Raw genomic sequence first — 57,671 nt, forward strand, 5'->3', positions numbered from 1 at the left:
CCCCCCGCGCGCGGCGCGGCGGGCCGCGCGGGGGACGGGCGCCGGCCGCGGCCGGCCGCCCGGGCGCGGGGGCCCCCCCCCCCCCCCCCCCGGCGCGGGATTGCCTGCCGGGCCGCGCCGGGGCCCAACCCCCCCCCCGCGGGGGGGGGGCGCCCACGGCGTTCCAGGTTGACGGTGGAGTGGAGTGGGGTACTGTGGCGCTCGGTGGGGCAGACGGGGGCTCCGCCCGGCTCCGGGGAGTGCGGGGTGGTCGGCAGCGCCGGTCTCCCGGCGGGACGGGAGTCGTCGGACCGGAGCGGTCCGGGAGGGGGAGGTGGACCGGGATGTTCCTCGGCACCCACAACCCCAAGCTCGACGACAAAGGGCGTCTGACGCTGCCGGCGAAGTACCGGGACGCACTGGCAGGGGGGCTGATGGTCACCAAAGGACAGGACCACTGCCTGTACGTCTTCCCGCGCGCCGAGTTCGAGCAGATGGCCCGCAAGGTCGCCGAGGCCCCGCTGACCAACGAGTCCGTCCGCGCCTACCAGCGGTACCTGTTCGCGGGCACCGATGAGCAGCGCCCGGACGGGCAGGGCCGGATCCCGATCACCGCCGAGCTGCGCCGCTACGCGGGCCTGGAGAAGGACTGCGTGGTCATCGGCGCGATCAACCGGCTGGAGATCTGGAACTCCGCGAGCTGGCAGAACTACCTCGACGCGCACGAGGAGAGCTACGCGCAGGCCCGGGAGGAGGTCCTGCCCGGGATCTTCTAGCCATCCCGGTGGCGTGAGGCCTCGGTCCGCTCACGTGTCCTGGTGCACCTTCCCCGGCGCCAGAACATCCGGAGCGGACTGGGACCTGGGGCCACCGGGCGCGGTGGATCTCGACGGACGGGCATCGTCCACAATGGACAACTATGGCCGTCGTGCTCCGGGAGCGCGGCGGTGGTGATCGGGCCGGTGCGCGCACCGGCCCGGCTCGTACCGGCCGGGAGCCGGGACGGGTGGCACGACCCGCCGGGGAGGGCGGGAGGACCAGGCCGGGGGCGAACCCGCGGCCGGGACGAAGGGTTGCGGTGACCGTGAACGGTTCGCGGGAGGGAGGGACCGCCGTGGCGGCGAACGACGTGCCGGGGGACACCGGCGGGGGTTCCGCCCGCGACAGGCACGTGCCGGTCGCGCTGGACCGGACGCTGGAGCTGCTGGCGCCCGCGCTGGACCGCGGCCCGGCGGTCGTGGTCGACGCGACGCTCGGCATGGGTGGCCACGCCGAGGCGCTGCTGCGCGCGCACCCCGAACTCACCCTGGTCGGGCTGGACCGGGACCCGCAGGCGCTGCGGCTCGCGGGGGAGCGGCTCGCCGCCTACCGGAACCGGCTGCACCTGGTGCACGCCGTCTACGACGAGTGGGCCGAGGTGCTCGACGACCTCGGGCTGCCCGCGGTGGACGGGGCGCTGTTCGACCTCGGCGTGTCCTCGCTGCAGCTCGACGAAGCCGACCGCGGCTTCGCCTACGCGCAGGACGCGCCGCTGGACATGCGGATGGACCCGGGCGCCGAGCGCACCGCCGCCGACGTGCTCAACACCTACCCGCCCGGCGAACTGGCGCGCATCCTGCGCCAGTACGGCGAGGAGCGGTTCGCCTCGAAGATCGCCGGGGCGATCGCGCGGGAACGGGCGAAGGAACCCTTCGTCGACAGCGACCGCCTGGTCCAGCTGCTCTACGACACCGTCCCCGCGGCCAGCCGCCGCACCGGCGGGCACCCGGCCAAGCGCACCTTCCAAGCGCTGCGGATCGAGGTCAACGCCGAGCTGGACGTGCTCGGCCGGGCGCTGCCCGCCGCGCTCGACTCGCTCGCCGTCGGCGGGCGGATCGTGGTGCTCGCCTACCACTCGCTGGAGGACCGGATCGTCAAGCGCGGCCTGGGCGAGCGCGCCACTTCGCGCACCCCGGTCGACCTGCCGGTGGAACTGCCCGGGCACGGCCCCGAACTGCGGCTGCTCACCCGCGGCGCCGAACTCGCCGGTGAACAGGAACGAGCGGACAACCCGCGGGCCGCCTCGGTGCGGCTGCGCGCCGCCGAACGGATCAAGGAGTCGGCATGACGGCACCCGCACGCGCCAAGACGGCTGCATCGCGCACCGGCTCCGCCGCGAAGAAGAAGGACCCGGCGAAGCGGAAGGCGCAGTCGACGACCGCCAAGTCGACGACGGCCAAGTCGACCACCGCGAAGACGCCGCAGACCAAGACGCAGAAGAAGACCCCGCGCGGCCGGTCCGCCGCCGCCGAGCGCGCCTACGCGCGCCGCGAAGAACGCCGGGACCGCACCACGCGGGAACCCGCCGAGCGCAGGCCCCGCCGCCAGCGCCAAGCCGCCGAGCAGCGCCAGCCGCGGCAGTGGCGGCTCGCCGCGGTGCGCCCGCGCGCCCGGCAGCTGCAGGCGAAGGTCGCGACCTCCCGCGTCCCGCTCGTCGTCGCCGTGATGGCGGTGCTCGGTGTCGGGCTGGTGGCGACGCTGTCGCTGTCGATCGCCGCCGTCGGCGGCTCCTACCGGTTGCAGCAGGTCGAGCAGGACGTCACCGCGCTCAACGAGCACCGGGAGCAGCTGCTCCGCGAGGTCAGCAACATCGACTCGACGCCCGCGCTGCAGCGCAAGGCCACCGAGCTCGGCATGGTGCCACCACCCGGGCCGCCCGCCCACCTGGTGGTGAGCCCGGACGGCTCGATCAACGTGGTCGGTGAACCGCAGCAGGCCAGCGGCCCGCCCGCCCCGCCCGCACCGCAGCCGCCCGCACCGCAGCCACCCGCGCCCGCGGACGCACCGGAGCCGCCCGCGGCGCCGAACCCGTCCGTCGAGCAGGGCGCGCCGCAGCCGGACCCGGCGCAGCGGCAGGCCGCGGCCGTCCCGGCGGTGGAGGGCGACTGATGGTCCGCAGGGGGACGCGGGCCGCGAAGGGAAAGCGGACCGCGCGCACCGACGTGGCCGGCAGCGGCAGGCGGTTGCGCATCGGCCGGTTGTTACTGGTGCTGGCGCTGGTGCTCACCGGCACCAAACTGATCCTGGTGCAGGGCTTCGACGCGCAGCAGCTGTCCGCGGCCGCGGCCCGGCAGCGCACCACCAGCGACTCGATCCCCGCCGAGCGCGGCTCGTTCACCGACCGCAGCGGGAACGTGCTCGCGTTCAGCAGCGAAGCCCGCCAGCTGTACGCGACACCGCGGCGGCTCGCTGAAGAGCAGGACAAGGCGCACGCCGAAGACCCGAGCGAACCCACCGCCGACCAGTACAAGCGGGAGATCGCCCGGTACATCACCCAGACCCTCGGCCCCCGGGTCCACGAGCAGGACGTGCTCGCCGCGCTGTTCGCCGACACCACCTACACGACCATCGGGCCGCTGATCGAGCCCGCGCTCGCCCGGAAGATCACCGAGAAGTACTCGCAGATCGGCCAGGAGTACCGCGCCACCCGCGAATACCCGGCCGGGGAGAACGGCGCGAACGTGCTCGGCGGCGCCCGGTGGAGCCAGGACGCGCGCAAGATCGAAGGCAGGCTCGGGCTGGAGAGCTCGCTGGACAAGCTGCTCGCCGGGACCGACGGCAAGAAGGTCTCCGACACGGCGATGGGCAGCGACCTGGTCATCCCCGGCACCGAACGGGAGCTGGAACCGGCCATCCCCGGATCCGACGTGGAACTCACGCTGGACTCCGACCTGCAGTACATGGTGCAGAACAAGCTGTCCGACTACGCGACCAAGACCGGGGCGCGCAGCGCCAGCGCCGCCGTGCTCGACGCGCACACCGGCGAGGTGTACGCGCTGGCCAACGACAAGTCCTTCGACCCGAACGCGCCCGCGTGGGGACCCGACGGACTCGGCAACCCGGCGGTGACCAACCCGTTCGAACCCGGCTCGGTGAACAAGGTGATCACCGCGGCCGGGGCCATCGAGGACGGGCTGGTGCGCCCGGAGACCGTGCTGCAGGTGCCCGGCAAGATCAAGGTCGCGGACCGGACCGTCGGCGACGCGTGGGCGCACGGCACCATCCCGCTCACCTTCACCGGCGTGCTCGGCAAGTCCTCCAACGTCGGCACCCTGATGACCGCGCAACGGCTCGGGGAGGACCGGTTCAACGACCTGGTGCACAAGTTCGGGCTCGGCGAGACCACCGGCATCGGACTGCCCGGGGAGAGCGCCGGGTTCGTGCCCGCCCGCGAGGACTGGTCCGGCAGCACCTTCGCGAACCTGCCCATCGGGCAGGGCCTGTCGATGACCGTGCTGCAGATGGCCGGGATGTACCAGGCGATCGCCAACGACGGCGTGCGGATGCCGCCCCGCGTGATCGCCGCGGAGACCGGGCCGGACGGCGTGCGGGTGCCGCGGCCGCGGCCGGAAGGCGTGCGGGTCGTCAGCCCGGAGACCGCGACCACGGTGCGGGACATGATGCGCGCCGTCGTGCAGGACGCGCCGCAGCAGCAGGGCACCGGCAAGGCGGCCGCGCTGGACGGCTACCAGATCTCCGGCAAGACCGGCACCGCGCAGCAGATCGATCCGGACTGCAAGTGCTACAGCAACGACACCTACTGGATCACCTTCACCGGCATCGTCCCCTCGGACAACCCGCGGTTCGTGGTGGCGCTGATGCTGGACGCGCCGGGCGGCGGGGCCTCCGCGGCACCGCTGTTCCACGACGTCGCCGCCTACCTGACGCAGCGGTACAAGATCCCGCTGTCGTCCGGGCCTGCCCCGGTGCAGACCCTGCAGGTGCGGTGACGGCCGCGGCCTGACCGGCGGTCAATCCGCCCGGATGTGCGCGGTCTGCACGAACTGCCGCCCGCCGCGCGACGCCCTGCTGACCAGGGTGCCGCGGCCCGGCGGCAGGCTCGTCACGGCCGCCGTGCCGATCAGCTCGCCCTCGCGTTCGTCGGCGCTCAGCAGCAGACCAGGGGCTCCGCCCGCGCGCAGCGCCGTGAGCAGCGGGTCCTGGTCCTCGCCCGCCCCGGCCGCAGCGCGCGTGAGCACCAGGTGCAGGCCCAGCTCGGCGGACTGCGCGACGAACTCGGCCAGCGGTGCCAACGGGTTCTCCCCGGCAGCGCACAGCAGCTCGTAGTCGTCGACCACCACGAACAGCTCCGGACCCGTCCACCAGGACCGGTTGCGCAGCTGCTCCCGGGGGAGGTCCGGGCCGGGCCGCCGCGTGCGCAACGTGACCACCAGCTCCCGCACCACCGCGCGCACCTGGTCGAGGTTGACCGCGTGCTCCTTCGAGTGCTCGGTGCGCAGGAACCCGAGCAGCGAGCGCCGCAGGTCCACCAGCACCACCGCGGCCTCCTGCGGTGAGTAGCGGGTGGTGATGCCGCGCAGCACTGTCCGCAGCAGCGAGGTCCGGCCGGACTGGGGCTCGCCGAAGGCGTAGAAGTGCGGGTCGGCCCGGAAGTCCAGGTAGACGGGGTCCATGCCGTGCTCGTTCACCCCGATCGGCACCATCGACGGACGCGGCTGCTCCTCCGGTGCGGGCAACCGGTCGTACGGCAGCATCGTCGGCAGCAGCCGCACCCGCGGGGCCCGCATGCCGGGCCAGGTGTCGCGCAACCGGGCGCGCAGCGCGGCGACCGCGGCCGCGGAACCGTCGCCCACCGGGTGCGGCAGCGCGGTGAACATGTGCCGCTTCGTCGGGTGCAGCCCGCGCCCCGGGAGGTCCTGCGGGACTCGGGCGGCGGCCTCCGGGGAGATCTCGGATTCCGCCGGATCGGCCAGCCGCAGCTCCAGCCGCGTGCCCAGCAGCTTCTTGAGCGCCGGGCGGATCTCCGGCCAGCGGTGCGCGGTGACCACCACGTGCAGCCCGAACTCCCGGCCCTGGGAGGCGAGGTCGACCACGTCCCGGTCCACGCCGTCGAACTCGCGCTGCAGCGCGGTCCACCCGTCGATGATCAGGAACACGTCGCCGTATCGGTCGTCGTCCGGGTTCTCGCCGCGCCGCCGCCGATCGCGGTAGCCGGCCATCGAATCGATGCCGCGCTCGATGAACCGGGCCTCCCGCCACGCCAGCAGGGTGCGCAGCTCCGCGATCGTGCCGCGCAGCACGTCCGGCTCGTGCCGCCCCGACACGGCGCCCACGTGCGGCAGCTTCCGCAGGTCGTGCAGCTCGCCACCGCCCAGGTCGATGCAGTAGAACTGCACCTCCCGCGGGGTGTGGGTCAGGGCGAGCGACAGCAGCAGGGTGCGGACGGCGACGGACTTCCCGGAACCCGCCTCGCCGACGATCCCGACGTGCCCGGAGCCGCCGGAGAGGTCGACCTGCGCGGGGCGCTGCTGGTGCTCGAACGGCAGGTCCGCCATGCCGATCGACGCGCACAGCCGCGGTTCGTCGGCCCGCGTCGCCGGTGGTGGCAGCAGCTGCTCCAGCGCGGGTGGTTCCCGCAGCGGCGGTGTCAGGATCCGCCGGGCCGTCGGGCCGGTGCCGCGCATCCGCCGCACCGCGAATTCCAGCTCGGTCGGGGAGTCCGGGCCGCGGTCGCCGTGCTTCCGCTCCGACGCGCAGGCCGGGCGGAAGCGCACGGTCCCGCCGGGATGGTGCAGGTCGCCGCTGCGGGGCGGGTCCGCGGTTTCCGGAGCGCCGGTCGGCCGTCCGGCGGAGCCGTGGAGCTCGACGCGGTAGGTCGGCTCGCCGCCGATCAGGTCCGCGTCCGGGTCGCGAGCCGCCAGCAGCAGTTGCACCTGCAGCGACCGCCCGACCTTCCCGATGGTCCGGAGCAGCTCGAGCAGCTCGGGGGACCGGCGCGCCAGCTCGTCGGCCCCGTCGATCACCACGAGCAGCATCGGCATCGGCGGCAGGTCCTGGTCGACCCCGGAGTCCTGCTCCACCCGCAGGCCCCGGTACTCCCACACGGTCCGCGTGCGCACCTTGTCGAGGCTGGTCTGCCGGTGCTGGATCTCCCCGGCCAGCGCCTCGCACAACCGGTCCAGCTGTTCCGGGTCCTCGATCGCGGCGGGGACCAGGGCCGCGACGTGCGGCGCGTCCCGGAAGGAGCCGAACGCGGCGCCGCCCGCGTGCTCGACGAGCACCACGGTGAGCTCTTCGGGGGAGTGCGTGGCCAGCAGCGACAGCACCGCGGTCCGCAGGAGCTCGGACTTGCCGGCGCCCGCCGCGCCGAGGCACAGCCCGTGCGGTCCCATGCCGCCGTGGGCGGCCTCCTTCAGGTCGAGGACCGCGACCGCGCCGTCGTCCTCGTCGCAGCCGAAGCCGATCGTCGCCCGGTAGCGCTCCGCCACCGGGCCCGGCTGCCAAGCCACGGCGGGATCGAACTCGGTGACGTCCCGGCCGGTCAGCAGCGGGAACAGGGCGGTGGTCGGCGCCGGGGCCGGAGCCAGAGCCGGAGTCGAAACCGAAGCCTGATCCGAAGCCGAAGCCGAAGCCGAAGCCGAAGCCGAAGCCGAAGCCGAAACCTGATCCGAAACCGAAGCCAGGGCCGGAGTCGAAGCCGGTGCGGGCGCCGGCGCCGGTGGGTCGGGTTCCGCCGGTGCGCCGGCGGCGTCGACCGGCGCGGGGCTCAGCTCGGTGATGGCACCTTCGGCTTCGTCGGACCACGGCTGGGCGACCTGGAACTTCCGGTCCTCGTGCAGCGCCCAGCCGGTGGCCGGCAGCTGCGCCGACAGCTCCGGGTTCCTCGATTCCGCCGGGTCCGCCAAGGGCAGTTCGATCCGCCCCCGTATCAGGTCCAGCAGCTCGGCGGGCAGCTCGGACCAGCGGCGGGCGGTGACCAGGACGTGCACGCCGAACTTCGGGCCGTCGTCGGCGATCCGCACCACCGCGTCCGCCAGGCCCGGCACCCGCTCGGCGAACCACGCCCAGCCGTCGATGATCAGGAACGTCTCGGAGTGGTCGCCGTCCGGCAGCAGGTCCGGTCGTTCCCGGCGCAGCCTGCGGTACTTCTCGATGGTGCCGATGCCGGTCGGGAACAGGTCGCGCCGCTCTTCGATGAGCGCCGCGACCTGGCCCAGCAGCTCCGCCACGGCCTCGGGGGTGTGGCCCGCCGAGGACACCTGGGGGAGCGCGCCGAGCGCGCCGCCGCCGTCCAGGCACTTGAACTGGAGCTGGTCGGCGCCGAACGTGGCGGTCAACCCGATGATCAAGGTGTGCAGCAGCGTCGACTTGCCGGACCGGATGTGGCCCACCACCGCGACGTGCTCGCTGGTCCGGAACACGTCCAGGTCGACTATCCGGCCGGGGCCGCGGTTCGTCTCGTCGGTGCGCCCGATCGGCACCGGCATCGTCGGCGGGGCGTCGTCCGCGCGTTCGGCGAGGAGTTCGGTGATCCGCAGCGGCGCACGGGCGGGCTGCCGGGACGGCGCGCCGCGGACCCGGGAGAACGGCATGTCCCCGTACTGGGTCCCGCCGCGGCCGGGCGTCTGCTTGCCGTACTTGGTCACCTCGTCGCTCACGAACTTGTACAGCTCGTTGAACGTCAGCTTCCCGTCGCCGTCCAGGTCGGGGGTGCCGGACCGCATCGCCTCGATGATCGCCGCGGTGAACCGGGTGCCGGGCCGGGATCCCTCGTCGGAGGTGATCCGGCGCTCGTAGGCGTACTCGATCGCGTTGGTGGCGGTCATCGTGAACAGCCCGGATCCGAGCAGCTCGGTCACGTTCACCGGTTCGCCCGCCCGGTGCGCCGAACCGTTGTTGAACACGCCGCTGTAGCAGCAGTCCAGCAGGATCGCCGCCGACCCGGCCTGCGATTCCGTGGCGATCCGGTGCACCACCTCCGCGGGCACCGCCGTCGAGTACGGCAGTCGCACGTCGGTGTCGGTGGCGGCGAAGAACAGCTGGTTGTCGTCGTTCTTGATGCCGTGCCCGGCGATGTACAGCAGCACCAGGTCGGTGTCGTCCCGGTCCTGGAAGAGGGTTTCGACGCGCCGTTCGATCTCCGCCTTCGTCCCGTTGATCACGATGTGCGCGGTGTCGTAGTGGCCGAGCTCGCGGTCGGCGAGCAGCGTCCGGAGTTCGTCCGCCTCCTCCACGGTGTGCAGGTCGCGCAAGCCCGGCCCGAAGTACCTCGAGGTCGCCACCAGCAGGGCGTATCTGCCCACCGCGCATCACCCGCCGTTCTCGTCGTGCAGCCGGCCCAGCACCGCTTCGAGCTCCGCCTCCGCGGCGTCGGCCTCGATGCGGTGCAGCACGTCGTCGCACCGCAGCGTGATCGCGCGGTTCCGGCCGAAGTCGACCCAGCCGGTGAGCACGGCGGAGACCGCGGCGACCGAACTCGTCGTCAGCGCCCCGCCGAGGACGAGCTCGGCGAGCAGCGCCCCGCCGCCGCGCCCGTCCGGCGGGGGTTCTTCGCGGGGGCGGTGCACCGATAGGCCGCGCACCCGGCGCAGGTTGTCGTGCAGCGCGCGGGTGGCGCGGTCGAGCCGTTCGGGAGTCGAGTCCGGGGCTTCCAGGGCGAGACGGATTTCAGGCATGCGATCTCCGCTCCAGCGCTGCGGTGATCACACCGGTATAGCAGTCGCCCACCGCGGGGCGCGGGATTTTCGGGGGATGCGCGTTCCCGGACGTGCACGGGCCGCTCGCGCCACGGCTCGTGCACGTCCGGACGGCTCAGGCCGGGGATGCGCGGGCCGCAGGACCCGGTTGGATCGTCGAGAACCGAAGGCGACGGCACCCGCTGCGTCGCCGCTCCGGCGGTGCTCAGGCCGCAGCCATCCCCCGCCCGAGTCGTTCTTCCACCGATCCGCCGAAATCCGCGGAATCACCGACCTGGCAGTAGGAACGCTAATCGACGGCCGCCGGTGCGCACCACGATCCGGCGGAAGTTGCACGAGACGGACCAGTGCCCGCCAGCGAACGGCCCCGGCCGCAAGTAGGTGCTCGGGCATGTGAAGAGGATTCGCTTTTTCTGCGCGGCACGATCGACGCCGCGCGGAACGCTTCGCGGTCCGCCGCGCCCGCCCCGGTGCAGGTCAGGGAGCCTGATCGCCGGTTCGCGCGCGCCGCCGGGCCGAATCGCACCGCACCGGGGCGGGACCCGGGAGAAACCCGTGCGGGATGCGCGCCGCCGCTTCTCCGCAATTCCCCCGCGCCATTCGGGCGGCAATTCCGCGCGAATGGCGGGCCGCCCGCCGCGGACCCCGATCCGGGGCACCGGACACCACCCGGCCGCGCGGTACGGGGCGGCTCACCGACGCGCACGCGCCCGAGGCGTTCTACTGGACGCCGGGCCGGTGCGGCGGCGTGCTCCGAACGGCCCAGTCCCGAAACGCGGTGTGTGCAGAGGTGACCATGAGCATGACCCGTCAGGTGGTACCGGTAGCCTTGCGCGACGTGCCTTCCGCGCTCGCGACAGCCCCGCCTCGACCTGCTCTCGTCGAGCCGGTGCAGATCCACCAGCTCGCCGAGACGATCGGTGCGCGGGTCATCGACATCCCTGGTCACGCCCCTGGTGAAGGGGTGGTGACCGGAGCGACGCTGCGAGCTCAGCACGTGCGCGCCGGCGATCTGTTCGCCGCGCTGCCCGGAACCCGGGTGCACGGAGCCGACTTCGCCGCCGACGCCCTCACCGCGGGCGCCACCGCGGTGCTCACCGACCAGGCGGGCGTGGACCGCGCCGCGCTGCTCGACCACCCGCGGGTGCGGGCCGGCGAGGTGGCGCTGCTGGTGCACGAGGACCCGCGCGGCGTGCTCGGCTCCGCGGCCGCCCGCATCTACGGCGATCCGTCCCAGAAGCTCACCATCCTCGGGGTCACCGGCACGTCCGGGAAGACCACCACCAGCTACCTGCTGGAGTCCGCGCTGCGCGCCGCCGGGCACACCACCGGGCTGGTCGGCACCGTCGAGACCCGCATCGCCGGAGAACGCCTCGACAGCGCCTTCACCACGCCCGAAGCACCCGACCTGCAGGCGCTGCTGGCCGTCATGGTCGAGCAGGGCGTCACGCACGTGCCGATGGAGGTCTCCAGCCACGCCCTCGCGCTGGGCCGCGTCGGCGGCACCCGGTTCGCCGTCGGCGCGTTCACCAACCTCTCGCAGGACCACCTGGACTTCCACCGCGACCTGGAGGACTACTTCCAGGCGAAGGCACTGCTGTTCGACGGCCGCTCCGAGCGCGAAGTGGTGTGCGTGGACGGCGAGTGGGGGCGGCGGCTCGTCACCGCCGACACCATCACCGCGTCCACCACCGGCGACGCGAGCTGGACCGCGGGCGACGTCGAGACCTTCCCGACCGGCGAGCAGCGCTTCCGCGCGCACGGCCCGGACCGGACGCTCGACGTGCGGCTGCGGCTGCCGGGACCGTTCAACATCGCCAACGCGCTGCTGGCCGCCGGCGTGCTCACCGCCGCCGGCATCCCCGCCGACGCCATCGAACGCGGACTGGCCGAAGTGGACGTGCCCGGCCGGATGGAGCGGGTCGCCCTCGGGCAGGACTTCACCGCCGTGGTGGACTACTCGCACAAGCCCGGCGCCGTCGCCGCGGTGCTCGACGCGGCCCGCGCCCAGGTGCTCAACGGGGGCGGCCGGGTGCTCGTCGTGCTCGGCTGCGGCGGGGACCGGGACGTGGCGAAGCGGCCGCTGATGGGCGAGGCGGCAGCGCGCCGCTCCGACCTGCTGGTGGTGACCGACGACAACCCGCGCAGCGAGAGCGCCGCCGACATCCGCGCCGCCATGCTCGCCGGGGCGCTGGAGGTCCCCGAAGCCGAACGCGGCGAGGTGATCGAAGCGGGCGATCGGCGCGAAGCCATCGCCGAAGCGGTGCACCGGGCCCGCGCGGGCGACGTCGTCGTCATCGCGGGCAAGGGGCACGAGACCGGCCAAGAGGTCGCCGGGGTCGTGCACCCGTTCTCCGACCGGGACGAGGTGGCCGCCGCGCTGCGGCGCAGGCTCGACACCGGCAGCGCCCGGCTCGGGGATGGCAGTGGGGGAACGCAGAACACGGGGGAACCCACGCCCCCGGCCGGTGGCCGGGGCGGCAACGAGGAGGCAAGGTGATCCGGCTCAGCCTGGCTGACATCGCGGAAGCGGTCGGCGGCAGGCTCCACCACGCGGACGGCACCGAGGTCGTGACCGGCTCCGTCGAGTTCGACTCGCGGAAGATCGGACCGGGCGGCCTGTTCGTCGCGGTCCCCGGTGAACGCGTCGACGGGCACGACTTCGCCGCCCGCGCCATCGCGGACGGAGCCGCCGGCGTTCTCGCCGCGCGCGAAGTGTCCACCGCCGACGACCCGATCCCGACCGTGGTCGTCCCGGAGCTGTCCGAGCACCACCCCAGCCGGGCCATGGCCCTCGCCGGGGACACCGACGGCAGCGGCGCCGCCGTGCTCGCCGCCCTCGCGCGGCTGGCCCGCGCCGTGGTGGACGGGCTGCCCGAGCTCACCGTCATCGGGGTCACCGGCTCGTCCGGCAAGACCTCGACGAAGGACCTCATCGCGCAGGTCCTCGAACCGGCGGGACCGACCGTGGCACCGCCCGGCTCGTTCAACAACGAGCTCGGGCACCCCTGGACCGCGCTGCGCGCCGACGAGTACACCCGGCACCTCGTGCTGGAGCTCTCCGCCCGCGGCCGCGGCCACATCGCCGCGCTCTGCGAGGTCGCCCCGCCGCGGATCGGCGCCGTGCTCAACGTCGGCAGCGCCCACCTCGGCGAGTTCGGCTCGCAGGAGGCCGTCGCGCAGACCAAGGGCGAACTCGTCGAAGCGCTGCCCGCCGCGGCCGACGGCGGGGTCGCCGTGCTCAACGCCGACGACCCGCTGGTCGCCGCGATGGCCGAGCGCACCACGGCCCGCGTCGTCCGCGTCGGGCAGAGCCCGGCCGCCGACGTGCGCGCCGAGGACATCGAGCTCGACGAGCAGGCGCGCGCCGAGTTCACCCTCCGCACCGCCACCGGTTCCGCGCGGGTGCGGCTGCCGCTGCACGGCGAGCACCACATCGGCAACGCGCTCACCGCCGCCGCCATCGCCATGGAGCTCGGCGCGAGCGTCGAGGAGGCCGCCGCGCGGCTCGGCTCGGTGCGGCGCGTCTCCGCGCGGCGCATGGAGGTCACCGAGACCTCCGGCGGCGTCACCGTCATCAACGACGCCTACAACGCCAACCCCGAATCGGTGCGCGCGGCGCTCAAGACGCTCGCCTCGATGACCAGGGGGAAGCCGGGCCGCGCCTGGGCGGTGCTCGGAGTCATGGGCGAACTCGGCGATGCCGAGGTCGCCGCGCACGACGAGATCGGGCGGCTCGCCGTCCGGCTCAACATCGACCGCCTCGTGGTGGTCGGTGACCAGGCACGGGCGATGCACCAGGGTGCCTCGCTGGAAGGGTCATGGGGAGAGGAGTCGGTTCTGGTGCCGGATGTCGATGCCGCCGTCGCGCTGCTGCGCGACGAGCTGCGTCCCGGTGACGTCGTGCTCGCCAAGGCGTCCAAGGTCGCCGCGCTGTGGCGCGTCGCCGAACAGCTGACCGAGCAGGTCACCGATCGATCCGCCACCGAACGAGCCGGGGGTCAAGCGTGAAGAGCATCCTCGTCGCCGCCGCGGTGGCGCTGGTCATCTCCATCCTGTTCACCCCGTACCTGATACGGATCTTCTCCAAGCAGGGCTTCGGCCAGGAGATCCGCGAAGAGGTGCAGAAGTCCCACGCCGCCAAGCGCGGCACGCCCACCATGGGCGGGATGGCGATCCTCGTCGCCATGTGGGCCGGCTACCTGATCACCCACCTCACGGTCGCCGAAGAGGGCCCCACGGTCTCCGGGCTGCTGGTGCTGGGGCTGACCACCGCGCTGGGCATCGTCGGCTTCCTCGACGACTTCATCAAGATCCGCAAGCAGCGCAACCTCGGCCTGAACAAGACCGCGAAGCTCGTCGGCCAGCTCGTCGCCGCCGTGCTGTTCGCGATCCTCGCGATGCGGTTCCCCGACGACAACGGCATCACCCCGGCCTCCGAGCACCTGTCGTTCATCCGCGACATCAGCATCGTGTCGTTCGGCGCCATCGGGTTCGTGATCTTCGCGTACGTGGCGATCAGCGGCTGGTCCAACGCGGTCAACTTCACCGACGGCATGGACGGCCTCGCGGGCGGTACCGCGGCGATGGTGCTGGCCACCTACGTGCTGATCTCGTTCTGGCAGCTGCGCTACGACTGCACCGGCGGGGGCGGCTCCGGGCCCGCCTGCTACACGGTGCGCGACCCGCTGGACATCGCGATCGTCGCGGCGGCCGCCATGTCGGCGTGCATCGGGTTCCTGTGGTGGAACGCGGCACCTGCGAAGATCTTCATGGGTGACACCGGTTCGCTCGCGCTCGGCGGCCTCGTCGCCGGGCTGAGCATGGTCACCCGCACCGAACTGCTGATGATCATCATCGGTGGGCTGTTCGTGGTGGAGGCCCTCTCCGTCGTGCTGCAGATCGTCGTGTTCCGCAGCACCCGGCGCAGGCTCTTCCGGATGGCACCGTTCCACCACCACTTCGAACTCGCCGGGTGGGCGGAAACCACGGTGATCATCAGATTCTGGGTGCTGGCCGGGATCAGCTGCCTGTTCGGCGTCGGACTGTTCTACGCGGACTGGCTCAGCCTCTACGGCGGCTGACGAACCCGGCGGCCCCCGCCGCAGGCAGGAGAGGAGAGAGCGGTGACCCGAACGTTGCGGGACCGGCGCGTGCTGGTCGCGGGTGCCGGGGTGTCCGGCCGCTCGGCGGCCGAGGCGCTGCTGGCAGCCGGTGCCGAAGTCACCGTCACCGACGCGTCCGAAGAACGGCTCGCCGCGCTCGACTCCGTCCGCGCCGTCGGCGGGCGGCTCCTGCCCGGGTTGCTCGAACCGCCCGCCGGGACCGACCTCGTCGTCACCAGTCCCGGCTGGCGGCCCGGCACCCCGCTGCTGGCCGCGGCCGCGGCCGCGGACATCGAGATCATCGGCGAGGTCGAGCTCGCCTGGTGGCTCGACCGGGCGCGGCCCGAACCCGCCCACTGGCTCGCCGTCACCGGCACGAACGGCAAGACCACCACCGTCACCATGCTCGAATCGGTGCTGCGCGCCGCCGAGCTCGACGTCGTCGCCTGCGGCAACGTCGGGCTGCCCGTCGTGGACGCGGTGCGCGCCGGGCACCGGGTGCTCGCCGTCGAGCTGTCCAGCTTCCAGCTGCACTGGTCCCGATCGCTGGCCGCCGAGGCCGGGGTCGTGCTCAACCTCGCCGACGACCACCTCGACTGGCACGGCACCCTCGACGCCTACGGCGCCGCCAAGGCCAAGGTGTACGCGGGCAACGTCGTCGCGGTGCACAACGCGGACGACGAGTGGTCCACCCGGCTCGCCACCGGCGCGGGCAGGCCCGTGTCCTTCACCCTCGGCGAGCCCGGACCCGGCCAGCTCGGCATCGCGGGCGGCGCCCTGCTCGACCGGGCCTTCGCCGCCGACCCCGCCGGGGAAGTGCTCGCCGACGTCGCCGACGTGCGCCCCGGCGGACCGCACAACCTCGCCAACGCGCTCGCCGCCGCCGCGCTCGCCCGCGCGCACGGCGTGCCCGCCGACGCCGTCGCCCGCGGCCTGCGCGCCTTCGAACCCGGCGCGCACCGCTCCGTCGTCGTCGCCGAGACCGGCGGCACCACCTGGGTCGACGACTCCAAGGCCACCAACCCGCACGCCGCCGACGCCGCGCTGCGCGCCCACGACCGCGTCGTGTGGATCGCGGGCGGGCTGCTCAAGGGCGCCGACGTCGAGGAACTCGTCGCGCGCAACGCCGGGCGCCTCGCCGCCGTCGTGCTCATCGGCCGCGACCGCGCCGCGTTCGCCGAAGCGCTCGCCCGACACGCCCCGCACGTGCCCGTCGACGAGGTCTCCGCGGGAGACGATGCGGGCATGTCCCAGGCCGTCACCAGGGCCGCCGCGCACGCCGCCCCCGGCACCGCGGTGCTGCTCGCCCCCGCCGCCGCCTCCATGGACATGTTCACCGACTACGCGCACCGGGGCCGGGCCTTCGCCGACGCCGTGCGGGCCCTGCCCGCCGCCGAGCCCGCCACCGGCGGGTGAGTCCGATGGCCACCCCCGCAGCGACCGCCCGCAGGCCGCGCCGCACCCGCAAGCCCACCGGGCTCGCGGCCATCACGACGCCGCTCACCGCGTGGCTCACCCGGCCGCTCGCCTCGTTCCACCTGCTGCTCGCCGTGTTCGGCCTGCTCACCGTGTTCGGGCTCGTCATGGTGCTGTCCGCGTCCAGCGTGGACTCGTTCACCAGCGCCGGATCGTCCTACGACATCTTCATCCGGCAGGTCGTGTACTGCGGCGGCGGGCTCGTGCTGTTCTACGGGGCGCTGCGGCTTCCGGTGCGGCAGATGCGCAAGCACAGCCTCACCGTCTTCGGCGGCTGCCTGCTGCTGCTCGTGCTCGTGCTGACCCCGCTCGGCAGCGTCCGCAACGGCGCGCAGAGCTGGTTCGTGTTCGGCGGGATCTCCTTCCAGCCCGTCGAATTCGCCAAGATCTCCTTCGCGCTGTGGGGCGCGCACGTGCTCGTCACCAAGCGCGGGCTGCTCGCCCAGTACCGGCACCTGCTGGTGCCCGTGGTGCCCGCGGCGATGCTGATGTTCGCGCTGGTCATGCTGCAGCCCGACCTCGGCTCCACGATCACGCTGTTCATCGTGCTGCTCGCGCTGATGTGGTTCGCCGGGGCGCCGCTGCGGCTGTTCGGCGTCTCCGTGCTCGGGGCCGTCACCGCCGCCGTCGTGCTCGCGATGGTCGCGCAGTACCGGATGGACCGGATCACCACCTTCCTCGACCCGGCCTCCGACCCCACCGGACGCGGCTACCACGCCCGGCAGGCGCTGTTCGCGCTCGCCGACGGCGGGCTGTTCGGCCGCGGGCTCGGCCAGGGCTGGTCGAAGTGGCAGTACCTGCCCAACGCGCACAACGACTTCATCTTCGCGGTCATCGGCGAAGAGCTCGGCTTCGTCGGCTGCGTCATCGTGCTCGTGCTGTTCGGCACCACCGCCTACGTCGGGATGCGCATCGCCGCCCGCAACACCGACCCGTGGATCCGGCTCGTCGCCGCCACCCTCACCACCTGGCTCGTCGGACAGGCCGCGATCAACGTCGGCTACGTCGTCGGCCTGCTGCCCATCACCGGGCTGCCGCTGCCGCTGATCTCCTCCGGCGGCTCGTCCGTGGTGACCAGCATGCTGGTGTTCGGGCTGCTGGCGAACTTCGCCCGGCACGAGCCCGAAGCGATCGCCGCGCTACGGTCGCTCGGACCGGGCCGCGTCGGGAAACTGCTGCGCCTGTCCACACCAGAGCCTTACCGCCCGCCGGCGAAACGCCGCCCGGCGCGCACCGCGCCCACCAGCCGCCCCGGAGCGCGCAGCGCAGGGGCCCAGCCGACCCGCCGGGGATCACCGGACGCGCGGAACCGCACCGCGGCCCGCGGCAAGACCGGATCCCGGGCACAGACACGAGGAGGACACCGTTGAGCGGGCAGCACCCGGCCCCCGGACACCCCGCCCGGCGCGGCCTGTCGGTCGTCGTCGCAGGCGGCGGCACCGCCGGACACATCGAGCCGGCCCTCGCCCTGGCCGACGCCGTGCGCAGGATGCGCCCGGACGCGCGCATCACCGCGCTCGGCACCGAACGCGGACTGGAGAACCGGTTGGTGCCCGCTCGCGGGTACCCGCTGGAACTGGTGCCGCCGGTGCCGATGCCGCGCAAGCCCAGCACCGAACTGCTGCGGCTGCCGCTGAAGGTGCGCGACTCGGTGCGCAAGACCAAGGACGTGCTCGAACGCGTCCAGGCCGACGTCGTCGTCGGGTTCGGCGGCTACGTGTCGCTGCCCGCCTACCTCGCCGCGCGCGGCCGCACCCCCATTGTCGTGCACGAGGCCAACGCCCGGGCGGGCATGGCGAACAAGGTCGGCGCCCGGTTCGCCGAACGCGTCCTCGCCGCCACCCCCGACAGCGGACTCGCCGGGGCCCGGCCCATCGGCATCCCGCTGCGCGAATCCATCACCAGCCTCGACCGCGCCGCGCTGCGCATGCAGGCCCGGCAGTTCTTCGGGCTGCACCCGCACGCGCCGACCATCCTCGTGTTCGGCGGATCGCAAGGCGCCCAGACGCTGAACACCGCGTTCTCCGGAGCCGCGCAGGCGCTCGGGCGCGCGGGCATCGGCGTGCTGCACGCGCACGGGCCGAAGAACACCCTCGCCGTGCAGCAGGTTCCCGGTGCTCCCGTCTACAACGCGGTGCCGTACCTGGAGCGGATGGACCTCGCTTACGCCGCCGCCGACCTCGTCGTGTGCCGCTCCGGTGCCATGACCGTCGCCGAGGTGTCCGCCGTCGGACTGCCCGCCGTGTTCGTGCCGCTGCCGCACGGCAACGGCGAACAGGCCCTCAACGCGCAGCCCGTCGTCTCCGCGGGCGGTGCCCTGCTCGTCGCCGACGAGGACATGACGCCGGACAAGGTCATCAACGAGATCCTGCCGCTCGGCCGCGACCCGCAGCGGCTGCACATGATGAGCCGTGCCACTCTGGGTACCGGACACCGGGAAGCCGATCAGGTGCTGGCCCGGATCGTGCTGGAGGTGGCCGGCCAGTGACCGAAGCCCAGACCGCGGAACGCAGCGGCACCGACGACCTGCTGTCCCGCGTCCACCTCGTCGGCATCGGCGGTGCGGGCATGAGCGGCATCGCCCGCATCCTGCTCGCCCGCGACCGGCAGGTCTCCGGTTCCGACGCCCGCGACTCCCGCACCGTGCTCGCGCTGCGCGCCCAGGGCGCGCAGGTCGCGCTCGGGCACCGCGGCGAGAACCTCGACCAGCTCGGCCAGGACCCGACCGCAGTCGTGGTGTCCACCGCGATCCGGCCGGACAACCCGGAACTCGTCGAAGCCCAGCGCCGCGGCGTCGCCGTGCTGCGCCGCGCCGAAGCGCTCGCCGCGCTCATGGCCGAACACCGCGTCGCCTGCGTCGCGGGCACGCACGGCAAGACCTCGACGACCTCGATGCTCACCGTCGCGCTGCAGCACTGCAGGCTCGACCCGTCGTTCGCCATCGGCGGCGACCTCAACGAGTCCGGGGCCAACGCGCACCACGGCGAAGGCGGCGTGTTCGTCGCCGAAGCCGACGAGAGCGACGGCTCGTTCCTCGTGTTCGCCCCCTCGGTCGCCGTGGTCACCAACGTCGAACCCGACCACCTCGACCACCACGGCACCGCGGAGGCCTACACCGAGGTGTTCGACGAGTTCGTCCGCCGCGTCGAACCCGGCGGCGTGCTCATCGTCAACGCCGACGACCCCGGATCCGCCCGGCTCGCCGGGCAGGCCGCCGCGAGCGGACTCCGCGTCCGCCGCTACGGGCACACCGCCGGTGAGCCCGGCGACGCGCGCATCGTCGACTACCGGCCCGAGCACGGGGCGGGCGTCGCCGCCGTCGAACTCGACGGGAAGCGGATCGACGTGCAGGTCTCCGTGCCGGGCGAGCACATGGCCGGCAACGCCGTCGCCGCGCTGCTCGCCGGGCTGGAACTCGGGGCGCCGCTGGAGGAACTGCTCGACGGGCTCGCCGCGTTCGGCGGAGTGCGCCGCCGCTTCGAGTTCAAGGGCCAGGCCGGTGGCGTGCTCGTCTACGACGACTACGCCCACCACCCCACCGAGGTCGACGCGCAGCTGCGCGCGGCCCGGCCCGTCGTCGGCGACGGCAGGCTCGTCGTGGTGTTCCAGCCGCACCTGTTCTCCCGCACCGCCGCCTTCGCCACCGAGTTCGCCACCGCGCTGGGCCTCGCCGACGAGATCGTGGTGCTCGACGTCTACGGCGCGCGGGAGGACCCGCAGCCCGGCGTCACCGGTGCGCTCATCGCCGACCAGATCCCGGGTGCGGCGGACCGGGTGCACTTCGAACCGTCCCTGACCGATGCGGCACCGCTCGTCGCCGGGCTCGCCGCACCGGGAGACCTGGTGCTCACCATGGGCGCCGGTGACGTGACCATGCTCGGCCCGGAGATCCTCGGTGAACTGGAGCGGGCCGCGGGAACCGGAGGAACGGCGGGGTGAGCGCGGCAGGGCGGTCGTCGAACCGGCCGGGGGTGCGCCGCACCCGCGGCCGGCCGGTGCGCGGTGGGATCCAGCGGCCGCAGCGCCGCTGGGTGCTGCCGGTGGCGATGTCCGTGGTGACCGTCCTGGTGCTCGCGCTCTACTACAGCCCGCTGCTCGGTGTCCGCTCCGTGCAGGTCGCCGGGCTCACCGGCGTGCCGGAGCAGCTCGTGCTGGACACCGCGGGCGTCGGACTCGGCACCCCGATGCTGCAGGTCGACGCCGAGGGCATCCGGTCCCGGCTCGGCGCGGTCCCGGAGATCGCCGATTCGGAGGTCCACCTGGAGTGGCCCTCGACGGTACGACTGGAGATCGCCGAACGCGTCGCCGTGGCGTACGTGCCCGCCGACGGGCCAGGGGAGAGCGGGTTCCGGCTGATCGACGCGGCCGGGGTGCCGTTCCGCACCGTGCCCCGCCCGCCCGGCGGGCTCGCCCAGCTGCGGCTCGGCGAGGACCGGGCGGAGAGCGTGCGGACCGCGATGATCGCGCTCACCGCGCTGCCCCCGGACCTGCGGTCCCAGGTCACCGAGGTGCGGGCCGAACGGCCGCAGAACCTGTACCTGGCGCTGGGCGGAGGCAGGCAGGTGCACTGGGGGGAGAGCACGGCCGCGGACCGGAAGGCGGCGATCCTGGTGCCGCTGCTGACCCGCTCCGGACAGGTCTACGACGTGACGAGCCCGGATCTGCCGACGGTGGCGTGATCGGCCGGCTGCTGCGGGGGCCGTGATGGAGTCGGGTGCGGCCGGTGCCGGGCACGGCCCTCCGCGGTGCAGGTCGTTCGGCGGGTTCGCCGTTGATCCGGCGAAGGTGGGATCGGCGACGGCCAATCGGGTGCGGTGATCACTCTAATGGCGGTCGACCATTGGGAAGAGTGAATCCGTCCGATCGCGGATTTCTCCCGCGGTGTCGACGTCCGTACGCCTGGAAATCGAGTGATTTCGGAATAAGACAACAGGAATGTCATCTTCGGCAACTCTGCTGAGTACGCTCCGTGGCCGCCGTCCGACTTTCAGGTGGAAAACCGCGTGACGGCCATTTAATTCGACCGAATTGACCGGTCGGATCGATAACGTTTCCCCGTCCGATCAGATCGGAGCGAGGAGGCGAAGTGACCGACGGTGCAGGGTCGGCGCGTGGTGGCGGTGGTGGCTCGCTGGAGGCCGTTTCCGCGCAGCTGGCCGGAATCTCGGCCCAGAACGAGCAGCTCCGGGCGCAGGTGGCGTCCGGTCGGCTCAAGATCGACCCGGAGGCGGCGGAGAAAGCGGCGCAGGCTTATGAGAAGGCGCTGCGGCGAGTTGAACGGCTCAATCGCAACATGGACGCCATGCGGCGGGTGCAAGGGCTCGGTGATTACTGCTCGGCTGTGCAGTTGGCGCAGAAGTTCGCCGCGAAAGCCGATGATGAAACATCCGGCGCCGCCGCATTGCTCGCTCGGTTGTGCAGAGAGCTGCAGGGGAAGGCGGAACTACTCAGGCAGGCGGCCAAGGATTACACCGCGATCGACGATGGCGTCGCGCACGGGCTCCGGCGAGGTGAGGGATGAGTTCCGTTCTGCGCAAGAGCGCTGCCGTGGTGCTCGCCGTGGGGACATTGCTGGCGCTTTCCGGGTGTGCGCTGGATTCCCAGGCGGACGAGCAGCCCGCTCTGGCCGAACACGTGCGGACGGTCGGGCTTGCGAAGGTCGACCCGTGCACGATGCTCACCACGCCCGAGCTGTCCGCGCGGGGTGCGTGGCCGCCCGGCTATCCGAACAACAACCTCTCTTGGGAGCCGGGCTGTGACTTCGACGGAGATCCGTTCGGTTACAGCTTTTACAAGAACCAGGAGATGACCGTCGAGCGCTACGGGGCGCAGACGAACTGGGCGAAGTTCGAACGGGCTGAGCTCGACGGAAGGGCGGCCGCGATCACCGTCGTCCGAGGCTCCATGTCGTCCCGCATCTGCTCCACGATGTTCGACGCCGGGGGTGGCGTGATCATCGCGACGGCGCAGGAGACCGGCGACGGAACCCGTGACGAGTGCGCCGAGTCCTGGCAGGTGGCGGAGCTGATCGCGGCGAAGAGCCCACGCTGATCAGCGGCGAACACGTGAAACGCCCGCCGGCGATTCCGGCGGGCGGCCGCGAACCGGGGGGATGAATTGGGATTCGGGGACTGGGCGGAGCGCGCCGTGGACACGGCCCACGATGCCGGGGCGTCCTGGCTGGGCTACGAGACGACGGCGCAACGCGCGGCGCGGGAACAGGCGGAGGCGGCCGAGCGCTCCGGCGAGCGGCGGCGCGACGTGCTGGCCGACCGCAACGAGCAGCTGCACGCGGGTGGCGAGTTCGACCCGCCGTCGATCACCGAGCAGGAGAACTGGCAGTCCTACAGCCACCACGAGCTGTACGAGACGAACGAGCGCTCGCTGGACCCGGCGAAGGCGCAGGAGGTCGCGGAAGCGTGGCGCCGGATCGGCACCGCCCTCGCGGAGATCGGCCCGGACCTGCACCGCGATGCGGGTGCCGCCATCGCGGGCGGCTGGGAGGGCGAGGCGGCGGACGTCGCCACGGCTTCCGCCGAACCGCTCGTGCAGTGGATGTCCGACAGCGGCCAGGCGTTCCAGCTGACCGGGAACAAGGTCGAGCAGGCGGGTTCGGCCGCGGGCCAGGTGAAGGCGATGGTGCCGAAGCCGCAGGACTACAGCATCGGCCGCACCCTCGCCGCGGGCATTCCCGGCGGGTTCGTCGGCGGCGGCGTGGACGCGCTCGCGCAGATGCGGGAACGGCAGGAGGCGGAGCGCGCCGCCCAGGAGACGATGCAGCGCGTCTTCACCCCGACGTACCACGACGTGGACGGGACGATTCCGGTCTACCCGGGTCTGGACGGCGCGCCGCTGCCGCCGCCACCACCCGTGGCGCCCCCGCCGGTCGAGCCGCCGCCTCCGCCGGTGGAGCCGCAGGACCGCGGTCGGGGTGGCGCGGATCGTGCCGGTGCCGACCGGACCGGTGTCGATCCGACCGGCCACGACCGCGGCGGCGGTACCGGGCGCCCGGACGGCCCGGCGGGGTCCGATCCGTCGTGGGTTCCGGACCAGCGCCCCGACGGCACCCCGGAACGAGTACCGCCCGGCGGGCAGCGCGTCCCGCCGTCACCGGTGCTGCCCGGTCCGGTCCCGCTGCCGGGCGGCGGCGTCCCGGGTGGCACCGGTAGCGGCCGAGGCGGCGGTCCGGCCCCCGGCGGCCGTGGTGCGGGAGGCCGCGGTGCAGGAGGTCGCGGAATCGGCGGAACGGGTGGCAGGCCCGGCGGCGGAACTCCCGGAGCCCGGGCGGGCGGCCCCGGCGACCAGCCGGGCCCGGGCGGACGGGCGGGCGTCGGAGCCGGTTCCGGAGCGGGCGTCCGTGGTGTCCCGGCAGGCGGCCCGGCCGCCTCGACCGGCGGTGCACGCGGGGGCGCCGGGGGAACGGGCGCGGCCCGCCGCGGCGAAGGCGGCGAGGACTACGAGCACGAACGCCCCGGTTGGCTGGAGGAGCAGGACGACGTCTGGATGGAGGGCATGCCGAAGACCGCCCCACCGGTCTTCGGCGAGTGAGCACCTCCGCGTCGCTGCGGGGGTGGGCCGGCCCTCGACGGCGTTCTCGCCGCGGGCTTCGTCGGCACCGGTAGGAGAACGTCCTCGCGAGAGCGCCGCTGCGAACCCGCGGGTGGCCGAGCTGCGCACGGGGTCGCAGCGGACAGGACGGCGGTCGTGGGGAAGGGAGTCTTCGAGGATCGTGCCTAGGGGGAACGAGATGGCACTGGTGGTCCGGTGGCGGTTGCACCCGCTGCACCTGTACTTGTTGCGCCGCTACCTGGCGGTGGATGATCTCGCGCTGCCGCTGGAGGCACCGGCTTTCGGGCGCACGCGGCGGCAGCTCCGCGAGCTGGCGCGCCGGGAAGCCCCCGCGATGCACCGGGCCGGGCTCCTGGTGGACGACGAGGTCCCGGCGGAGCTGGCGGAGGCGCTGCGGGTGCTCGCGGGCCCGCACCTGTGGGTCGACTCGGTGTGGTGCCCGGAGTTCGGCGGTGTGGCCGCGTGGCGCTCGGTGGCCGCGCTCGCCGGCCGCGACCGGGTGGTTCTCGGCGTGCAGGAACCGGGGGAGGACGCGCGGTACGGCGGGACGCTGACCGTGGAGCTGCACCACCGGGCGGCGCTGTCCGAGGTGCTGCTGGCGACGCTGCCACCGGCGCCGCCCGGAACCCGCGGCCGGGTGCGGGTTCCGGAGAGCTCGCTGCGGTCCGGCCCGGAGGAACTCGCCACCGGATTCCTGCAGCAGGTGGCGCCGGTGCGCGGCAGCAGCGGTGACCGGCTGGTCGAGCAGTACCGGAGCATCGGATCGGCCCCGCACCTGCGGGCGGGCCAGTTCGCCGCGTCGGCGCGCGATCCGCGCGGTGCGCGGCGGCGTTCGGCGGTGGTGCGCTGGTTCGACAACGCCGCCCCCGACGGCCGCTACCTGGACCACGCGGAGCGGGGCGGCGTGGGCGAACGGGTGCACGCCCTCACTCCGGCGGACGCACGGGAGGTTCGCACCCGAGTGGAAGCGCTGGTCGAGTCGGTGCGCTGACCCCCGTGCACCCCACCAATGGCGCATTGACCGCCTTCGATCGCCGGGAATAGCGTTCGGCAATCGATTTCTGGGGGGACCGGATGCGCGACGTGCCCGCGATCAGCCGTCGCACGGCCCTGCGCGGGGCGGGGGCGGCGCTGCTCGCGGGAGCCGCCGGCTGTGCCCCGGCCCGCGACCCGCACGAGATCAGCCTGTGGAACTTCTACGGCCCGGGCGGGCAGAACAAGAGCCAGAGCGACTGGATCAGCAAGCTCGCCGCGGACTGGAACGCCACGCACGAGGTGCAGGTGCGGCTGCGGTACGTGCCGAACAAGGACTACAAGGCCGGGCCCACCCTGCAGACCTCGTTCAGCGCCGGTGCCGGTCCGGACGTGTTCCTGCTCAGCCCCGGCGATTTCCTGCGCTACTACAACGGCGGTGCGCTGGCCGACCTCACCCCGCACCTCGAACCGGGCGTGCGGGAGGACTTCCTGCCGGAGGTGCTGGCGACGCGGCTGGTCGACGACCGGGTGTTCGGGCTACCGATGGAGATCGAACCGCTGGCGCTGTTCTACAGCGAGGACGTGTTCGAACGCGCCGGGCTCGCCGAAGGGGACCTGCCGGGCACCTGGGACGAGCTGCTGGGCCTGGCCGAGCGGCTCACCACCCCGGACCGGTTCGGGATGCTGTTCGAGACGAATCCCGGCTACTACCAGAACTTCACCTGGTACCCGTGGCTGTGGATGGCCGGTGGGGACGTGTTCACCCCGGACCAGCGGCGCAGCGCCTTCGACTCGCCGGCCACGCACCGGGCGATGCGGTTGTGGCAGGACGCGGTGCGCAGCGGTGCCGCGCCGCGCCGGGTGCGCGGTGAAGGCGGCAACGACACGATCTCCAACCTGGCGCAGGGCTATTGCGCGATGCAGCAGCTGGGGATCTGGGGCATCGCCGAGATCGCCGAGCAGGCGCCCGATTTCCGCTACGGCGTCACCCCGATGCCCGCACCGCCGGGCGGTACCGCGACCACCGCGCTGGGCAGCTGGGCGATGGTCGCCAACGCCTACGGCGCCAACCCGGAGGTGGCGGCCGAGTTCGTGGCCTGGGCGCTCGGTTCCTCCGATCCGGCGTGCGTGGAGCGGATGCGGCAGTGGAACACCGTGGCGAAGACGGGCATCCCGCCCCGCTATTCGGTGCGCCGCGCAGCCGAGGCGCACGGTGCCTTCGACGACGGCCCGATGCGGGTGTTCGCCGACGAGGTGATGGCCGAGGCTCGCCCGGAACCGCGTTATCCGCCGGAGGTGTACCGCGCGATCTCGGACGCGTTGCAGTCCTGCCAGCTCGACGGCGCCGACCCGGCCGCGGTGGCCGGGGCGGCGTCCGAGCAGATCGACACGTTCCTGGCCGGCTACGACGGGGCGGCGATCCAATGAGCGCCCGGCGTTCCGACGGCCGGGCCGCGCTCGGCTTCCTGGCCCCCGACGCGGTGGGGCTGCTGGTGTTCGTGGCGGTGCCGACGGTGCTGGCGCTGGTCGTCGGACTGTTCGAAGTGGACGGTTTCGGCAACGTCGAGTGGGCGGGGCTGGACAACTTCCGGTTGATGGCGGGCGACGGGCTGCTGTGGCGCAGCTTCGGCATCACCGCGCTGTACGCGGGCCTGTTCGTGCCGCTGGTGTTCGCGTGCGGGCTGGCGCTGGCGCTGCTGGTGCGCGACCACTTCCCGGGGGTGGGGGCGGTGCGCGCGGCGCTGTTCCTGCCGAACGCGGTGAGCCTGGTGGTGATCGGGCTGCTCTGGCAGTTCCTGCTCACCGACAAGACGGGCCTGGTGAGCCGGGTGCTGGCGGTGTTCGGCCTGGACGGGGTCTCCTGGCTGGGCGATCCGGACCTGGCGCTGGTCACGCTGGTGCTGATCAGCGTGTGGTTCCTGATGGGCTACCAGATGCTCATCTTCCTCGGCGGGCTGAACGACATCCCCGGCGACCTCTACGACGCGGCCACGGTGGACGGTGCGGGCGCGTGGCACCGGTTCCGGCACGTGACCTGGCCGATGCTGCGGCCGACGAGCTTCTTCGTGCTCATCACGTCCACGGTGAACGCGGTGGCCGGGTTGCAGGCGTTCGACCTGGTCTTCGTGACGACTTCGGGCGGCCCGGCGAACGCGACGTCGACCGTCGTCTACTACGCCTACCAGCAGGCGTTCCAGTTCGGCCGGTTCGGCTACGCGGCGGCGATCTGCGCGCTGCTGGTGCTGCTGCTGGGCGCGATCACCGGGGTGCTGTTCGCCGCGACCCGAGGAGGCCGGTTCGATGCGTAGCGGGATCCGCGGGCGGGCGCTGCTGGCGTACCTGGTGGCGCTGCTGACGATCGCGCCGCTGCTGTGGCTGCTGCTGGCGGCGTTCCGGCCCGCGGCGGAGCTGTTCTCGGTGGGCTGGCCGAGCGCGTTGACGCTGGAGAACGTGGGGTACGTGCTGACCGAGGTGCCGTTCCTGCGCTACCTCGCGAACAGCGCGTTCGTCTCGGTGGTGGTGACGGCGGTGGCGCTGCTGGTGCACTCGATGGCCGCGTACGCGTTGGCGCGGATGCACTTCCGCGGCCGGGGGATCGCGTTCGCGGCGGTCATCGCGACGCTGCTGATCTCGCTGCCGGTGATCCTGGTGCCGCTGTTCCTGGTGGTGCGGACGCTCGGCATGGTCGACACGTACGCGGGGCTGATCGTGCCGGGCGTGTTCAACGCGTTCGGTATCTTCCTGCTGCGGCAGTTCTACCTGGGGGTGCCGCGCGAGCTGGAGGACGCGGCGCAGCTGGACGGCTGCGGGCACTGGCGCACCTACTGGCACGTGGTGCTGCCGTTGAGCAGGCCGATGCTGGCGGCGCTGGCGGTGCTGTTCTTCCTCGCGAACTGGAACTCGTTCCTGTGGCCGCTGGCGGTGGCCCAGGACGAGTCGCTGCAGGTGGTGCAGGTCGGCATCGCCTCGTTGCAGGGCCAGTACGCCTCCAAGCAGCAGTACGTGATCGCCGCGGCGCTGCTGGCCGCGATCCCCACGGTGCTGGTGTTCCTGCTGGGGCAGCGCAAGCTCATCTCCTCGCTGAAGACCACCGGGCTGAAGTGAGCGCCGCTGTCGGGGGTCGGGCGTAGCGTCCGCGGCACCGGCGGAGGGGGAGCGATGCGGGCGGCGCGGTTGATCTCGTTGGTGCTGCTGCTGCAGAACCGGGGCGCGGCGACCGGCCCGGAGCTGGCGGCCGAGCTGGAGGTCACCGAGCGCACCGTGGCCCGCGACGTGCGGGCGCTGGCCGAGGCCGGCGTGCCGGTCTACGCGGAACGCGGCCGCAACGGCGGCTACCGGTTGCTGGGCGGCTACCGGACGCGGCTCACCGGGTTGCACCGGGCGGAGGCCGAGGCGCTGCTGCTGGCCGGAATCCCGGGTCCGGCGGCCGAGATGGGCCTCACCGAGGCCGTCGGCAGCGCCCGCCGCAAGATCTCCGCCGCGCTCGCGCCGAGCAACCGGGACGTGCCGGACCGGGTCGGGCGGCGCTTCCACCTGGACGCGCCCGGCTGGTTCCGGGAGGCGGCGACGCCGCCGCTGCTGCCGGAACTCGCCGACGCGGTGTGGCAGGACCGCGCGGTGCGGGCCACCTACCGGCGCGGCGACCGGGAGGTGCACCGCGAGATCGAACCGCACGGCCTGGTCCTCAAGGCGGGCGCCTGGTACCTGGCGGGGCGCTGCGACGGCCGGTTCCGGGTGTACCGCGTCGACCGGTTCCGCTCCGCGGAGCCCGGCGAGCCGTTCGAGCGGGACACCGAGTTCGCGCTGCCGGAGTTCTGGGCGCGCCGCGGCGCCGAGTTCGAACGCGCCCTGCTGCGCGCGGAGATCACCGTGCGGCTCGCCCCGGGCGCGCTCGCCGCCTTGCACGCCCAGGTCGGCGGCCCGGGCGCGGCGGACGCGCGCGCCGCGGCGGGGGAGCCGGACGAGCAGGGCTGGGTGACGACCACCCTGCCCGTCGAGTCCCTCGAGGTCGCGCACGCGCAGCTGCTCGGGCTCGGCGCGCAGGTCCAGGTGCTGGCCCCGACGGAGCTGGCCGAGCGGATGGCGCGGACCGCCGCCGAGCTCACCGAGCTGTACCGGGCGGCGGATCAGCGGTACCCGGTGGTGTCCTCCGGCGCGCCCGCCTCGACGACTTCCGCGATGTAGCGCCACGAATCCGGTCGCGACCCGTCCAGGTCGGTGAACCCGTAGTGCTCCGCGAGCTCGAAGCTGGAGACGGTGCGCCCCGCCCAGCGGGACACCTCCGGATCCGCCGCCAGGGCCGCGACCCCGCGGCCGACGAAGTGCGGCGATTCCGAGATCGAGAAGTGCGGTTCGGTGGCCTCGCGCCAGTTCTGCTCGGTGACGCCGAAGTGGTCGAGCATCATCTCGGAGCGCAGCCAGCCCGGGGTGATCGCGAGTGCGGTCCCGCCGTGCGGGCGCAGCTCTTCGGACTGGGCGAACGCCAACCTGCTCGCGGCGATCTTCGTCACATCGAAGAACGCGCCGCAGTCAGCGCGGTAGCGCCGGTTGTACTCGGTGGTGCCGTCGGTCAGCTCCACCACCAGCCCGCCGGGGGTGCGGGACAGCAGCGCGAGCGCGAAGTGGCTGGTGATCAGGTGCGCTTCGATGCCGATCCGGAGCCTGCGCAGCCCGAGGTCCAGCGAGTGCTCCCACACCGGTTTGTGCCAGTCCATCAGGTGTTCGCCGCCCATGTCGTTGACCAGCAGGTCCAGTCGGCCGCGCTCCCGCTCGATCCGCGCCACCAGCTCCCGCACCTGCTCCGGGACCTGGTGGTCCACCCGCACCGCGATGCCCTCGCCGCCCGCCGCGGTGACCAGCTCCGCGGTGTCCTCAATGGACTCTGGGCGGTCGTAGTCGGAGCGTTGCTCGCGAGTGGTGCGCCCGGTGCCGTACACCGTGGCGCCAGCGGCGCCCAGCTCCACCGCGATCGCCCGGCCCGCGCCCCGCGTCGCGCCCGCGACCAGCGCGATCTTCCCCTGCAGCGGTCGTCCCATCGTCGTGCTCCTCCGCCGGTTCCGGTTCGTCCCGCCGATGCTGGCGGCGAATCCGGACGACCGCGGTCCGGATTCCGGCGGCGTTCTTTTCCGAGTGGGCCACCCGGCACGCCCGGACGCGCGGTACGGTGAACATCGGTGATCGCGCAGCGCGCCGATCACCGTGCAGGCGAGAACGACGGTCGAGGCGGATCTGCGACGTGGGTGGCATGACACACCTGGGAGAACTCCCGGCGTGGCTGCTGGACGCGGCGACGCGGGCATGCCTACGGTCCGCACCGGGTACGGGGTTGACCGCGTTTCGATCTTGTGCTCGCACGGGACCACTCCGGTGTCGACCGGTACCCGTGCCGGCCCCGGACTACTGTCCGGTTCCCACGGTGACCGCTCCCGCGGCGGTCCGAGCAACGCAGAGCGCTCAGCCACGACCAGGAAGGCGGACCCGATGACGCCCCCGCACAACTATCTCGCGGTGATCAAGGTCGTCGGCATCGGTGGAGGCGGCGTCAACGCCGTCAACCGCATGATCGAGGTCGGGCTCAAGGGCGTCGAGTTCATCGCGGTGAACACCGACGCCCAGGCCCTGCTGATGTCCGATGCCGACGTGAAGCTGGACATCGGCCGCGAACTGACCCGAGGACTCGGCGCGGGCGCCGCCCCCGAGGTCGGGCACAAGGCAGCCGAGGACCACAAGGAAGAGATCGAAGAGGTCCTCAAGGGCGCCGACATGGTCTTCGTGACCGCGGGCGAAGGAGGCGGCACCGGCACCGGTGGCGCCCCCGTGATCGCCGACGTCGCGCGCAAGCTCGGCGCACTGACCATCGGCGTGGTCACCCGGCCGTTCTCCTTCGAGGGCAAGCGCCGGGCGAACCAGGCCGAGCAGGGCATCAAGGAGCTCCGCGACTGCTGCGACACGCTCATCGTGATCCCGAACGACCGGCTGCTGCAGCTCGGTGACATCGGGGTCAGCCTGATGGACGCGTTCCGCTCCGCGGACGAGGTGCTGCTCTCCGGTGTGCAGGGCATCACCGACCTGATCACCACGCCGGGTCTGATCAACCTCGACTTCGCCGACGTCAAGAGCGTCATGTCCGGGGCGGGCAGCGCCTTGATGGGCATCGGCTCGGCGCGCGGGGAGGGCAGAGCCGTGCAGGCCGCGCAGAAGGCGATCAACTCGCCACTGCTGGAAGCCTCGATGGAAGGCGCGCACGGCGTGCTGCTGGCCATCGCGGGCGGCTCCGACCTCGGCCTGTTCGAGATCAACGAGTCGGCCTCGCTGGTGCAGGAGTCCGCGCACCCCGAAGCGAACATCATCTTCGGTACGGTCATCGACGACTCGCTCGGCGACGAGGTGCGGGTCACCGTGATCGCCGCCGGTTTCGACGCGGGCGCGCCGACCCACAAGAAGCTCGAACCGACGAGGGTCGGCGGCAGGGACACCGTCGCCGGCGGCGAAGCGGGCCAGGTCACCGAGGGGCAGGTCGTCGACAGCACAGCCGAAGCCGCCCCCGAGCCGCCCCCCGCACCGCAGCAGCAGGCCCCCGCCGAGCAGCCACCGGCCCCGGCCCCGCAGCCCGAGCCGTACACCCCGCCGCAGAGCTACGAGCCGCAGAACTACGAACCGCGGCCCACCTACGGCGAGGGCGGCACGCCCGGCGTCTCGGTGCCGACCCGCTCCGGCGGCGGCTACCCGACGCACACCGGCACCCAGGGCATGAGCGGCCAGCTGCCGTCCCGCCCGATGCCGGTCTCGGACGACAACGACGACGACGTGGACATTCCTCCGTTCATGCGACGCTGATCGCCTTCGAACGTGGGCCAGAATGGGCACCGGGACGGACACCGTCCCGGTGCCCGTTCACGTGCGGGCACGGTGTTCCGGGACGGCCGCCCCGCGAGTCGGCAGGACCTTTCGAGAACGGGAGTGATGGAGTGCGGATCCGGCGCGTGATCACCACGCGGGAAGGCGGCAGCTCGAAGCCGCCGTTCGACTCGTTCAACCTCGGCGGCCGGGTCGGCGACGACCCGGTGGCGCTCGCGGCGAACGAGCGCAAGCTCGCCGCCGGTATCGGGCTGGACCCGTCGCGGCTGGTGTGGATGGAGCAGATCCACGGCAAGACCGCCGAACTCGTCGACGGTCCGCGCCCGGAGCCGGTGGAGGCCACCGACGCGGTGGTGACCGCGCAGCCCGGTCTGGCGCTGGCGGTGCTCACCGCGGACTGCGTGCCGGTGCTGCTCGGCGATCCGGTGAGCGGTGTGGTGGCCGCGGTGCACGCGGGCCGGGTCGGCGCCCGGGTGGGCGTGCTCGTCGAGGCGCTGAAGGCGATGCGCGACGCGGGCGCCCGGATCGACGACATCGAAGCGCTGCTGGGGCCCGCCGCCTGCGGCCAGTGCTACGAGGTGCCCGAGGCGATGCGCGACGACGTCGAGGAGTACCTGCCCGGCAGCGCGTGCCGCACCCGCAAGGGCACGCCCGGCCTGGACCTGCGCGCAGGCCTGTGGGAGCAGCTGGCGGGCGCGGGCATCGCGAAGATCGGCATCGACCCGCGCTGCACGATGGAGAGCCGCGAGCTGTTCAGCCACCGCCGGGACGGGCCGCGCACCGGCCGGTTCGCCGCCGTGGTGTGGGCCGAGCCGGAGGACGGGTCGTGAGCGAGGACGACGAGCGCCGCGCGGAGCTCGCCGAGTCGCTGGGCGAGGTGCGGCAGCGCCTCGCGGACGCCTGCGCGGCGGCCGGTCGGCCGGTGGCGGACGTGCAACTGCTGGCCGTGACCAAGACCTTCCCGGCGCGGGACGTGGCCCTGCTGACCGATCTGGGCCTGGTCTCGTTCGCGGAGAACCGCGAGCAGGAGGCGCGGCCGAAGGTCGCCGAGCTGGCGGAGCTGCGCCCTGAGGCCGCGGCGCGCTGGCACATGGTCGGGCAGCTGCAGCGGAACAAGGCGCGCTCGGTGGCCCGCTGGGCGGACGTGGTGGAGTCCGCGGACAGCCCGCGGCTGGTAGCGGCGCTGGCCGGTGCGGTGCGCAACGCCCTCGACGCGGGGGAGCGGACACGCCCGCTCGAAATTCTCGTTCAGGTGAACCTCGACGAGGCGGCCGGTCGCGGTGGCTGTCCCGCCGCCGAGGTCCCCGCGCTCGCCGACGACATCGCCGCCCGCAGTGAGCTCCGGTTGCGCGGAGTCATGGCCGTGGCACCGCAGACCACGCCTCCGGGAGTGGCCTTCGACACACTTTCGACGATCTCCGCGCGAGTGCGCCGGGACCACCCCGAAGCTGGGGAGATCTCGGCGGGGATGAGCGGCGATCTGGAGAGTGCTGTGGCCCACGGCTCCACCCGGGTGCGTGTCGGAACAGCGCTGCTGGGAGGGCGACGGTTAATCTCGCCGTAGCCTGGGCGGAGGGTCGAACGCGGGTCGAACCGCGCTCGGCTCGGAGGAGTCGCGGAGGAAGGGCACGCCGATGAGCACGATGCACAAGCTGAAGGCCTACTTCGGCATGGTGCCCGCCGACGAGGTCGACGACTTCGACGACGAGGTCTACCCCGACCGGTACGGCGACGTGGGCGAGTACGACGCGCCCGCCGACCGGGTCGGCAGGCGACGGGTCGGAGTGCGCGGTGGCTACCAGGACGAGGCGGCCGCGGACGAGGGCTTCGACGATCACGGGCTCCGCGAGGCCCCGCACCGGGACCCCGGTCACCGCGGGGAGGAGTACCGCGAGGTCAAGCCGGCCCGCAGGCAGTGGACGCCGGAGACCGCGGCGCGCACGGCCGCCGAGCGGGAGTCCGTCTCCCGGCTGCGGGCCGTCACCGACACCGGCAGCCACTTCAACTTGAGCAAGATCACAACTCTGCATCCTCGCAGCTACAGCGAGGCCCGCACGATCGGGGAGCAGTACCGGGACGGCACCCCGGTGATCATGAACCTGACGGAGATGGACGAAGCGGACGCCAAGCGTCTGGTCGACTTCGCCGCAGGTCTGGCCTTCGCGATGCGCGGTTCGATCGAGAAGGTCACCAACCGGGTGTTCTTGCTCTCACCCCCGAACGTGGACGTCGCAGCCGAGGACAAGCGCCGCTTGGCCGAGGGTGCCTTTTTCAACTACGGGTGACCGGTGGCAGAGTTGAGCTGTGGAACTGGCGCTGATCGTCCTTTACTACGCGGTCTTCATCTTCTGGCTGCTGCTCACGGCCCGTATCGTGATCGAGCTCGTCCGGGTGTTCGCCCGCGACTGGCGCCCCGCTGGAGGGGTTGCAATCGCGTTGGAGAGCATCTACACAGTGACCGACCCGCCGATCCGGCTGCTGCGCCGGGTGATCCCGACGGTCCGCATCGGCGGTGTGGGGCTGGACCTATCCATTATGGTGCTGCTGCTGGTTGTGTTCATACTGATGCAGCTGCTGTTGAAACTGTGGACGCAGACCGGGTAACGGGGAACCCGGGTGACCTGCAGCCGAAGAGTGCGTGAGGTGATCTTGTGGGCTTGACCCCCGCCGACGTGCATAACGTCGCGTTCAGTAAACCGCCGATCGGGAAGCGCGGTTACAACGAGGACGAGGTGGACGCTTTCCTCGACCTGGTTGAAGCCGAGCTCGCCCGGTTGGTGGAGGAGAACAACGATCTGCGCAGCCAGATGGAGCAGCTGGAGAACCAGCTGCAGACCGCGCAGGTCGATCTCGACGACGCCCGCAGTCAGGCGTCCGCGGTTCCCGCCGCCCCCGCTCCGGTGGAAGAACCGCGTCGGCTCGCGCCGGTCCCGGCACCCACCGCGGCCGAGCAGACCTCGCCCGGTGGTGACCACCACGTGCAGGCCGCCAAGGTCCTCGGGCTCGCCCAGGAGATGGCGGACCGGCTGACCGGCGAGGCGAAGGCGGAAGCCGACGGCATGCTCTCGGAGGCCCGGACCAAGTCCGAGCAGCTCCTCTCCGACGCCCGGTCGAAGTCCGACAGCATGGTCAACGAGGCGCGCACCCGCGCCGAGACGATGCTGAACGACGCCCGCACCCGGGCCGAGACCTTGGAACGGCAGGCCCGCGAGAAGGCCGCCGGTCTGGAACGCGACGCGCAGCGCAAGCACGCCGAGGTGATGGGCAACATCACCCAGGAGAAGAACGCGCTGGAGAAGAAGATCGACACCTTGCGCACCTTCGAGCGCGAGTACCGCACCCGGTTGCAGACCTACCTGGAATCGCAGCTGCGTGAACTGCAGGACCGCGGATCGGCGGCACCCGCCGAGAGCGGCAGCCGCGCCGCCGGCCAGCAGAACACCTACAGCTTCGGAGCACGAGCCGCCGAAGCCGGCTGAACGGGCCGGTGACCGGATCCGCCGGTCGCGAGCCACCGCACGGCCATCCGGCCGCCGGTGGTCGGCTGCGGAGGGGACAAGGGGGTCCCCGCACGGTGCGGTGAAGGGGAGTTCGGCGTGTTGTTGGTAGTGCTGTTCCTGGTCCTGGCGGCCGGCGGTGTGCTGGTGACGTCGGTGCTGATCGAACGCCCGGAATGGGCGTGGCTGTCGGTGCTGCTCAGCGTGCTGGCCGCGGCATTGCTCGTGGTGGAACGGTTGCGGCGGCGGAGGGAAGCGAGCTCACCGCCGCGGCAGCCGGTCGCCGCGGGCGAGGCGGGGCGGGACCCGGCGGCACCTGCCGACGAGGTCGACGCCGATGCGGAACCGGACGAGGAGGACACCGACGCGGCGGACGCGCTGCTGGTGTCCGAATCGGACGACGAGGTCGTGGTCGTCGACGAACGTCCCCGGTACCACCTGGCGAGCTGCGAATGGCTCGGCGATCGGGAGGTGCAGGGCCTGCCGGCGAAGGAAGCCCGGGAGCTGGGCTTCACCGCCTGCGCCCGTTGCACCCCGGACGCGGTGCTGGCCGGTCAGGCGCGCGCCGCGCGCTGAACCCGCCGGGTGGCGCGCTCAGGGCCCTGGGCGCGGACCGCGGCGGTGGCCGTGGAAACCCGGTGGCGTCGAATGGTTATGCTGAATGCGGGCTGGTCGCCGGGGAGCGGCCGGCCCGCATCGGCGTTGATCCGGCCATCACCGGGGAGCCTCCGGAAGAACGGGCGCGGCGCTGCCGCGGCGCCCCAGTAGAACCGGACGGGTTCGGCCCGTCACAGCCGGCAACGAGTGGCCGTCGCGTTCGCGGCGGCAAGCGGGGTGGTACCGCGGGACGCGGGCGACCGGATTCGGTCGCGCGCCGTGTCGTCCCCGTGTGGGCATCGAGTGCGGATGCCCGTGCGGCTGCTGACGACACACCGGCGAGGAGAACACCCGCGATGGCTTACCCGAAGGTCCGATTCGGCGGAACGCCCGCCCCGGAGGGCGCGGATCGAGCAGCCCCCCAGGAGCGCGGGGTGGCCGCACAACCGTCCTTCCCGCAGATCGAGCGGGAAGTGCTCGACTTCTGGTCCGCGGACGGGACGTTCCGGGAGAGCGTGCAGGCCAGGGACGCGGGCGTCAACGGGTCGAACGAGTTCGTGTTCTACGACGGCCCGCCGTTCGCGAACGGCCTGCCGCACTACGGGCACCTGCTCACCGGGTACGTCAAGGACGCGGTGCCGCGCTACCAGACGATGCGCGGCCACCGGGTGGAGCGGCGCTTCGGCTGGGACTGCCACGGGCTGCCCGCGGAGGTGCAGGCGGAGAAGCAGCTCGGCATCACCTCGAAGTCCGAGATCGAGTCGATGGGCGTCGCCCAGTTCAACGACGCCTGCCGCGCCTCGGTGCTGCGCTACACGCGGGAGTGGGAGGACTACGTCACCCGCCAGGCGCGCTGGGTGGACTTCGAGAACGACTACAAGACGCTCGACATGGACTACATGGAGAGCGTGATGTGGGCCTTCAAGACCTTGTGGGACAAGGGCTTGGTCTACGAGGGCTTCCGGGTGCTCTGGTACTGCTGGCGCTGCGAGACGCCGCTGTCCAACACCGAGACTCGGATGGACGACACCTACCGCCAGCGGCAGGACCCGGCGGTGACCGTGGGCCTGCGGCTCGTCGCGCCGGGCAAGGCGTTCGACGGGGCGCTGGCGCTGGTGTGGACGACGACGCCGTGGACGCTGCCGTCGAACCTCGCGGCCGCGGTCCACCCCGAGGTGGACTACGTGCTCGTGGAGCCCGGTCAGGGCGGCGAGCGCTACCTGCTGGCCGAGGCGCGGCTGGGCGCGTACGCGCGGGAGCTCGGCGAGGACGTCGCCGACCGCGTCGTCGCCCGGTTCACCGGTGCCGAGCTGGTCGGCACGAGCTACCGGCCGCCGTTCGACTTCTTCGCCGGGCGGGAGAACGCCCACCGGGTGCTGCCCGCCGACTACGTGACCACCGAGGACGGCACCGGTGTCGTGCACATCGCGCCCGCCTTCGGTGAGGAGGACAAGGCCGTCACCGACGCGCACGACATCGAACCGGTCGTGCCGGTCGACGCGCGCGGCCGGTTCACCGCCGAGGTCCCGCCGTACGAGGGCCAGCAGGTCTTCGAGGCGAACAAGCAGATCATCCGGGACCTCAAGGAAGCCGGGCTGCTGCTGCGGCACGAGACCTACGACCACCCGTACCCGCACTGCTGGCGCTGCGACAACGCGCTGATCCAGCGCGCCCTGTCGTCCTGGTTCGTGGCCGTCACCCAGTTCCGGGACCGCATGGTCGAGCTCAACCAGCAGATCAACTGGGTGCCGGGGCACATCCGGGACGGCCAGTTCGGCAAGTGGCTGTCCAACGCCCGCGACTGGAACATCTCGCGGAACCGGTTCTGGGGTTCGCCGATCCCGGTGTGGACCTCGGACGACCCGGCGCACCCGCGCACCGACGTGTACGGCTCGCTGGACGAGCTGGAGCGCGACTTCGGGGTGCGGCCCGCCGACCTGCACCGGCCGAACATCGACGAGCTGACCCGGCCGAACCCGGACGACCCGACCGGCAAGTCCACCATGCGGCGGGTGCCGGAGGTGCTGGACTGCTGGTTCGAGTCCGGGGCGATGCCGTTCGCGCAGGTCCACTACCCGTTCGAGAACGCCGACTGGTTCGAGCACCACTACCCGGGCGACTTCATCGTCGAGTACAACGGCCAGTCCCGCGGCTGGTTCTACCTGCTGCACGTGCTGGCGACCGCGCTGTTCGACCGGCCCGCGTTCTCCAACGTGGTCGCGCACGGCATCGTGCTCGGCGACGACGGCATGAAGATGTCGAAGTCGAAGAACAACTACCCGGACGTCAACGAGGTCTTCGACCGCGACGGTTCGGACGCGATGCGCTGGTTCCTGATGGCCAGCCCGATCCTGCGCGGCGGCGACCTCGTGGTCACCGAGCGCGGCATCCGGGATGCGGTGCGCCAGGCCGTGCTGCCGCTGTGGAACTCCTGGTACTTCCTGGCGCTGTACGCCAACGCCGAAGGCGTCGAGGGCCGGTTCCGGGTGGACAGCGAGCACGTGCTGGACCGCTACGTGCTCGCCAAGACCCACGAGCTCGTCGGCGACGTGCAGGCCGCGATGGACGTGTTCGACCCGGCGGGGGCGTGCGCCAGCGTCCGGGACTTCCTGGAGGTCCTGACGAACTGGTACGTGCGCCGCTCCCGGGACCGGTTCTGGGCCGGGGACGCCGATGCCATCGACACGCTGCACACCGTGCTGGAGGTGACCTCCCGGGTGGTGGCGCCGCTGCTGCCGCTGACCGCGGAGGCGGTGTGGCGCGGGCTCACCGGTGGCCGTTCGGTGCACCTGGCCGACTGGCCGCTGGTCGACGAGCTGCCCGCGGACGCGGCGCTGGTCTCGGCGATGGACCGGGTGCGGCAGGTGTGCTCCTCGGTGCTGGCCCTGCGGAAGTCGAACTCGCGGCGCGTCCGGCTGCCGCTGGCGAAGCTGGTCGTGGCCATGCCGGAAGCCGGCTCGCTGGAGCCGTTCGTGGACCTGATCCGGGACGAGGTGAACGTCAAGGAGGTCGAGCTGACCACCGACGTCGCCGCGCACGGCCGGTTCGAGATCGCCGTGAACGCCCGCGCCGCAGGACCCCGGCTCGGCAAGGACGTGCAGCGGGTGATCAAGGCCGTGAAGTCCGGCGACTGGACCCGGAACGCGGCGGGGGCCGTCGTCGCGGACGGCACCGAACTCCAGGAGGGCGAGTTCACCGAGCGGCTGGTGTCCACCGACTCCGGTGCCGCGGCCGCGCTGCCGGGCGGGGCCGGGCTGGTGGTGCTGGACTGCGACGTCACCTCGGAGCTGGCCGCCGAAGGCGTGGCCCGCGACCTGGTGCGCGTCGTGCAGCAGGCGCGCCGGGACGCCGGGTTCGAGATCTCCGACCGCATCCGCGTCGAGGTCTCCGCGCCCGCGGAGGTGCTGGCCGCGGTGGACGCGCACCGCGAGTTCATCGCTGCCGAAACCCTCGCCGATGTCGTGTCCGAGGGCGCGGCCGCGGGTGGTTCCGCGGGCAGCGTCGGGGACGGCGTGGACGTCTCGGTCGCCGTCGAACGCGTCTGATCGGCCGCCCCCGGGCGGGTCCGCGAGATCCTTCGCGGACCCGCCCGGACGGGCGTGGCACACCTCCCACTTCGCACCGGACGGTTGCGCGCGGCGGGGGGTGGTCCTTAAGGTTCGTCGTCGAAGGTCATGAGTGCCAGCGGGAAACCCCGGTTTGCTGGCCGGCAACCCTCCTACCGCGGTGGGGTGCCCCGGGTGAGGACCTGGCCGATCGCGCAGGGCGGTCGGCAAGCGCGGGCCCCGAATGCTCCGGGCCCGGTGAGGCCCCAGGAGGCATCGTGTCGTCAGCCGTTCGCTCCGCCGCCGGTGAGATCGCCGAAACCCCGATCTGGTCCGTCGTGGACTCCGTTCCCGTGGTGCCCGCGGTCGTCGGCGCGCAGCTGCAGGTCCCGCTGGTCACCGGCGGTTCCGCCGAGTACGCCAACCTGGACCACGGGGCCAGCGCGCCCTGCCTGAACGCGGTGCGCGACGCCGTGAACGAGCTGCTGCCCTGGTACGCCAGCGTGCACCGCGGCGCCGGGTTCGCCTCCCAGGTGTGCACCCGGGTCTACGAGGGCGCTCGGGACGTGCTGCGCCGCTTCGTCGGCGCCCGCCGCACCGACTCGGTGATCTTCACCCGGAACACCACGGACGCGCTGAACCTGCTGGCCGGTGCGCTGCCCGCGGACACCTCGGTGGTCGTGTTCGACACCGAGCACCACGCGGCGCTGCTGCCGTGGGCGGGGGAGCGGCTGCACCGCCTCGACATCCCGGAGAGCCCGCAGGACGCGGTGCGGCTGCTCGACGCCGCGCTCGCCGAGTGCGCCGACGGGCCGAAGCTCGCGGTGCTGACCGGCGCCTCCAACGTGACCGGCGAGCTGTGGCCGATCGCCGAACTCGCCCGCGTCGCGCGTGCGCACGGCGCCCGCACCGTGCTCGACGCCGCCCAGCTCGCCCCGCACCGCCCGATCCGCATCGCCGACCTCGGCGTGGACCACGCGGTGCTGTCCGGCCACAAGCTCTACGCCCCGTTCGGCGCGGGCGCGCTCATCGGCCGCGACGACTGGCTGGACCGGGCCGAGCCGTACCTGGCCGGGGGCGGCGCCACCCGCTCGGTCCCCGACGAGGGCGAGATCGACTGGAACACCGGTCCCGAAAGGCACGAGGCCGGGTCGCCGAACACGGTCGGCGTGCACGCGCTCGCCAAGGCCTGCGAGGTGATCGCCGAGCACGCCGAGGCGATCGAGGGGCACGAGGACCTGCTGCTGCGCAGGCTCCGCGCCGGGCTCGCCACCGTGCCCGGGCTGCGCGAGCTGAGCCTGTTCGGGCCCGAGCACGACCGGGTCGGCGTGGTCGGCTTCACCGTGGACGGCCAGGACCCGGGCCTGCTGGCCGCGGCGCTGTCCGCGGAGCACGGCATCGGCGTGCGGGACGGGCTGTTCTGCGCGCACCGCGCCGTGCGGCACCTGCTGGCAGGCACCGACGCGCAGCGCGCGGTCCGGATCAGCCTCGGCCTCGGCACCACCGTCGAGCACGTGGACCGGATCGTCACCGCGCTGCGCGAGCTGGTCGCCCACGGGCCGCAGTGGAGCTACGAACTGGACGGCGGCCGCTGGGTGCCCGCCGACGATCCGCGCGAGTTCCCCGCCGCGTTGGCGTGAGCCGCTGCGAACGACCGATCGGCGGTCGGGGAGAATGGGCCGGGTGAACACCGAGCAGTCCGACTCCGAGCAGCCCGGATCGAACCCCGCCGACGGCGCGGGCTCGACCTCAGAACCGGAAGCGCGACCCGCCGCGGGCGGGGACGGCGGTACCGCCGCAGGCGAGCCGGACTCGGGTTCGGACGTCGCCGGGGCGACCGCGGTCGAACCCGCCGGTGGCCGCGCGCCGCGGAAGCTGCTGGTCCTGCTGTTCGGGGTGGCGGCGCTGCTGCTGGCCGCGGACGTGCTGACCAAGATCGCCGCCGTCGCCCGGCTCGACGGGCGGCCACCGCTGGAGCTGTTCGGCGGTGCCGTGTACCTGGTGCTGGTGCGCAACCCGGGGGCCGCGTTCTCGCTGGCCACCGGCATGACCTGGCTGCTGGCGCTGCTGGCGATCGCCGTCGTCGGCGTCATCGTGTGGCTGGCGCCGAAGCTGCGCTCCACCGGCTGGGCCGTGGGGCTCGGCCTGGTGCTGGGCGGGGCCTGCGGGAACCTGGTCGACCGGCTGTTCCGGGAACCGGGGCCGCTGCGCGGGCACGTGGTGGACTTCGTGTCGCTGTTCGCGCCGGACGGCAGCGTGTGGCCGGTGTTCAACGTCGCCGACTCGTCCATCGTGTGCGGCGGAATCCTCGTGGTGCTCCTGTCGCTGTTCGGCCGGGATTACGACGGCTCCGTGCACACCCGCAAGAAGCGCGAGGACCGGGCATGAGCGATCTGCGGATGCTCCCGGTCCCGGACGGCCTCGAAGGCATGCGGGTCGATGCGGGTCTGGCGAAGCTGCTCGGGCTGTCCCGGAGCACGGTGGCGGGGCTCGCCGAATCCGGTGAGGTGCTGCTGGACGGCGCCCCCGTCGGCAAGTCCGACCGGCTCATCGCGGGCGGACTGGTGGAGGTGACGCTGCCCGCGGCCCGGCCGGAACCGGAAGTGGTCGCGGTCCCGGTGGAAGGCCTGCGGATCCTGCACCAGGACGACGACATCGTCGTGGTGGACAAGCCCATCGGCGTCGCCGTGCACCCCAGCCCCGGCTGGGAGGGACCCACCGTGATCGGCGGGCTCGCCGCGGCGGGCGTGCAGATCGCGACCTCGGGCGCCGCGGAGCGCCAGGGCGTGGTGCACCGGCTCGACGCGGGCACCACCGGCGTCATGGTCGCGGCGAAGAGCGAGCACGCCTACACCGCGCTGAAGCGGGCCTTCAAGGAACGCACCGTGGAGAAGCGCTACCACGCGCTGGTACAGGGCCACCCCGATCCGAGCAGCGGCACCATCGACGCGCCGATCGACCGGCACCCCAAGCACGACTACAAGTTCGCCGTGGTCAGCGGTGGCAAGCCGAGCATCACCCACTACGAGACGGTGGAGGCGTTCCGCGCCGCGTCCTTGGTGGACGTGAAGCTGGAGACCGGGCGCACGCACCAGATCCGGGTGCACTTCTCCGCGGTCCGGCATCCGTGCGCGGGCGATCTCACCTACGGGGCGGACCCGGTGCTGGCGCGGCGGCTGCAGCTGGGTAGGCAGTGGTTGCACGCCCGGATGCTGGGCTTCGAGCACCCCGCCGACGGGCAGTGGGTGACGTTCACCAGCGACTACCCGGACGATCTGCAGCACGCCCTCGACGTCCTGCGCGAACAGGACTCCTGAGCCGCTCTCGCCGCGCCTTGTGGTGATCTTCGTCCAGGCGCGGTCGGACGATCGCGTAGCGTGGTCGTACTGATCCAGGAGCGGTGGGGAGGGGCCGATGACCCAGGCCGGAGCGGGCGGGGCGTTCGACGGGCGTCGCGAGGAGTTCACCGACGACATGCCGACGCCGCCGACGGGCCTGTCGTTGGGCGGTTCGCCGCCGCCTGGACCCGCGCGGCGGGACGGGCGCGCGGAGGCCGAGGACTGGCCCACCACCGATGCGGAGCGGACCGATCCGGGCCAGCTGGGGCTCGCGGAGCTGCTCGCGGCCGAGGACGTCGGCCGCGCGGGCCCGGCGGTGCTGGGCGCGGACCCCGTCGCGGATTCATCGGCGGACGCAGGGGACTGGCCCACCCTCCAGCGCCGCGAACGCCGTCCCGAACGCACTCGCCCCGGCCCCCTGGACTGGGTCCGCCGCCGCACCACCTGACGGTCCACATTGGACTGAACCGCCGCGACTCTGCGCTGTGGAAGGTCATTTTCGCCTGTCAGCGGCGAAGCCGCTGAGCGGAGACCACCCGAGCAACTCGCACCGCAGCGGGTTCTCAGCGGTTTCCTCGCGAGGACGGCGATTTCTCCTGTGGCGGAGCCACCGGTGAGATCGATCCCGCCGCGAGGGGCCCGCTGAGGTTCCGCCACCCGCCCCACCGAGCAGAACGAGCCGGATCAGAGATCAGTGATATCCCAGTGCAGGGTTCGGTGTTCGTCTCCTGGTCTCATGGTCCACCGCACCGTGGACAGCTCGGTGTCCTCCGGCAGCACGTAGACGGTGTGCCCGCCCGCGGTTTCGCCGGGCGGGACGCCGATGCGGTGCGGCGGCCGGGAGGACAGCGCGACCGGTGCTTTGCCCACGGTGGAGCCGTCTTCGGCGACCAGCACCAGGTAGAGGTCGGGCAGCGAGGTGAACGGCATGGGGCTGCGGTTGGTGAGCTCGGTGTGCACGACGACGGAGCGTTCGCCTTCTTGCAGCTGGTAGCCGGCGGCGGTGTACAAGAAGTCGGCGGGGTCGACGACTTCGACGAGCTGGATGGTGATCCGCTCGCCTTCGGGGCCGTCCACGTCGAGCTTGGTGCCGACCTTGCCGGTGCGGGCCGCGGCGGGCACCGCGGTCTTGGCGGTGGGTGCGTGCGGGTTCGCGACCTGCTGGGTCTGCTGGTTCGGCGGGGCGGCCTGGGCCGGTTGCGGCCCGGAATGCGGTCCTGATTGCGGTCCGGCCGCGGGCTGGCCGGGTTGCGGGGGCCGCTGCTGCTGGTCGCCGCGCGCCCAAGCGGCGGAGCCGGGCGGGCCCCAGGTGTTCTGAGGTGCCTGCTGCGGTCCGGGCGCCGGTGCGGGCCTGGCCTGCTGCGGCTGGCCGAGGGAGGCGGGCGGTCCGGCGGGGGTGAACGGTTGCGCGCCGCCGGTCTGGTTCTGGCCGGGGTGTCCGCCGCTGTGCGCCCCGCTGGGACCGCCGTGCACCTGGTGGCCGCCGCTCGGCGGGTTCGGCACCTGGTACCCACCGCTGGGCGGATTGGGCACCTGGTATCCGCCGCTGGCCTGGGTCCAGGCGTTGGCGGCGGCGACCGCGTTGCGGATGCCGACCGGGTCGCACTCGACGCCGACGACCATGGGGAGACCGGTGGTGGAGAGCACGGCGAGCCGGGCGGCCACGTCGCGGACGTCCATCCCGAGCCGCGACGCGATCTCGTGCACCGCGGCGCGCCCGGATTCGGCGACGGCGGTGAGCAGACGTACGTCCACGGGATCAGGAGCGGTCACGTCAGGCCACGCTACCCCCTAGGAACGATCACCGTCCGCAAGGGCGGGATGTTCGCGGGAACCCGGTCCGCCGAGCTCGTCGAGCTCGGGATCGATCCGGCTGGGGACCGATCCGCGGCACGCCCGGGAGGGTCGCGGATCTCGTCGGGAGGTGGCGTCGGGCCGTCCCGGTCCGGCGCCGCCGTGACCACGCCTTCGCTCGTCGGCACCGCCGATCGGACCGGTGCGCTTTCCGGCCGGTCCGCCGCCGTTCGCGATGATGGGGAGACCGCCGAACGGTCCGCGCTCGTCCCGCGCCGACCGCGCAGGAGGAGCACACCGTGCCGGGGCCACCTCCAGGTGCGCACCTGGTGCTCGATGCTCGGCGCTGTCCAGCTGTCCAGCTGTCCAGCTGTCCAGCTGTCCAGCTGTCCACCGAGGACGGGTCGCAGGGGGAGCTGACGGGCCTGTTCGGCGCCGGGCACTTCGAATCCTGCTGATCGGGTGAGCGGGGAGGGGCTGTTCGGACGGTCCCTCCCGCGTCCGCGGCGGTACCCGCGGAACGCCTCGGATGGTGGCTCGCGCACCGCCGCGGAAGCTGAGAATCCTCTCAGATCGCGGCGAGTTGACTGTCCCGCGACAGCCTCCCACCCGAGAGGACGCGATGTCCGCCACCACGGAGAACGCCGAGTCGATCGTCCTCGACGACGCGTTCATGCAGGACCCCTACGTGCGCTACGCGCGGCTGCGCGCCGACGCTCCCGCGCAGAAGGTGATCAGCCGGGCAGGCATCCCGGTGTGGGTCGTGACCCGCTACGCGGAAGCGCGCCAGGCGCTCTCCGATCCGAGGCTGCAGAAGAACGTCGAAGGCACCAAGAAGGCCATCGACAACCAGCTGGGGGAGGGCGCGCATCGCGCCGAGTTCATCGACGACCTCAACGCGCACCTGCTCAACACGGACCCGCCGGACCACTCCCGGCTGCGCAAGCTCGTGCTCAAGGGCTTCACCCCGCGCCGCGTCGAGGACCTGCGGCCCCGCGTGGAGCTGCTCACCGGCGAACTGCTCGACGAGATCGCCGGCCGCGGCGAGATCGACCTGCTGCACGAGTTCGCGTTCCCGCTGCCCATCATCGTGATCTCCGAGATGCTCGGCGTGGAGCAGGAGCGCCACGAGGACTTCAAGCGCTGGACGACGGCGCTGGTCAACGGCGCCGACGCCGAGACGATCAACTCGGCCGGGACCGCCATCGGCGAGTACACCGCCGGGCTGATCGCCCGCAAGCGCGAGGAACCCGGCGACGACCTGATCAGCGCGCTCATCGTGGCCGCCGACGGGACGGACCGGCTCAGCGAACCCGAACTGATCTCCATGGCGTTCCTGCTGCTCGCCGCCGGGCACGAGACGACGGTGAACCTCATCGGCAACTGCGTCTACGACCTGCTCGGCAACCCGGAACGGCTGGCCGAGGTGCGCGCCGACCCGGACCTCGTCGACGACGCGATCGAGGAGACGCTGCGGCACGAGAGCCCGGTGAACCTGGCGACGATGCGGCACACCGCCGAACCGGTGCTGCTCGGCGACGTGGAGATCCCGGCGGGCGAGCTCGTGCTGGTGTCGCTCGGTTCGGCGAACCGGGACGAGCGGCGCTTCGACCGGCCCGACGAGTTCGACCTGAGCCGCTCCAGCACCGGGCACCTCGGATTCGGGCACGGCATCCACTTCTGCCTCGGCGCCTCGCTGGCCCGGCTCGAAGCGCGGATCGCGGTGCGCGGGCTGCTGGAGCGCTTCCCCGACCTGCGCCTCGCCGTGGACCCGGCGGAACTCCGGTGGCGGCCCAGCACCCTCGTGCACGGTCTCGAAGCGCTGCCGATCCGGCTGTCCTGAAACGCACCGCGCCCCCGGGGAGGAACCCCGGGGGCGCGGTCGTGTCGCGGGGATCAGCGCGCGTCGCGCAGCGCGATCACCGTGTACGGCCCCACCTCGCGGCGCTCGAACCGCGGGTCGTCGAACGCGGCCGGGTCGAAGAACACGTCGTAGTCCCGCACGTTCGGCAGCTGCGGGAACGCGTCGCCCTTGAGGTTCAGCGCCAGCTTCCGGCCGTTCTCGTCCGACGGGTCCGCCGCGCGCTCCTGGTCCGCCTCCGACGCGACCGGGCTGTCCTGGTTGCGGAGGATGAACACGTTCGGCGTGGTGAACCGGCTGTGCTGCAGCATGTCCAGCAGCTCCGCGCCGCTGCGCGCCTTCGTCCAGCGCTCGATCTCCGCGGTCCGCCCGTCGTAGTCGGCCAGCGGGTTCGCGTAGTGCGGCGTCTCCTGCTGGAAGCTCCAGTACGGCTGGAACGACAGCAGCTTGTAGTCGGTGGTCAGCAGCAGGTTCCGCTGCGGCGGGCGACCGGTCAGCTGCGACACCTCCCGGTACACGTCGTCGGCCCACGAACCGGTCTGCTCCGGATCGCGCGCGCCCTTCGCGTTGTCGCCCGTCGGGTAGTAGTCCTCGTATGCCTGGTCCGCGGACGGCGCCAGCGCGCTGCCGATCGCGCCCTGCGTCAACGTGATCGCGCCGAGCAGCCCCAGCGCGCAGGACAGGACCGTGATCCGCGCGGCGTAGGCCGCGTCCACCCGCTCCCGCAGCCAGCCGATGAACTCCAGCACCGCGAACACCCCGGCCACCGCCAGCACGACGCCCAGGATCACGTTCAACCGGAACGCGAGCAGCGTCGTCTTCGCCACCAGCGCCAGCGTCGAGAGCCCGAACCAGGTGTAGATCGCGACCACCACGGTCAGCATCGCCGCCGCGACCTCGCTGCGCCGCGCCCGCAGCACCAGCCAGGCGAACCCCGCCAGGCACAGCGCGCCGACCGGGCTCGCCGACATCATCGGCACCGGCAGGAACGAACCGTCCTCCGGCAGGTAGTGCAGCGCCGCGCTGCGCGGGTTGTCGGTGAACACGTGCGTGGCCAGCACGTACGGCAGCCACACCAGCAGCGACACGAGCCCGCTGACCACGCCGATCGGCAGCAGCCGGAAGAACATGCGCTGGACCGTCGGCCACACCCGCTCGCCGCGGCGCACCCGGAACACGCCGACCACCACGGCCATCGCCACGATCAGCAGCACCGCGAAGCCGAAGTGCAGGGTGTAGGTGATCGCCGCGAACCCGACGTACCCGCCGATGCACACCAGCGTCCAGCGCGGGGCGCGCTCCTCGCGGCGCATCGCGTGCCAGGTCAGCACCGCGATCGGCGCCAGCCACGCCGCAGACGGCCACGCGTACGGCTCCTCGATGCCGTGCAGCATCCCCGCCAGCGAGGTCGCGATCGCGGCCAGCAGCGCCAGCCGCCTGCGCACCACGACGCTCCACAGCGTGAACGCGACGACGCTCGTCACCGCCACCCAGATCAGCGCGTACGGCTTGTACGCCGCCCAGCCCTCCCAGCCGAGCAGGTTCGCGAACCTGCCGCCCAGCCAGAACCAGCCGCCCGGGTAGTACGGCGCGACGCCCGCGTAGTTCATGTCGGACAGGTCCCAGGCGGACGCCATCCGGGTCATGTATTGCAGGCGGAACGCGTTGTCCGTCGACGAACCGCCGAAGTAGTACCGCGTCGCCTGCAGCGGAATCGCCAGCGCCAGCGTGGTGAACGTGGACAGCGCGGCCCACGTCCCCGCCAGCCGCACCGGGCGCGGTAACCGGGTGGGACCGGCCGCCAGCAGCGCGAACGTGATCAACAACACCAGCGCGGCGCCGAGCGAGGCCAGCGCCTCCGGCGCGAAGCTCGGTTCGCTGATGCCGAGGCGCGCCACCGCGAACTGCAGGACGAGGCTCACCACGGCGGCGACGATCGACCCGGCGACCAGTTCGGCAACGGTGCTGCGCAAGGGAAGTCGCACGGCGGAGTCCCGGCGCGGCGCATCGATCGATCGGGGTCCGGTCAGCACCGGACTCGGCAAGGTTCCCGCCACGTGAGTTCGATCCTTCGGAAGTGGGGGACAGGACGCCCGCGCAGAATAGAGGATGGCCACCGGACACCCGCGCCGCGCCTGGAAGGCCGACCGCGATCACCCGCTAGGGTGCTGTGGGCTCGTCCCGCTCCTGCTGCGAGGGACGGGTGGCGGAACCTCGACGGCCTTCCCGCTGCGGGATCGATCTCTCGACCGGCTCCGCCACCCGTGACATCGCGTCCTCGCGGGAGGACCGCTGAGAACCCGCGGCGGTGTCGGCCGAGCCGGTGGTCGCTGCTCGACGGCTCCGCCGCCGACAAGACGAAGACGCGGCGCGAGCCAGTGCTCGCCACATCACCGAGGAGGGTCGGCTGTTGTCATCAGGAGCGGTCGAGGCCAGCGGAACACCCGAACCCGCCGGGGCGGTGCGCGTGCCCGGCCCGGACGAGCGGACTTCGCGGGTCGCGGTGCGCGCCGACCTGCTGCCCGCGCTGAGCGCGCTGTCCCTGGTGGCGCTGCTCGGGATGCCGCTGGGCTGGGTGTGGTCCCGGCTCGCGCCGCCGCAGGCGAGCCTGCTCGGCCGCAGCGGGACGCCGGTGCCCGCGCAGATCGTGGAGAGCTACCACGAGTTCGACGCGCTGGCGTTGTTCCTGCTGCTGTCCTTCGCGACCGGCATCGTCACCGCGGCCGTGCTGTGGACGTTCCGCAGGCGGCGCGGGCCGGTGCTGCTGGTCGCCGCGGCGCTCGGCTCGCTCGTCTCGGCGTGGCTGGCGATGCGGATGGGGTCGACGTTCGCGGGCGAGCTGTACCCGTGGCCCGCCGACCTGGGCTACGGCTCCGCGCTCACCGTTCCGCCCGCGGTGGGCACCTCGTGGGCCGTGCTGGTGCAGCCGTTCGGGCTGGCGCTCGGCTACGGCCTGGCGGCGTCCTGGAACGGCTTCGACGACCTGGGCCGCCGCAGCTGATCGACGTCCGCCCCGCTGGAGGCCGATCGGGTCAGCCCGCGGGCCGCACCGAGGCCGTGATGCGGTCGAGCACGTCGGGGGTCACCGCGTCCGGCACCTCCTGGTCCGCGGCCGCGACGTGCACCACCGCGGTCCCGCCGGAGCCGTCGGTGGTGAGCACGTTGACCACCGCGCTCGGCGAGCCGCACGCCGCGGGCGCGGGGAACACGGTGGCGACCACCTTGTGCCCGGGGAGCCCGCCGGGCAGCACCGCCGGCTGCGGCGGCGTGAGCTCGATCCGGGCGTCGGCGCCGTAGGCGAGCTCCGAGAACCGGCGGGCCATGTCGGTGGCGATCGCCGCCGCGTCCGGGCCGCGCCGCGCGGTGGCACCGGCGAGCCCGCGGAAGCTGCCGCTGCGGTCCGGGCAGTAGCCGTGCTGGTAGAGCGCGACTCCGCTCACGGTCACCGGGTCGTCCTCGGTCTCCCCGAACCCGACCAGGCTGCCGGGCGACTGCAGCTCCCAGCCCGGCGGCACGTCGTAGGCGGCGTTCCGCTTCGGCACCGGCACCGCCTGCCAGCCCGGTTCCAGCGGTTCGGGCGGCGGCCCGGCCGAGGTGGGCGCGGACGTGCCGGGCGCCGTCGCGGCGGAGGTCTCCGGTGCGGTTGAAGTGGGGGCGGGCGCCGACCCGGCCCGCGCGTCGTCGTCCCCGCCGGAGCCGCCGAAGACGACCGCGGTGACCACCACGACCAGCACCACGGCCACCGCCGCGCACAGCGCGATCAGCGGACCGCGGTTCCGCCGCGGCGGGGACGGCGGTGGCGGGGGCGGCAGCGGTGCGACCGGCGGTGGCGCGGCCGGTTCCTGCGGGCGGTCGAACGTGCCGAAGCCCTGGTAGCGCATGCCGCCCTGGTACGGCGGCCCGCCCTGCTGCCCGGGCTGCGCCCCCCAGCTACCGCGACCGCCCCAGGGCTCGCCGTTCTCCGGGTTCCCCGGCCCACCAGGTGATGACATGGGCGAGATCCTAGCGAGCGGCCGCGAGCGCCCGGGCGGTGTTGCGCGGAGCGGTCAGTTCACGCTGGTCTGCTCGGCGAATTCGGCGAGCGGCGCCGGGACGGCCCGCAGTTCCCGCAGGAACTGCGCCTCCCGCGCGAGCAGCCGCCGCACCAGCCGCAGCCGGGCCAGCGGATCGGTCTCGGCGAGCAGCGCCTGGCGGTCGTCGGTGCTGAGCACGCAGTCCTCCGCCAGCGCGTAGGACAGCTCGCCCGGTTCGAGGTCGGCGGCCGCGGGTTCGTAGTGGTCGCCGCGCAATCCGGTGCCGTGGTAGCGCTCGTGCGCTTCGCGGGCGGCCTCGTCGAGCCGGTCGACCAGCCGCGGGTCCTCGTCGGGTTCGTCGTCGGGGAGCCATTCCACCCGGGCCATCAGGTAGGGCGCGGCCTCCCGGTCGATCTGCAGCAGCCGGAACCGGTGCCCGCCTTCCGCGGTGATGTCGTAGCGGCCCTGCGGCAGCTGCTGCACCTGCTGCAGCCGCGCGGAGCACCCCACGTCGTACATCGAGTCGACGTTGTCGTCGCCGACCTCCCAGCCCTGCCGGATGCCGACGACGCCGAAGCGGCGGTCCGGGACGACCTCGTTGACCAGGTCGAGGACCAGTTGCCGGTAGCGCGCTTCGAACACGTGCAGCGGCAGGTCGGCGCCGGGGAGCAGCACGGTGCTCAGCGGGAAGAGCGGGAGCGTGTCGGTCACGACCGCCAACCTACGTCCCCGCCCCGCGGATCTGCCACCGTCCGACCGCCCCTGGTGAACGGCCGGTTCGGCGGACCGGGCCGGTCACTTCGCGGGCGGGCGGAAGACGGCGAACGGGTCGGTGATCTCCAGGTCCGGCTGGGTGAACCGGAACAGCGCGGCCGGTCGGCCCCCGGACGGCCCGGCGGGCACGGTGCTGCCGGTGGGGTGCAGCGCGCCGCGGCGGGTGAGGACGCGCTGCAGGTTGGTGGCCGCGACCTCGTAGCCGAGCGCGGCGGAGTAGATCCGGCGCAGTTCGGAGACGGTGAACTCGGCCGGGGCCAGCGCGAACCCGATGTTGGTGTAGGAGAGCTTGGCGCGCAGCCGGTCGCGTGCGGCGCGGGTGATCCGCTCGTGGTCGAAGGCGGTGGCGGGGAGTTCGTCGACCGGGTGCCACGCGGTGTCGCCGGGGACTTCCGGGTCGACGTCGGCGGGCACCAGCCCGAGGAACGCGGTCGCGACGGTGCGCTGACCCGGGACGCGCGCGGGGTCGCTGAACACGGAGAGCTGCTCGACGTGGCTGAGCTTGTGCACGTCGACCTTCTCCGCGAGCTGACGGCGGATGGAGGTCTCCACGTCCTCGTCCGAGCGGAGCCTGCCGCCGGGCAGCGACCAGCGGTGCCGGTGCGGTTCCCTGGCGCGCTGCCACAGCAGCACGTGGAGCCGTCCGCGCTGCGCGCGCAGCACTCCGGCGAGCACTTCGTGAGCGGTATCTCCTTCGTCCGCATGACCTGCGGTGTTACGATGAGGCACGTTTTCGATTATAAGGCGAAAACCGCTCGGGGAGCGAACGGGGGGCGCGCGATGCGGCGCGCACCGCCGGTGAGGAGGAGAAATGGTGGTCGCCGACCAGCTCGCGCCGTACGCGGGAGTCGACCCGGATCAGGCGTGGGCGCGGGAGATCCGCAGGCTCGCCGACGAGCGCGGCGCCGTGCTGCTCGCGCACAACTACCAGCTGCCCGCGATCCAGGACATCGCCGACCACACCGGGGATTCCCTGGCGCTGAGCCGGATCGCCGCCGACAGCGAGGCCTCGACCATCGTGTTCTGCGGCGTGCACTTCATGGCCGAGACCGCGAAGATCCTCAGCCCCGGCAAGAAGGTCCTCATCCCGGACGAGCGCGCCGGCTGCTCGCTCGCCGACTCGATCACGGCCGACCAGCTGCGCGAGTGGAAGGCCGAGCACCCCGGTGCCGTCGTGGTCTCGTACGTCAACACCACCGCCGAGGTGAAGGCGGAGACCGACATCTGCTGCACCTCCTCGAACGCGGTCGACGTGGTGCGCTCCATCCCCGCGGACACCGAGGTGCTGTTCTGCCCCGACCAGTTCCTCGGCGCGCACGTCCGCCGCGAGACCGGGCGGGAGAACCTGCACGTGTGGGCGGGGGAGTGCCACGTGCACGCGGGCATCAACGGTGCCGAGCTCGCCGACCGCGCGGCCGCGAACCCGGACGCCGACCTGTTCATCCACCCGGAGTGCGGCTGCGCGACCTCCGCGCTGTACCTGGCGGGGGAGGGCACGCTGCCGCCGGAGCGGGTCAAGATCCTCTCCACCGGCGGGATGCTGGACGCCGCGCGCGGCACCGGCGCCGAGTCGGTGCTCGTGGCCACCGAGGTCGGGATGCTGCACCAGCTGCGCCGCGCCGCCCCCGAGATCGACTTCCGGGCGGTGAACGACCGCGCCTCCTGCCGCTACATGAAGATGATCACCCCGGCGGCGCTGCTGCGCTGCCTGCGCGAGGAGGCCGACGAGGTGCACGTGCCCGCCGACGTCGCCGACCGGGCCCGCGCCTCGGTGCAGCGGATGATCGGCATCGGCAAGCCCGGAGGCGGCGAATGACCTGGGAGGCCCGCGCCGACCTCGTCGTCGTCGGCACCGGGGTCGCCGGGCTCACCGCCGCGCTGCGCGCCCGCGAGTTGGGCCTGCGCACCCTCGTGATCACCAAGGACGCCGCGGCGGCGGGCAACACCGGCTGGGCGCAGGGCGGGGTCGCGGTGGTGCGGCCCGACGAGCACGACGCGGACGACAGCGTGCGGCGCCACGTCACCGACACGCTCACCGCGGGCGCCGGGCTCTGCGACGAGCACGCGGTGCGGGAGATCCTCGCCGACGGCGCGGCCGCGGTGGCGCGGCTGCGCGCGGCGGGTGCGCGGTTCGACGGCGCGGACGGGGAGCTGGCCCGCACCCGCGAAGGCGGGCACACCGCGTTCCGCGTGATCCACGCGGGCGGGGACGCCACCGGCGCCGAGGTGCAGCGGGCGCTGTCCGAGGCCGTCGGCTCCGGCGGGATCCCCGTGCTGGAGCGGCACTGCGCGGCGGAACCGGTCCGCGGCGACGGCGGCACCCTCGCCGGTGTCCTCGCGCTCGACCCGCACGGCAATCCCGGAGTGGTGCGCGCCCCCGCCGTGCTGCTCGCCACCGGCGGCCTCGGCAGGCTCTACGCGGCCACCACGAACCCGGAGGTGGCCACCGCGGACGGGATCGCGTTCGCGCTGCGGGCCGGGGCCACCGCGGCCGACCTGGAATTCGTCCAGTTCCACCCGACGGCGCTGCACGTGCCCGGCGCCAGCGGCAGGCGGCCGCTGGTCACCGAGGCGGTGCGGGGTGAGGGCGCGGTGCTGCTGGACGTCCGCGGCGACCGGATCATGGCCGGGGTGCACCCGCTGGCCGACCTGGCGCCGCGGGACGTGGTCTCCGCGGAGCTCGACCGCCGCATCGCCGAGACCGGCGCCGAGTGCGCGTACCTGGACGCCACCGGCATCCCGGAGTTCGCCGCCCGGTTCCCCACCGTCTTCGCGTCCTGCCGCGCCGCCGGGGTCGACCCGCGGCGCGAGCCGATCCCGGTGACCAGCGCCGCGCACTACTCCTGCGGCGGCGTGGTGACCGATGTGGACGGTCGGACCGGGGTGGCCGGGCTGTACGCGGCCGGGGAGGTGGCGCGCACCGGCCTGCACGGGGCGAACCGGCTCGCGTCGAACAGCCTGCTCGAAGGCCTGGTCGTGGGGGCCAGGGCGGCCGAGGCGGTGGCCCGCGACCTGCGCGGTGGCCTGATCGAGGCCCGCAGACCGGTGCTGCCGCCGGTGCCCGCGGCGGCCGTCGTGGACCGCGAGCTGCTGCAGCGCACCATGACCGCGCACGCCGGGATCGGCCGCACCGCCGAGGGCCTGGCCACGGCCAGGGAGGTGCTCGACAAGGCGGGCGTCGTCCGTCCACTTCGGACTCGGGAGGCGGTGGAGGACGCGTCCCTGGCGCTCACCGCCCAGGCGCTGCTCGCCGCCGCCGAGGCCCGCACCGAATCCCGCGGCAGCCATCGGAGGCGGGACCACCCGGCGCGCGACGACGTACGCTGGCGGCGCAGCGTCGCGCTGCGCCTGGACGTGTCCGGCTGGTTGTTCCGCACCGACCGAGAACCCCCGAGGAGCGTGGCATGACCCTGTCCGAGGTGACCACCGGCCACCTGCGCGCCGCCGGGCTCGACCCGCAGGAGATCCGCTCCCTGGTGCGGGCCGCGCTCGCCGAAGACCTGCGCTACGGGCTCGACGTCACCACCGAGGCCACCGTGCTCGTCGACGCCATCGCGGAAGCCGCCTTCCGGGCGCGCCCCGCCGGGGTCGTCGCGGGCATCCCCGTGGCCCGCGCGGTGCTCGACGAGGTGCTCGGCGCGGACGGCTACAAGGTGCTGCACAGCCGCGGCGACGGCGACATGATCATGCCGGGGGAGAGCGCGCTGAGCGTGCACGCGCCGGTGCGCGGCCTGCTCACCGCCGAGCGCACCGCGCTGAACCTGCTCTGCCACCTCTCCGGCATCGCCACCTCCACCGCCGAATGGGTGCGCGCGGTGGAGGGCACCGGCTGCCGCATCCGGGACAGCCGCAAGACCCTGCCCGGCCTGCGGGTGCTGCAGAAGTACGCGGTGCGCCGCGGCGGCGGGGTGAACCACCGGATGGGCCTCGGCGACGCCATGCTGATCAAGGACAACCACGTGGTGGCCGCCGGATCCGTGGTGGCGGCGCTGCGGGCCTGCCGCGACCACGCGCCGGAGCTCCCGCTGGAAGTCGAAGTGTCCACATTGGAGGAACTCGACGAGGTGCTGGAGGAGGGCGCCGAACTGGTGCTGCTGGACAACTTCACGCCGCAGGACTGCGCCGACGCGGTGCGCCGCACCAAGGAGATCTCGCCCGGCACCGAACTGGAGGCCTCCGGCGGGCTCACCCTCGACGTGGCCCGCACCTACGCCGAGACGGGCGTGCACTTCCTCGCCGTCGGCGCGCTCACCCACTCCTCGCCCGCGCTGGACATCGGCCTCGACATGTGACCGGCCGGGCCGCCCGCCGGGGCGGCCCGGGCCCGATCAGAACCGCCGGTTCGCCAGCACCGGGATGCTGGCCCGCGCCTGCTCGACCGCCGCCGGGTCCAACTCGGCCACCAGCACGTCCGGAGCGTCGCCGAGCTGCGCGTGCACCGTCCCGACCGGGGTGGCGACGGTGCTGAAGCCGATGCCGGTCGGCGCCTTGCCGCTGGGCTCGATCCCCGCGGTGCGCGGATCGGCCTGGCCGCACGCCACCACCCAGGAGGTGCTGTCCAGCGCGCGGGCGCGCACCAGCAGCTCCCACTGCTCGCGCTTGCCGTCGCCCGCACCCCAGGACGCCGCGGTGACGATCACCGACGCGCCCCGGTCGGCCAACGCCGCGTACAGCCCGGGGAAGCGCACGTCGTAGCAGGTCGTCACGCCGACCCCGGTGCCGCCGACGTCGACCACCAGCGGTTCCGCGCCGGGCGCGACCGTGCGCGACTCGGCGAAGCCGAACGCGTCGTAGAGGTGGATCTTGTCGTAGTGCGCGTCCACACCCGGCCCGGTGACCAGCAGCGTGTTCGCCACCCGCCCGTCGTCGGCCGGGGTGAACATGCCCGCGACCACGGTGATCCCGGACTCCGCGGCCAGCCCGCGCACCTCGGTGGCCCACGGGCCGTCGAGGGGTTCCGCGACCGGCCCGAGCGGGATGCCGAAGCAGGCCATGGTGGCCTCCGGGAAGACCGCGAGCTCCGCGCCCGCCTCCGCCGCCCGGCGGACGCCGTCCGCGACCAGCTCCAGGTTCGCCGCCGGATCAGGGGTGGACACGATCTGGCACAGCGCGACGCGCATGGGTTCCGCCTCTCTTCGCCTCTGCCTCGTTGTATACCAGGGATATGCAAGACTGGGACGGCATCGTCCCGCAGCGCAAGGAGCCGCCGTGACCTCGGGCCGCCAGCTCGCCTACGACCACCTCAAGGACACCGTGCTCAGCGACCCCGCGATGCAGGGCAGCTTCGTCAACGAGCAGTCCCTCGCCGACGCCATCGGGGTCTCCCGCACCCCGATCCGGGAGGCCCTGCTGCTGCTCGCCGCCGAAGAACTCGTGCAGCTGGTGCCCAAGCGCGGTGCCTACATCGCGCCCGTCGCCGGGCGGGAGATCCGCGAGCTGTTCGAACTCCGCGGGATGATGGAGCGCTACGCGGCGCAGCGCACCCTCGAACTCGGCACCGTGCCCGTCCAGCAGATGAGCGGCGAACTCGACCGGCAGCGCGAGCTGCGCGCCGCCGAGGACGCCAGGGCGTTCATCGACCTCGACCACCGCTTCCACGCCGCGCTGGTGCGGGCCGTCGGCAACGACATGCTCACCAAGAACTACGACGGGCTGCGGGCTCGCCAGGTCCGCGCGGGCATCGTCGCGCTGTTCTCCGCGCGCAACCGGCGCGAGGCCGTCCTCGACGAGCACGACGCGATCCTCGCCGCGCTCGCCGACGGCGACACCGCGGCCGCGCACGCCGCGATCACCGCGCACCTGGACGCTACGCAGCACGTGCTGCTCGCGGGCTGATCGCCAACCCGGCCAAGGTCACCGCGCAGGTCGCGAACAGGTAGCAGGCAGGCGCGATCCAGCTGTCGAAGTACGCGAACAACGAGGTGAACAGCAGCGGCGCCAGCGCGCCGCCGATCACTCCGGCCAAGGTGTACGCCAGCGAGCAGCCCGTGTAGCGCAACCGGGTGCTGAACTGCTCGGACACGAACGCCGCCTGCGGCCCGTACATCAGCGAGTGCCACAGCAGGCCGACGATCACGCCGAGCACCAGCAGCGGCGCCGAACCGCCACCGATCAGCGGGAAGAAGGCGAACGGCCACACCGCGCCGCCGACGGCGCCGATCGCGTACACCCGCCGCCTGCCCCACCGGTCCGAGAGCCACCCCGCGGCCGGGATCAGCGCCAGCTGGCAGGTCGAACCGAGCATCACGCCGGTGACCGCCCAGCCCTGCGGGAGACCGAGCTCCTTCGTCACGTAGGTCAGCACGAACACGGTGAACAGCGCGTACAGCACGTCCGGGCCGACCCGGGACAGGATCGCGGAGATCAGGGCACGCGGCTCCTCGGTGAACACCTCGCGCAGCGGGGCGGCGGCCTGGTCGCCGGAGCGCTGCAGCTCGCGGAACACCGGCGTCTCCTCCAGCTTCACCCGGATCCACAGCCCGAAGACCACCAGCACCGCCGAGAGCAGGAACGCGACCCGCCAGCCCCAGGCCAGGAACTGCGCCGAGCTGAGCGTCGCGGCCAGCACCGCCAGCACGCCGTTCGCCAGCAGGTTCCCGGCGGGCGGCCCGATCTGGGCGGCCGAGGCCCAGAAGCCGCGCCGCTTCTCGTCGCCGAACTCGCTGGACAGCAGCACGGCGCCGCCCCACTCGCCGCCGATGCCGACGCCCTGGGCGAAGCGCAGCACCACCAGCAGCACGGCGCCCCACGCGCCGACCTGGCCGTGCGTCGGCAGCAGTCCGATGAGCACGGTCGCGATACCGGTGAGCAGCAG

The 57,671-nt window shown here is 73.1% G+C and carries 48 protein-coding genes and 1 riboswitch (1 of these 49 running past the window's edge); of the genes, 38 read left to right on the top strand and 10 right to left on the bottom strand.

Annotated elements, in window-relative coordinates:
- Window positions 1-323: 323 nt before the first annotated feature.
- The 4 genes from mraZ to AC29IT_RS25965 all read left to right on the top strand — a co-directional run bounded on the left by mraZ (window position 324) and on the right by AC29IT_RS25965 (window position 4,748).
- On the top strand, window positions 324-755 hold the full coding sequence (gene mraZ / locus AC29IT_RS25950; protein ID WP_488220412.1) for a division/cell wall cluster transcriptional repressor MraZ: 432 nt from the start codon (window positions 324-326) through the stop codon (window positions 753-755).
- Between the two features lie 338 nt (window positions 756-1,093).
- Complete coding sequence (rsmH, locus tag AC29IT_RS25955; RefSeq protein ID WP_488220413.1) at window positions 1,094-2,086, top strand: 16S rRNA (cytosine(1402)-N(4))-methyltransferase RsmH; 993 nt, start codon at window positions 1,094-1,096, stop codon at window positions 2,084-2,086.
- Complete coding sequence (ftsL, locus tag AC29IT_RS25960; protein WP_488220414.1) at window positions 2,083-2,907, top strand: cell division protein FtsL; 825 nt, start codon at window positions 2,083-2,085, stop codon at window positions 2,905-2,907. Before rsmH ends, ftsL begins: the two co-directional genes overlap by 4 nt.
- Window positions 2,907-4,748, top strand: coding sequence for a peptidoglycan D,D-transpeptidase FtsI family protein (locus tag AC29IT_RS25965; protein WP_488220415.1), 1,842 nt, complete (start codon window positions 2,907-2,909; stop codon window positions 4,746-4,748). Before ftsL ends, AC29IT_RS25965 begins: the two co-directional genes overlap by 1 nt.
- 21 nt (window positions 4,749-4,769) lie before the next feature.
- On the opposite strand, the gene eccCb is transcribed toward AC29IT_RS25965, so the two are convergent.
- Together eccCb and AC29IT_RS25975 are read right to left on the bottom strand one after the other, a co-directional pair.
- Window positions 4,770-9,062, bottom strand: coding sequence for a type VII secretion protein EccCb (gene eccCb, locus AC29IT_RS25970; RefSeq protein ID WP_488220416.1), 4,293 nt, complete (start codon window positions 9,060-9,062; stop codon window positions 4,770-4,772).
- Between the two features lie 6 nt (window positions 9,063-9,068).
- The gene (locus AC29IT_RS25975; protein WP_358435983.1) at window positions 9,069-9,434 is read right to left on the bottom strand and encodes a hypothetical protein; all 366 of its coding nucleotides are present in this window, start codon (window positions 9,432-9,434) and stop codon (window positions 9,069-9,071) included.
- Between the two features lie 910 nt (window positions 9,435-10,344).
- Between AC29IT_RS25975 and AC29IT_RS25980 the strand changes: the two genes are divergently transcribed.
- The 16 genes from AC29IT_RS25980 (at window position 10,345) to AC29IT_RS26055 (ending at window position 28,765) form a co-directional block, all read left to right on the top strand.
- Complete coding sequence (locus tag AC29IT_RS25980) at window positions 10,345-11,955, top strand: UDP-N-acetylmuramoyl-L-alanyl-D-glutamate--2,6-diaminopimelate ligase (RefSeq protein WP_358435986.1); 1,611 nt, start codon at window positions 10,345-10,347, stop codon at window positions 11,953-11,955.
- Window positions 11,952-13,466 carry a UDP-N-acetylmuramoyl-tripeptide--D-alanyl-D-alanine ligase gene (locus tag AC29IT_RS25985; RefSeq protein ID WP_488220417.1) on the top strand — a complete coding sequence of 505 codons (1,515 nt, stop codon included), beginning with the start codon at window positions 11,952-11,954 and terminating at the stop codon, window positions 13,464-13,466. Before AC29IT_RS25980 ends, AC29IT_RS25985 begins: the two co-directional genes overlap by 4 nt.
- Window positions 13,463-14,539: a phospho-N-acetylmuramoyl-pentapeptide-transferase gene (gene mraY, locus AC29IT_RS25990; protein ID WP_224959306.1), complete on the top strand. Its 1,077-nt coding sequence runs from the start codon at window positions 13,463-13,465 to the stop codon at window positions 14,537-14,539. The genes AC29IT_RS25985 and mraY overlap by 4 nt, the downstream gene beginning before the upstream one ends.
- Window positions 14,540-14,581: 42 nt before the next feature.
- Complete coding sequence (gene murD, locus AC29IT_RS25995) at window positions 14,582-15,976, top strand: UDP-N-acetylmuramoyl-L-alanine--D-glutamate ligase (RefSeq protein ID WP_488220418.1); 1,395 nt, start codon at window positions 14,582-14,584, stop codon at window positions 15,974-15,976.
- Window positions 15,977-15,981: 5 nt separating this feature from the next.
- A complete protein-coding gene (gene ftsW / locus AC29IT_RS26000) occupies window positions 15,982-17,406 on the top strand; it encodes a putative lipid II flippase FtsW (protein ID WP_358435995.1) in 1,425 nt (474 codons plus the stop codon).
- Entirely contained in the window at window positions 17,403-18,524 is a 1,122-nt protein-coding gene (gene murG / locus AC29IT_RS26005; protein WP_358435998.1) for an undecaprenyldiphospho-muramoylpentapeptide beta-N-acetylglucosaminyltransferase, read from the top strand. Before ftsW ends, murG begins: the two co-directional genes overlap by 4 nt.
- Window positions 18,521-19,975 (top strand): UDP-N-acetylmuramate--L-alanine ligase, encoded by a 1,455-nt coding sequence (gene murC / locus AC29IT_RS26010; RefSeq protein WP_488220419.1) that lies wholly within the window; start codon window positions 18,521-18,523, stop codon window positions 19,973-19,975. The genes murG and murC overlap by 4 nt, the downstream gene beginning before the upstream one ends.
- Complete coding sequence (locus AC29IT_RS26015) at window positions 19,972-20,715, top strand: cell division protein FtsQ/DivIB (protein ID WP_358436004.1); 744 nt, start codon at window positions 19,972-19,974, stop codon at window positions 20,713-20,715. The genes murC and AC29IT_RS26015 overlap by 4 nt, the downstream gene beginning before the upstream one ends.
- Before the next feature lie 407 nt (window positions 20,716-21,122).
- Complete coding sequence (locus AC29IT_RS26020) at window positions 21,123-21,557, top strand: hypothetical protein (protein WP_488220420.1); 435 nt, start codon at window positions 21,123-21,125, stop codon at window positions 21,555-21,557.
- A complete protein-coding gene (locus AC29IT_RS26025) occupies window positions 21,554-22,087 on the top strand; it encodes a DUF3558 family protein (protein ID WP_488220421.1) in 534 nt (177 codons plus the stop codon). Before AC29IT_RS26020 ends, AC29IT_RS26025 begins: the two co-directional genes overlap by 4 nt.
- A 96-nt stretch (window positions 22,088-22,183) precedes the next feature.
- Complete coding sequence (locus AC29IT_RS26030) at window positions 22,184-23,584, top strand: PPE domain-containing protein (protein WP_488220422.1); 1,401 nt, start codon at window positions 22,184-22,186, stop codon at window positions 23,582-23,584.
- 199 nt (window positions 23,585-23,783) lie between these two features.
- On the top strand, window positions 23,784-24,596 hold the full coding sequence (locus tag AC29IT_RS26035; protein ID WP_488220423.1) for an ESX secretion-associated protein EspG: 813 nt from the start codon (window positions 23,784-23,786) through the stop codon (window positions 24,594-24,596).
- 83 nt (window positions 24,597-24,679) lie between these two features.
- A complete protein-coding gene (locus tag AC29IT_RS26040; RefSeq protein ID WP_488220424.1) occupies window positions 24,680-26,008 on the top strand; it encodes an ABC transporter substrate-binding protein in 1,329 nt (442 codons plus the stop codon).
- A complete protein-coding gene (locus AC29IT_RS26045; protein WP_358436021.1) occupies window positions 26,005-26,889 on the top strand; it encodes a carbohydrate ABC transporter permease in 885 nt (294 codons plus the stop codon). Before AC29IT_RS26040 ends, AC29IT_RS26045 begins: the two co-directional genes overlap by 4 nt.
- Complete coding sequence (locus AC29IT_RS26050) at window positions 26,882-27,685, top strand: carbohydrate ABC transporter permease (protein WP_488220425.1); 804 nt, start codon at window positions 26,882-26,884, stop codon at window positions 27,683-27,685. Before AC29IT_RS26045 ends, AC29IT_RS26050 begins: the two co-directional genes overlap by 8 nt.
- A 54-nt stretch (window positions 27,686-27,739) precedes the next feature.
- Entirely contained in the window at window positions 27,740-28,765 is a 1,026-nt protein-coding gene (locus tag AC29IT_RS26055; RefSeq protein WP_488220426.1) for a helix-turn-helix transcriptional regulator, read from the top strand.
- Here AC29IT_RS26055 and AC29IT_RS26060 read toward each other — a convergent pair.
- On the bottom strand, window positions 28,708-29,616 hold the full coding sequence (locus AC29IT_RS26060) for an SDR family oxidoreductase (protein ID WP_488220427.1): 909 nt from the start codon (window positions 29,614-29,616) through the stop codon (window positions 28,708-28,710). The genes AC29IT_RS26055 and AC29IT_RS26060 overlap by 58 nt on opposite strands.
- A gap of 445 nt (window positions 29,617-30,061) precedes the next feature.
- Between AC29IT_RS26060 and ftsZ the strand changes: the two genes are divergently transcribed.
- The 12 genes from ftsZ to AC29IT_RS26120 all read left to right on the top strand — a co-directional run bounded on the left by ftsZ (window position 30,062) and on the right by AC29IT_RS26120 (window position 42,863).
- Complete coding sequence (ftsZ, locus tag AC29IT_RS26065) at window positions 30,062-31,417, top strand: cell division protein FtsZ (RefSeq protein ID WP_488220428.1); 1,356 nt, start codon at window positions 30,062-30,064, stop codon at window positions 31,415-31,417.
- 131 nt (window positions 31,418-31,548) lie between these two features.
- Window positions 31,549-32,268: a peptidoglycan editing factor PgeF gene (gene pgeF, locus AC29IT_RS26070; protein ID WP_358436036.1), complete on the top strand. Its 720-nt coding sequence runs from the start codon at window positions 31,549-31,551 to the stop codon at window positions 32,266-32,268.
- Window positions 32,265-33,002 (top strand): YggS family pyridoxal phosphate-dependent enzyme, encoded by a 738-nt coding sequence (locus AC29IT_RS26075; RefSeq protein WP_488220429.1) that lies wholly within the window; start codon window positions 32,265-32,267, stop codon window positions 33,000-33,002. Before pgeF ends, AC29IT_RS26075 begins: the two co-directional genes overlap by 4 nt.
- 70 nt (window positions 33,003-33,072) lie before the next feature.
- The gene (locus AC29IT_RS26080; protein ID WP_358436042.1) at window positions 33,073-33,723 is read left to right on the top strand and encodes a cell division protein SepF; all 651 of its coding nucleotides are present in this window, start codon (window positions 33,073-33,075) and stop codon (window positions 33,721-33,723) included.
- 19 nt (window positions 33,724-33,742) lie between these two features.
- The gene (locus AC29IT_RS26085) at window positions 33,743-34,042 is read left to right on the top strand and encodes a YggT family protein (RefSeq protein ID WP_358436045.1); all 300 of its coding nucleotides are present in this window, start codon (window positions 33,743-33,745) and stop codon (window positions 34,040-34,042) included.
- A 47-nt stretch (window positions 34,043-34,089) separates the two neighbouring features.
- The gene (gene wag31, locus AC29IT_RS26090; protein WP_358436048.1) at window positions 34,090-34,917 is read left to right on the top strand and encodes a DivIVA-like cell division protein Wag31; all 828 of its coding nucleotides are present in this window, start codon (window positions 34,090-34,092) and stop codon (window positions 34,915-34,917) included.
- A gap of 117 nt (window positions 34,918-35,034) precedes the next feature.
- The gene (locus AC29IT_RS26095) at window positions 35,035-35,511 is read left to right on the top strand and encodes a hypothetical protein (RefSeq protein WP_358436050.1); all 477 of its coding nucleotides are present in this window, start codon (window positions 35,035-35,037) and stop codon (window positions 35,509-35,511) included.
- 377 nt (window positions 35,512-35,888) lie between these two features.
- Window positions 35,889-39,077: an isoleucine--tRNA ligase gene (gene ileS, locus AC29IT_RS26100; RefSeq protein ID WP_358436052.1), complete on the top strand. Its 3,189-nt coding sequence runs from the start codon at window positions 35,889-35,891 to the stop codon at window positions 39,075-39,077.
- Between the two features lie 125 nt (window positions 39,078-39,202).
- Window positions 39,203-39,317, top strand: a riboswitch (SAM riboswitch).
- Window positions 39,318-39,388: 71 nt separating this feature from the next.
- Complete coding sequence (locus tag AC29IT_RS26105; RefSeq protein WP_358436206.1) at window positions 39,389-40,717, top strand: aminotransferase class V-fold PLP-dependent enzyme; 1,329 nt, start codon at window positions 39,389-39,391, stop codon at window positions 40,715-40,717.
- A gap of 34 nt (window positions 40,718-40,751) precedes the next feature.
- Window positions 40,752-41,465: a signal peptidase II gene (lspA, locus tag AC29IT_RS26110; RefSeq protein WP_358436055.1), complete on the top strand. Its 714-nt coding sequence runs from the start codon at window positions 40,752-40,754 to the stop codon at window positions 41,463-41,465.
- An 11-nt stretch (window positions 41,466-41,476) separates the two neighbouring features.
- Window positions 41,477-42,394, top strand: a complete 918-nt coding sequence (locus AC29IT_RS26115) for an RluA family pseudouridine synthase (RefSeq protein WP_488220470.1) — start codon at window positions 41,477-41,479, stop codon at window positions 42,392-42,394.
- A 97-nt stretch (window positions 42,395-42,491) separates the two neighbouring features.
- Window positions 42,492-42,863, top strand: coding sequence for a hypothetical protein (locus AC29IT_RS26120; protein ID WP_488220430.1), 372 nt, complete (start codon window positions 42,492-42,494; stop codon window positions 42,861-42,863).
- 236 nt (window positions 42,864-43,099) lie between these two features.
- Here the strand turns inward: AC29IT_RS26120 and AC29IT_RS26125 are convergent, their stop codons facing one another.
- Window positions 43,100-44,188, bottom strand: a complete 1,089-nt coding sequence (locus AC29IT_RS26125; RefSeq protein ID WP_488220431.1) for an AsnC family protein — start codon at window positions 44,186-44,188, stop codon at window positions 43,100-43,102.
- Window positions 44,189-44,831: 643 nt separating this feature from the next.
- Between AC29IT_RS26125 and AC29IT_RS26130 the strand changes: the two genes are divergently transcribed.
- Entirely contained in the window at window positions 44,832-46,052 is a 1,221-nt protein-coding gene (locus AC29IT_RS26130) for a cytochrome P450 family protein (RefSeq protein WP_488220432.1), read from the top strand.
- Between the two features lie 53 nt (window positions 46,053-46,105).
- Here AC29IT_RS26130 and AC29IT_RS26135 read toward each other — a convergent pair whose 3' ends face one another.
- On the bottom strand, window positions 46,106-48,055 hold the full coding sequence (locus AC29IT_RS26135; RefSeq protein ID WP_358436067.1) for an arabinofuranosyltransferase: 1,950 nt from the start codon (window positions 48,053-48,055) through the stop codon (window positions 46,106-46,108).
- Window positions 48,056-48,480: 425 nt separating this feature from the next.
- On the opposite strand from AC29IT_RS26135, the gene AC29IT_RS26140 reads away from it, so the two are divergent.
- Window positions 48,481-49,071: a DUF2567 domain-containing protein gene (locus tag AC29IT_RS26140; protein ID WP_358436070.1), complete on the top strand. Its 591-nt coding sequence runs from the start codon at window positions 48,481-48,483 to the stop codon at window positions 49,069-49,071.
- Between the two features lie 31 nt (window positions 49,072-49,102).
- Here the strand turns inward: AC29IT_RS26140 and AC29IT_RS26145 are convergent, their stop codons facing one another.
- From AC29IT_RS26145 to AC29IT_RS26155, 3 genes are all read right to left on the bottom strand, one after another.
- Complete coding sequence (locus AC29IT_RS26145; RefSeq protein WP_488220433.1) at window positions 49,103-50,062, bottom strand: DUF8017 domain-containing protein; 960 nt, start codon at window positions 50,060-50,062, stop codon at window positions 49,103-49,105.
- Between the two features lie 54 nt (window positions 50,063-50,116).
- Window positions 50,117-50,794, bottom strand: a complete 678-nt coding sequence (locus AC29IT_RS26150) for an LON peptidase substrate-binding domain-containing protein (protein ID WP_358436075.1) — start codon at window positions 50,792-50,794, stop codon at window positions 50,117-50,119.
- An 84-nt stretch (window positions 50,795-50,878) separates the two neighbouring features.
- Complete coding sequence (locus tag AC29IT_RS26155) at window positions 50,879-51,532, bottom strand: NUDIX hydrolase (RefSeq protein WP_358436208.1); 654 nt, start codon at window positions 51,530-51,532, stop codon at window positions 50,879-50,881.
- 136 nt (window positions 51,533-51,668) lie between these two features.
- Between AC29IT_RS26155 and nadA the strand changes: the two genes are divergently transcribed.
- The 3 genes from nadA to nadC are packed head-to-tail and all read left to right on the top strand — an operon-like array spanning window position 51,669 to window position 55,149.
- Entirely contained in the window at window positions 51,669-52,673 is a 1,005-nt protein-coding gene (nadA, locus tag AC29IT_RS26160) for a quinolinate synthase NadA (protein ID WP_358436078.1), read from the top strand.
- Window positions 52,670-54,265 (top strand): L-aspartate oxidase, encoded by a 1,596-nt coding sequence (locus tag AC29IT_RS26165; RefSeq protein ID WP_488220434.1) that lies wholly within the window; start codon window positions 52,670-52,672, stop codon window positions 54,263-54,265. Before nadA ends, AC29IT_RS26165 begins: the two co-directional genes overlap by 4 nt.
- Window positions 54,262-55,149 carry a carboxylating nicotinate-nucleotide diphosphorylase gene (nadC, locus tag AC29IT_RS26170; protein ID WP_488220435.1) on the top strand — a complete coding sequence of 296 codons (888 nt, stop codon included), beginning with the start codon at window positions 54,262-54,264 and terminating at the stop codon, window positions 55,147-55,149. The genes AC29IT_RS26165 and nadC overlap by 4 nt, the downstream gene beginning before the upstream one ends.
- A 36-nt stretch (window positions 55,150-55,185) precedes the next feature.
- On the opposite strand, the gene AC29IT_RS26175 is transcribed toward nadC, so the two are convergent.
- Window positions 55,186-55,977: a carbon-nitrogen hydrolase family protein gene (locus AC29IT_RS26175; protein WP_488220436.1), complete on the bottom strand. Its 792-nt coding sequence runs from the start codon at window positions 55,975-55,977 to the stop codon at window positions 55,186-55,188.
- Window positions 55,978-56,065: 88 nt separating this feature from the next.
- Between AC29IT_RS26175 and AC29IT_RS26180 the strand changes: the two genes are divergently transcribed.
- Entirely contained in the window at window positions 56,066-56,692 is a 627-nt protein-coding gene (locus AC29IT_RS26180; RefSeq protein ID WP_358436089.1) for a GntR family transcriptional regulator, read from the top strand.
- On the opposite strand, the gene AC29IT_RS26185 is transcribed toward AC29IT_RS26180, so the two are convergent.
- Window positions 56,664-57,671: the 3' portion of an MFS transporter gene (locus AC29IT_RS26185; RefSeq protein WP_358436092.1), read on the bottom strand. Its footprint extends 291 nt past the window's final position; only the last 1,008 of its 1,299 coding nucleotides appear in the window; its start codon lies beyond the right edge, outside the window — the gene reads right to left on this strand; it ends in the stop codon at window positions 56,664-56,666. The genes AC29IT_RS26180 and AC29IT_RS26185 overlap by 29 nt on opposite strands.

The sequence above is a fragment of the Saccharopolyspora sp. MMCC62 genome (assembly GCF_057736575.1).

What these genes read in the sequence shown, in the direction of transcription:
- AC29IT_RS26060 (WP_488220427.1), bottom strand. Translation starts at nt 29,616, where the DNA reads ATGGGACGACCGCTGCAGGGGAAGATCGCGCTGGTCGCGGGCGCGACG.
- ileS (WP_358436052.1), top strand. Translation starts at nt 35,889, where the DNA reads ATGGCTTACCCGAAGGTCCGATTCGGCGGAACGCCCGCCCCGGAGGGC.
- AC29IT_RS26035 (WP_488220423.1), top strand. Translation starts at nt 23,784, where the DNA reads ATGGCACTGGTGGTCCGGTGGCGGTTGCACCCGCTGCACCTGTACTTG.
- ftsL (WP_488220414.1), top strand. Translation starts at nt 2,083, where the DNA reads ATGACGGCACCCGCACGCGCCAAGACGGCTGCATCGCGCACCGGCTCC.
- AC29IT_RS26025 (WP_488220421.1), top strand. Translation starts at nt 21,554, where the DNA reads ATGAGTTCCGTTCTGCGCAAGAGCGCTGCCGTGGTGCTCGCCGTGGGG.
- lspA (WP_358436055.1), top strand. Translation starts at nt 40,752, where the DNA reads ATGGGCCGGGTGAACACCGAGCAGTCCGACTCCGAGCAGCCCGGATCG.
- AC29IT_RS25965 (WP_488220415.1), top strand. Translation starts at nt 2,907, where the DNA reads ATGGTCCGCAGGGGGACGCGGGCCGCGAAGGGAAAGCGGACCGCGCGC.
- ftsZ (WP_488220428.1), top strand. Translation starts at nt 30,062, where the DNA reads ATGACGCCCCCGCACAACTATCTCGCGGTGATCAAGGTCGTCGGCATC.
- AC29IT_RS26175 (WP_488220436.1), bottom strand. Translation starts at nt 55,977, where the DNA reads ATGCGCGTCGCGCTGTGCCAGATCGTGTCCACCCCTGATCCGGCGGCG.
- AC29IT_RS26120 (WP_488220430.1), top strand. Translation starts at nt 42,492, where the DNA reads ATGACCCAGGCCGGAGCGGGCGGGGCGTTCGACGGGCGTCGCGAGGAG.
- nadA (WP_358436078.1), top strand. Translation starts at nt 51,669, where the DNA reads ATGGTGGTCGCCGACCAGCTCGCGCCGTACGCGGGAGTCGACCCGGAT.
- AC29IT_RS26165 (WP_488220434.1), top strand. Translation starts at nt 52,670, where the DNA reads ATGACCTGGGAGGCCCGCGCCGACCTCGTCGTCGTCGGCACCGGGGTC.
- AC29IT_RS26055 (WP_488220426.1), top strand. Translation starts at nt 27,740, where the DNA reads ATGCGGGCGGCGCGGTTGATCTCGTTGGTGCTGCTGCTGCAGAACCGG.
- AC29IT_RS26045 (WP_358436021.1), top strand. Translation starts at nt 26,005, where the DNA reads ATGAGCGCCCGGCGTTCCGACGGCCGGGCCGCGCTCGGCTTCCTGGCC.
- AC29IT_RS25975 (WP_358435983.1), bottom strand. Translation starts at nt 9,434, where the DNA reads ATGCCTGAAATCCGTCTCGCCCTGGAAGCCCCGGACTCGACTCCCGAA.
- mraZ (WP_488220412.1), top strand. Translation starts at nt 324, where the DNA reads ATGTTCCTCGGCACCCACAACCCCAAGCTCGACGACAAAGGGCGTCTG.
- AC29IT_RS26080 (WP_358436042.1), top strand. Translation starts at nt 33,073, where the DNA reads ATGAGCACGATGCACAAGCTGAAGGCCTACTTCGGCATGGTGCCCGCC.
- AC29IT_RS26040 (WP_488220424.1), top strand. Translation starts at nt 24,680, where the DNA reads ATGCGCGACGTGCCCGCGATCAGCCGTCGCACGGCCCTGCGCGGGGCG.
- AC29IT_RS26115 (WP_488220470.1), top strand. Translation starts at nt 41,477, where the DNA reads ATGCTCCCGGTCCCGGACGGCCTCGAAGGCATGCGGGTCGATGCGGGT.
- AC29IT_RS26145 (WP_488220433.1), bottom strand. Translation starts at nt 50,062, where the DNA reads ATGTCATCACCTGGTGGGCCGGGGAACCCGGAGAACGGCGAGCCCTGG.
- AC29IT_RS26050 (WP_488220425.1), top strand. Translation starts at nt 26,882, where the DNA reads ATGCGTAGCGGGATCCGCGGGCGGGCGCTGCTGGCGTACCTGGTGGCG.
- ftsW (WP_358435995.1), top strand. Translation starts at nt 15,982, where the DNA reads ATGGCCACCCCCGCAGCGACCGCCCGCAGGCCGCGCCGCACCCGCAAG.
- nadC (WP_488220435.1), top strand. Translation starts at nt 54,262, where the DNA reads ATGACCCTGTCCGAGGTGACCACCGGCCACCTGCGCGCCGCCGGGCTC.
- AC29IT_RS26130 (WP_488220432.1), top strand. Translation starts at nt 44,832, where the DNA reads ATGTCCGCCACCACGGAGAACGCCGAGTCGATCGTCCTCGACGACGCG.